The 57056-nt window shown below is 73.8% G+C and carries 48 protein-coding genes and 3 pseudogenes (1 of these 51 cut by a window edge); 38 read left to right on the top strand and 13 right to left on the bottom strand.

All coding sequences use genetic code 11. The features are described from left to right. Positions 1 to 219, bottom strand: a pseudogene (locus ACZ56B_RS04540) (helix-turn-helix domain-containing protein); it reaches 543 nt to the left of the window's first position. A 253-nt stretch (positions 220 to 472) separates the two neighbouring features. Here ACZ56B_RS04540 and ACZ56B_RS04535 point away from each other — a divergent pair. From ACZ56B_RS04535 to ACZ56B_RS04515, 5 genes and pseudogenes are all read left to right on the top strand, one after another. Next, positions 473 to 961, top strand: a complete 489-nt coding sequence (locus tag ACZ56B_RS04535) for an ATP-binding protein (protein ID WP_468786175.1) — start codon at positions 473 to 475, stop codon at positions 959 to 961. Positions 962 to 992: 31 nt separating this feature from the next. Next, positions 993 to 2591, top strand: a complete 1599-nt coding sequence (locus ACZ56B_RS04530; RefSeq protein WP_468786173.1) for a TIGR02677 family protein — start codon at positions 993 to 995, stop codon at positions 2589 to 2591. Next, the gene (locus tag ACZ56B_RS04525) at positions 2588 to 3823 is read left to right on the top strand and encodes a TIGR02678 family protein (RefSeq protein WP_468786171.1); all 1236 of its coding nucleotides are present in this window, start codon (positions 2588 to 2590) and stop codon (positions 3821 to 3823) included. Before ACZ56B_RS04530 ends, ACZ56B_RS04525 begins: the two co-directional genes overlap by 4 nt. Continuing rightward, positions 3820 to 8037, top strand: a complete 4218-nt coding sequence (locus ACZ56B_RS04520; protein ID WP_468786169.1) for a TIGR02680 family protein — start codon at positions 3820 to 3822, stop codon at positions 8035 to 8037. The genes ACZ56B_RS04525 and ACZ56B_RS04520 overlap by 4 nt, the downstream gene beginning before the upstream one ends. Before the next feature lie 209 nt (positions 8038 to 8246). Continuing rightward, positions 8247 to 9398, top strand: a pseudogene (locus tag ACZ56B_RS04515) (TIGR02679 family protein). 160 nt (positions 9399 to 9558) lie between these two features. Here ACZ56B_RS04515 and ACZ56B_RS04510 read toward each other — a convergent pair. Continuing rightward, positions 9559 to 11193 (bottom strand): MFS transporter, encoded by a 1635-nt coding sequence (locus ACZ56B_RS04510; RefSeq protein WP_468786167.1) that lies wholly within the window; start codon positions 11191 to 11193, stop codon positions 9559 to 9561. A gap of 245 nt (positions 11194 to 11438) precedes the next feature. After that, entirely contained in the window at positions 11439 to 12218 is a 780-nt protein-coding gene (locus tag ACZ56B_RS04505) for an IclR family transcriptional regulator (protein WP_468786165.1), read from the bottom strand. A 71-nt stretch (positions 12219 to 12289) separates the two neighbouring features. On the opposite strand from ACZ56B_RS04505, the gene ACZ56B_RS04500 reads away from it, so the two are divergent. The 8 genes from ACZ56B_RS04500 (at position 12290) to ACZ56B_RS04465 (ending at position 19809) form a co-directional block, all read left to right on the top strand. Then, on the top strand, positions 12290 to 13450 hold the full coding sequence (locus tag ACZ56B_RS04500) for a cupin domain-containing protein (RefSeq protein WP_468786163.1): 1161 nt from the start codon (positions 12290 to 12292) through the stop codon (positions 13448 to 13450). Between the two features lies 1 nt (position 13451). Beyond that, positions 13452 to 14279, top strand: coding sequence for a fumarylacetoacetate hydrolase family protein (locus tag ACZ56B_RS04495; RefSeq protein ID WP_468786161.1), 828 nt, complete (start codon positions 13452 to 13454; stop codon positions 14277 to 14279). Continuing rightward, the gene (locus ACZ56B_RS04490; protein ID WP_468786159.1) at positions 14276 to 14920 is read left to right on the top strand and encodes a maleylpyruvate isomerase N-terminal domain-containing protein; all 645 of its coding nucleotides are present in this window, start codon (positions 14276 to 14278) and stop codon (positions 14918 to 14920) included. The genes ACZ56B_RS04495 and ACZ56B_RS04490 overlap by 4 nt, the downstream gene beginning before the upstream one ends. 30 nt (positions 14921 to 14950) lie before the next feature. Next, positions 14951 to 16213 carry an FAD-dependent oxidoreductase gene (locus tag ACZ56B_RS04485; protein ID WP_468786346.1) on the top strand — a complete coding sequence of 421 codons (1263 nt, stop codon included), beginning with the start codon at positions 14951 to 14953 and terminating at the stop codon, positions 16211 to 16213. Beyond that, entirely contained in the window at positions 16210 to 17403 is a 1194-nt protein-coding gene (locus ACZ56B_RS04480; RefSeq protein WP_468786157.1) for a thiolase family protein, read from the top strand. The genes ACZ56B_RS04485 and ACZ56B_RS04480 overlap by 4 nt, the downstream gene beginning before the upstream one ends. Next, positions 17400 to 18095 carry a 3-oxoacid CoA-transferase subunit A gene (locus ACZ56B_RS04475; RefSeq protein WP_468786155.1) on the top strand — a complete coding sequence of 232 codons (696 nt, stop codon included), beginning with the start codon at positions 17400 to 17402 and terminating at the stop codon, positions 18093 to 18095. The genes ACZ56B_RS04480 and ACZ56B_RS04475 overlap by 4 nt, the downstream gene beginning before the upstream one ends. Then, entirely contained in the window at positions 18095 to 18766 is a 672-nt protein-coding gene (locus tag ACZ56B_RS04470) for a 3-oxoacid CoA-transferase subunit B (protein ID WP_468786153.1), read from the top strand. Before ACZ56B_RS04475 ends, ACZ56B_RS04470 begins: the two co-directional genes overlap by 1 nt. Positions 18767 to 19068: 302 nt before the next feature. Next, positions 19069 to 19809, top strand: a complete 741-nt coding sequence (locus tag ACZ56B_RS04465) for a hypothetical protein (RefSeq protein ID WP_468786151.1) — start codon at positions 19069 to 19071, stop codon at positions 19807 to 19809. 43 nt (positions 19810 to 19852) lie between these two features. Here the strand turns inward: ACZ56B_RS04465 and ACZ56B_RS04460 are convergent, their stop codons facing one another. Further along, on the bottom strand, positions 19853 to 20926 hold the full coding sequence (locus tag ACZ56B_RS04460; protein WP_468786149.1) for a LacI family DNA-binding transcriptional regulator: 1074 nt from the start codon (positions 20924 to 20926) through the stop codon (positions 19853 to 19855). A 138-nt stretch (positions 20927 to 21064) separates the two neighbouring features. Between ACZ56B_RS04460 and ACZ56B_RS04455 the strand changes: the two genes are divergently transcribed. The 4 genes from ACZ56B_RS04455 to ACZ56B_RS04440 are packed head-to-tail and all read left to right on the top strand — an operon-like array spanning position 21065 to position 26529. After that, positions 21065 to 22369 carry an ABC transporter substrate-binding protein gene (locus ACZ56B_RS04455; protein WP_468786147.1) on the top strand — a complete coding sequence of 435 codons (1305 nt, stop codon included), beginning with the start codon at positions 21065 to 21067 and terminating at the stop codon, positions 22367 to 22369. Positions 22370 to 22379: 10 nt separating this feature from the next. Next, on the top strand, positions 22380 to 23336 hold the full coding sequence (locus ACZ56B_RS04450; protein ID WP_468786145.1) for a carbohydrate ABC transporter permease: 957 nt from the start codon (positions 22380 to 22382) through the stop codon (positions 23334 to 23336). Further along, on the top strand, positions 23333 to 24151 hold the full coding sequence (locus ACZ56B_RS04445; protein ID WP_468786143.1) for a carbohydrate ABC transporter permease: 819 nt from the start codon (positions 23333 to 23335) through the stop codon (positions 24149 to 24151). Before ACZ56B_RS04450 ends, ACZ56B_RS04445 begins: the two co-directional genes overlap by 4 nt. Beyond that, a complete protein-coding gene (locus ACZ56B_RS04440) occupies positions 24148 to 26529 on the top strand; it encodes a beta-xylosidase/alpha-l-arabinosidase (protein WP_468786141.1) in 2382 nt (793 codons plus the stop codon). The genes ACZ56B_RS04445 and ACZ56B_RS04440 overlap by 4 nt, the downstream gene beginning before the upstream one ends. Positions 26530 to 26610: 81 nt before the next feature. Here the strand turns inward: ACZ56B_RS04440 and ACZ56B_RS04435 are convergent, their stop codons facing one another. Continuing rightward, positions 26611 to 27384: a GntR family transcriptional regulator gene (locus ACZ56B_RS04435; protein ID WP_468786139.1), complete on the bottom strand. Its 774-nt coding sequence runs from the start codon at positions 27382 to 27384 to the stop codon at positions 26611 to 26613. A gap of 377 nt (positions 27385 to 27761) precedes the next feature. Between ACZ56B_RS04435 and ACZ56B_RS04430 the strand changes: the two genes are divergently transcribed. The 4 genes from ACZ56B_RS04430 to ACZ56B_RS04415 all read left to right on the top strand — a co-directional run bounded on the left by ACZ56B_RS04430 (position 27762) and on the right by ACZ56B_RS04415 (position 32423). After that, positions 27762 to 29021, top strand: coding sequence for an extracellular solute-binding protein (locus ACZ56B_RS04430; protein WP_468786137.1), 1260 nt, complete (start codon positions 27762 to 27764; stop codon positions 29019 to 29021). A gap of 88 nt (positions 29022 to 29109) precedes the next feature. Further along, on the top strand, positions 29110 to 30096 hold the full coding sequence (locus ACZ56B_RS04425; RefSeq protein ID WP_468786135.1) for a carbohydrate ABC transporter permease: 987 nt from the start codon (positions 29110 to 29112) through the stop codon (positions 30094 to 30096). Next, positions 30093 to 30923, top strand: a complete 831-nt coding sequence (locus ACZ56B_RS04420; protein WP_468786133.1) for a carbohydrate ABC transporter permease — start codon at positions 30093 to 30095, stop codon at positions 30921 to 30923. Before ACZ56B_RS04425 ends, ACZ56B_RS04420 begins: the two co-directional genes overlap by 4 nt. Positions 30924 to 30932: 9 nt before the next feature. Next, positions 30933 to 32423 (top strand): glycoside hydrolase family 3 protein, encoded by a 1491-nt coding sequence (locus ACZ56B_RS04415; RefSeq protein WP_468786131.1) that lies wholly within the window; start codon positions 30933 to 30935, stop codon positions 32421 to 32423. Between the two features lie 44 nt (positions 32424 to 32467). Here ACZ56B_RS04415 and ACZ56B_RS04410 read toward each other — a convergent pair whose 3' ends face one another. Together ACZ56B_RS04410 and ACZ56B_RS04405 are read right to left on the bottom strand one after the other, a co-directional pair. Then, positions 32468 to 33487: a hemolysin family protein gene (locus ACZ56B_RS04410; protein WP_468786129.1), complete on the bottom strand. Its 1020-nt coding sequence runs from the start codon at positions 33485 to 33487 to the stop codon at positions 32468 to 32470. Further along, the gene (locus ACZ56B_RS04405) at positions 33484 to 34827 is read right to left on the bottom strand and encodes a hemolysin family protein (protein WP_468786127.1); all 1344 of its coding nucleotides are present in this window, start codon (positions 34825 to 34827) and stop codon (positions 33484 to 33486) included. The genes ACZ56B_RS04410 and ACZ56B_RS04405 overlap by 4 nt, the downstream gene beginning before the upstream one ends. A 358-nt stretch (positions 34828 to 35185) precedes the next feature. Between ACZ56B_RS04405 and ACZ56B_RS04400 the strand changes: the two genes are divergently transcribed. The 7 genes and pseudogenes from ACZ56B_RS04400 to ACZ56B_RS04370 all read left to right on the top strand — a co-directional run bounded on the left by ACZ56B_RS04400 (position 35186) and on the right by ACZ56B_RS04370 (position 39660). Continuing rightward, on the top strand, positions 35186 to 35581 hold the full coding sequence (locus tag ACZ56B_RS04400; protein WP_468786125.1) for a cell division protein SepF: 396 nt from the start codon (positions 35186 to 35188) through the stop codon (positions 35579 to 35581). 185 nt (positions 35582 to 35766) lie between these two features. Further along, complete coding sequence (locus tag ACZ56B_RS04395; protein ID WP_468786123.1) at positions 35767 to 37107, top strand: ATP-binding protein; 1341 nt, start codon at positions 35767 to 35769, stop codon at positions 37105 to 37107. Further along, positions 37104 to 37478 (top strand): nucleotide pyrophosphohydrolase, encoded by a 375-nt coding sequence (locus ACZ56B_RS04390; protein WP_468786121.1) that lies wholly within the window; start codon positions 37104 to 37106, stop codon positions 37476 to 37478. Before ACZ56B_RS04395 ends, ACZ56B_RS04390 begins: the two co-directional genes overlap by 4 nt. Positions 37479 to 37707: 229 nt before the next feature. Then, a complete protein-coding gene (locus ACZ56B_RS04385) occupies positions 37708 to 38178 on the top strand; it encodes a DUF6099 family protein (protein WP_468786119.1) in 471 nt (156 codons plus the stop codon). A gap of 79 nt (positions 38179 to 38257) precedes the next feature. Beyond that, positions 38258 to 39181: an LLM class F420-dependent oxidoreductase gene (locus tag ACZ56B_RS04380; RefSeq protein ID WP_468786117.1), complete on the top strand. Its 924-nt coding sequence runs from the start codon at positions 38258 to 38260 to the stop codon at positions 39179 to 39181. Between the two features lie 90 nt (positions 39182 to 39271). Then, a pseudogene (locus ACZ56B_RS04375) lies at positions 39272 to 39418 on the top strand (3' terminal RNA ribose 2'-O-methyltransferase Hen1); the annotation flags it as partial. Between the two features lie 8 nt (positions 39419 to 39426). Next, the gene (locus ACZ56B_RS04370; protein ID WP_468786115.1) at positions 39427 to 39660 is read left to right on the top strand and encodes a hypothetical protein; all 234 of its coding nucleotides are present in this window, start codon (positions 39427 to 39429) and stop codon (positions 39658 to 39660) included. 49 nt (positions 39661 to 39709) lie between these two features. On the opposite strand, the gene ACZ56B_RS04365 is transcribed toward ACZ56B_RS04370, so the two are convergent. Beyond that, the gene (locus ACZ56B_RS04365; protein ID WP_468786113.1) at positions 39710 to 39907 is read right to left on the bottom strand and encodes a hypothetical protein; all 198 of its coding nucleotides are present in this window, start codon (positions 39905 to 39907) and stop codon (positions 39710 to 39712) included. Positions 39908 to 40325: 418 nt separating this feature from the next. Here ACZ56B_RS04365 and ACZ56B_RS04360 point away from each other — a divergent pair, with 418 nt between their 5' ends. The 3 genes from ACZ56B_RS04360 to argF all read left to right on the top strand — a co-directional run bounded on the left by ACZ56B_RS04360 (position 40326) and on the right by argF (position 43584). After that, positions 40326 to 40850 carry a hypothetical protein gene (locus ACZ56B_RS04360; RefSeq protein ID WP_468786111.1) on the top strand — a complete coding sequence of 175 codons (525 nt, stop codon included), beginning with the start codon at positions 40326 to 40328 and terminating at the stop codon, positions 40848 to 40850. A gap of 218 nt (positions 40851 to 41068) precedes the next feature. Further along, positions 41069 to 42292, top strand: a complete 1224-nt coding sequence (locus tag ACZ56B_RS04355) for an arginine deiminase (RefSeq protein WP_468786109.1) — start codon at positions 41069 to 41071, stop codon at positions 42290 to 42292. Between the two features lie 284 nt (positions 42293 to 42576). Continuing rightward, complete coding sequence (gene argF / locus ACZ56B_RS04350; RefSeq protein WP_468786107.1) at positions 42577 to 43584, top strand: ornithine carbamoyltransferase; 1008 nt, start codon at positions 42577 to 42579, stop codon at positions 43582 to 43584. Positions 43585 to 43626: 42 nt separating this feature from the next. On the opposite strand, the gene ACZ56B_RS04345 is transcribed toward argF, so the two are convergent. After that, positions 43627 to 44064 carry an ATP-binding protein gene (locus tag ACZ56B_RS04345; RefSeq protein WP_468786105.1) on the bottom strand — a complete coding sequence of 146 codons (438 nt, stop codon included), beginning with the start codon at positions 44062 to 44064 and terminating at the stop codon, positions 43627 to 43629. Between the two features lie 200 nt (positions 44065 to 44264). Here ACZ56B_RS04345 and ACZ56B_RS04340 point away from each other — a divergent pair, with 200 nt between their 5' ends. Together ACZ56B_RS04340 and ACZ56B_RS04335 are read left to right on the top strand one after the other, a co-directional pair. Beyond that, positions 44265 to 45092, top strand: a complete 828-nt coding sequence (locus tag ACZ56B_RS04340; protein ID WP_468786103.1) for an enoyl-CoA hydratase family protein — start codon at positions 44265 to 44267, stop codon at positions 45090 to 45092. Next, entirely contained in the window at positions 45077 to 47413 is a 2337-nt protein-coding gene (locus tag ACZ56B_RS04335) for a bifunctional salicylyl-CoA 5-hydroxylase/oxidoreductase (protein ID WP_468786101.1), read from the top strand. The genes ACZ56B_RS04340 and ACZ56B_RS04335 overlap by 16 nt, the downstream gene beginning before the upstream one ends. A 22-nt stretch (positions 47414 to 47435) precedes the next feature. On the opposite strand, the gene ACZ56B_RS04330 is transcribed toward ACZ56B_RS04335, so the two are convergent. Both ACZ56B_RS04330 and ACZ56B_RS04325 read right to left on the bottom strand, forming a co-directional pair. Then, entirely contained in the window at positions 47436 to 48257 is an 822-nt protein-coding gene (locus ACZ56B_RS04330; RefSeq protein ID WP_468786099.1) for a PaaX family transcriptional regulator, read from the bottom strand. A gap of 34 nt (positions 48258 to 48291) precedes the next feature. Then, a complete protein-coding gene (locus ACZ56B_RS04325; RefSeq protein WP_468786097.1) occupies positions 48292 to 49908 on the bottom strand; it encodes an AMP-binding protein in 1617 nt (538 codons plus the stop codon). A gap of 117 nt (positions 49909 to 50025) precedes the next feature. Here ACZ56B_RS04325 and ACZ56B_RS04320 point away from each other — a divergent pair, with 117 nt between their 5' ends. The 3 genes from ACZ56B_RS04320 to ACZ56B_RS04310 are packed head-to-tail and all read left to right on the top strand — an operon-like array spanning position 50026 to position 52401. Continuing rightward, positions 50026 to 51153 (top strand): acyl-CoA dehydrogenase family protein, encoded by a 1128-nt coding sequence (locus ACZ56B_RS04320; protein ID WP_468786095.1) that lies wholly within the window; start codon positions 50026 to 50028, stop codon positions 51151 to 51153. Beyond that, the gene (locus tag ACZ56B_RS04315; RefSeq protein ID WP_468786093.1) at positions 51150 to 51548 is read left to right on the top strand and encodes a RidA family protein; all 399 of its coding nucleotides are present in this window, start codon (positions 51150 to 51152) and stop codon (positions 51546 to 51548) included. The genes ACZ56B_RS04320 and ACZ56B_RS04315 overlap by 4 nt, the downstream gene beginning before the upstream one ends. 28 nt (positions 51549 to 51576) lie before the next feature. After that, positions 51577 to 52401 (top strand): alpha/beta fold hydrolase, encoded by an 825-nt coding sequence (locus ACZ56B_RS04310; RefSeq protein WP_468786091.1) that lies wholly within the window; start codon positions 51577 to 51579, stop codon positions 52399 to 52401. A 17-nt stretch (positions 52402 to 52418) separates the two neighbouring features. Here the strand turns inward: ACZ56B_RS04310 and ACZ56B_RS04305 are convergent, their stop codons facing one another. After that, positions 52419 to 52613: a DUF5999 family protein gene (locus tag ACZ56B_RS04305; RefSeq protein WP_468786089.1), complete on the bottom strand. Its 195-nt coding sequence runs from the start codon at positions 52611 to 52613 to the stop codon at positions 52419 to 52421. A gap of 341 nt (positions 52614 to 52954) precedes the next feature. After that, positions 52955 to 54013: a PucR family transcriptional regulator gene (locus ACZ56B_RS04300; RefSeq protein WP_468786087.1), complete on the bottom strand. Its 1059-nt coding sequence runs from the start codon at positions 54011 to 54013 to the stop codon at positions 52955 to 52957. Positions 54014 to 54241: 228 nt separating this feature from the next. Between ACZ56B_RS04300 and ACZ56B_RS04295 the strand changes: the two genes are divergently transcribed. Together ACZ56B_RS04295 and ACZ56B_RS04290 are read left to right on the top strand one after the other, a co-directional pair. Further along, positions 54242 to 54712 carry a hypothetical protein gene (locus ACZ56B_RS04295; protein ID WP_468786085.1) on the top strand — a complete coding sequence of 157 codons (471 nt, stop codon included), beginning with the start codon at positions 54242 to 54244 and terminating at the stop codon, positions 54710 to 54712. 168 nt (positions 54713 to 54880) lie between these two features. After that, complete coding sequence (locus ACZ56B_RS04290; RefSeq protein WP_468786083.1) at positions 54881 to 56926, top strand: SPFH domain-containing protein; 2046 nt, start codon at positions 54881 to 54883, stop codon at positions 56924 to 56926. The last annotated feature ends 130 nt before the right edge of the window (positions 56927 to 57056 follow it).

Genomic DNA, 57056 nt, shown 5'->3' with positions numbered 1-57056 from the left:
CATCCCCTGGAAGAACACCGGATACTGAGCCCCCTCCACCTGCTCCTTCCACACGGTCAGCAATCCGCCCGCGTCCAGGACCTCGTCCGCCCGCTCGATGGTCCTGGGCGACGGGATCCGCCGCCCCTGCTCGTACGACGCGATCGTGGACGCGGAGTATCCGATCCGCCGTCAGAACTCCTCGCGCTCCAGACCCGCCCGCACCCGCAGCGTCTTCATCGTCTGCCCGAACGCGACGACGACAGCCTGGCCGGACGTGTCCGCCGTCGTCCCTTCCGGTGTCGCCCGCCCTCACGGCTCCGGCCCCCTCGCCCACATCGTCGTTCATCGCCATCACCTCCCTGGCTCAACGCCGCCCCGGCGGCCTCGTCACGCCGCGCGCCTCGTACCGGTACCGCCGCCGCGCGTACATCGAGCTGCGTCACCGAGTCACCACTGGTCACGCTACGCAACCGGGTGCACCGTTGGCGGCATGACGAACCAACTCCCCAGTCCCGCCAGCACCTCCTGGCCCACGGCTCCCGCCGGTGACTCGGGCTGCACCTTCGAGATGCGTTTCACCTCCCTCCCACGCGGCGCCCGCCTCGCCCGCCGGCTGGCCGCGCACCGGCTGGACGCCCGGGGCATCCCGTACGGCACCGGCCCGCACGAGGAGGTCGTGCTGGTCCTCGGCGAGCTGACCGCCAACGCCGTACGGCACGGCCACGTCCCCGGCCGGGACTTCCACCTGCTCCTGCACGTGTGCGCACCCACGCGTACGGCCAGGATCGAGGTCACCGACACCCGTACCGAACACACGCCGCCCGACCCCGCGAAGCTGCACGCCCCCGGCGCGGAGGCCACCGGCGGACGAGGGCTCCTCCTCGTCGCGGGGCTCGCCACCCGCTGGGGCTGGCACCTCCGGTCCGACGGTCCGGGCAAGACGGTGGGGGCGGAGTGCGCGTGCGCGACTCCCACGTGAGTTCGTGAACGGGGTGGAAGAATGTGCCGAGATGACCTCTGCCGACTACACCCCCTTCACCCACCTCACCGTCCCCAACGCCCCTCTCTACCGTCAGGTGATGCGGGCCTTCCTCGCCGCCAAGGAGCGGTTCGCGGTGCACCTGCGGCCGGAGGACGTGTACGCGGCCCTGGACGCGGGGAGCCGTCCCGCCGACCCCGAGGCAGTGACGCAGGCGCTGGACAAGCTGGTGGAGTGGGGCAACCTGCGGGCCGATCCGGACCACGCGCGGGTGACGGCGGTCGAGGACTTCTACCGCAGGCGTTTCATCTACCAGCTCACCCGCGCCGGTGAGGCGGCCGAGGCGGCGCTGGGGACTTATGACGAGGTGCTGGGGCGGCGCGGGGAACTCCAGGCGGTCGCGCTGCACGACATCGTCACGCAGATGCGGGCGCTTTTGGTGATCGCCGCCGAGGACGAGCCGGACCCGGCCAAGACGTACATCGCCCTGTCCGTGCTGACGGCCCGCTTCACCGACCTCGCGGACAACGCCCGCGCCTTCATGGGCTCGCTCCAGCGCACCATCGACCTGCACGACGTCGAGGTCGAGGCGTTCCTCGCGTACAAGGACCGGCTGATCCAGTACCTGGAGCGGTTCATCCAGGACCTCATCACCCTCGGCGGGCGGATCGCCCTGCTGATCGGGGAACTGGAGGAGCAGGGAAGGGTGGAGCCGCTCCTGACGCTCGCCGCTGCCCGGGAGGCCGCCGACGCCGCCCCCGAGGACGCCGGGCGCGCGGAGGCGGTGGCGTACGAGCGGTGGGCCGCCCGGTGGTCCGGGCTCGCCGAGTGGTTCGTGTCGGGGGAGGGGCGGGAGTCGCAGGCCCGGCTGCTGCGAGGGCGGGCGCTCCATGCGATCCCGCAGCTTCTCGCCGTCGTGCGGCAGCTCCACGAGCGGCGAGCCGGGCGCTCGGACCGCTCGGCCGACTTCCGCACCCTGGCCCGCTGGTTCGCCCAGGCACCGGACGACGCGGCGCGGCACCGGCTGTGGCGGGTGGCGTTCGGGCTGCACTCCTCACGGCACCTCACCGTCGACGCCGACACCCTCGCCGAACGCACGGCCTCCCCGGAACCGGCCTCCACTCCGTGGGGCGAGGCGCGACCGCTGCGGATCAGCCCCCAGCTGCGCCGCACCGGCAGCTACGAACGGCGCGGCAGACCGCGCAAAGTGGCCGACCGGGGCGAGGCCAGGCGCCGGCTCGCCGGGATCGCCGCCCGGCAGACGGAGGAGACCCGGCGGGCCCGGGACCGCCTCGTGACGGGCGGACCGGTGCGGCTGTCCCGGCTCGGCGAGCTGGACCCGCTCGCCTTCCAGTTGTTCCTGCGGCTGCTCGGCGACGCGCTCGCCACCTGGCGGCCGGACACGACCACCACCACGGCCACCAGCGGGGACGGTTCGATGGAGGTCCGGCTGACCGCCCTCGACGACGGATCGACGGCCGAAGTGCACACACCCGACGGCGTGTTCAGCGGCCCCGACCACCTGATCGACATCGTCGACCTCACGGCGGGGCCTGGCGACCGCGCCACGCACGCGCCCCTTCCCGCTCCACGAGAGGGCGCCGCCCACCAGCTCATGGAGAACCGATGAGCGGCCCCCTCGCCGAGGTCCTGGACGGCCAGCACCGGGCCGACCTCCAGAAGGCCGCCCGCGCCCTGCTGAAGGAGCCGCTGCTCACCGCCGACGGGCCGTACGCCGACGAGTTCCGGCTGGTGCGCCGGCACGCTGCCGAGCTGCGGGAGTGGTTCGAGCGCAACGTCGGCTGGACGCTGCGCACGGACGCCGACGCCGCACGGTTGCGCAAGACACCGGGCACCCTCACCGACGCCACGCACCCGGCGCGCGAGGCCGCCCGCAGCGCCCAGCCCTTCACCCGCCGCCGCTACGTCCTGCTCTGCTTGGCCCTGGCCGCACTGGAACGAGGCGAGTCGCAGGTGGCGCTCGGCCGCCTCGCCGAGCAGGTCGTGCTGGCCGCCGCCGATCCCGAACTCGTCGCCGCCGGGATCACGTTCACCCTGGAGCGGCGCGACGAGCGCCTCGACCTCGCGGCCGTGGTCCGCCTGCTGCTGCGGCTCGGGGTGCTGCGGCGGGTGGCCGGCGACGAGGACGCCTACGTCAGCGGATCGGGCGACGCGCTGTACGACGTGCGGCGGCGCGCGCTGGCCGGGATGCCGGCGTCCCTGCGCGGCCCCTCCATGGTCGAGGCCGAGGGCTTCGAGGAGCGCCTGACGGAGATGACCGCGCGGACCGCGCTCGACAGCGACGAGCTCAGGTTCCGGGCGATCCGCTGGAAGCTGACTCGCGTCCTCCTGGACGACCCGGTGCTCTACTACGACGACCTCGCCGACGACGAACTGGCCTACCTCACCCGGCAGCGCGGCTTCATCACCGCGCGCATCAACGAACTGACCGGACTCGTCCCGGAGGTCCGGGCCGAGGGCATCGCCATGGTCGACCCCCTGGACGACCTCACGGACGTGCGCATGCCGGAACAGGGCACCCACGGCCACATCACCCTGCTCCTCGCGGGGCACCTGGCACGGGCCACCGGAGCCGTCACACCGGCGGAGCTGGCGGCCCGGGTACGGGAACTGGCCGCGGTGCACGGCGGGTTCTGGTCCAAGTCGGCGCGGGAGCCGGGAGCGGAGCCCGAACTCGTCGAGAAGGCGCTGACCAGGCTGGTGGCGCTGGGACTCGCCGAACGCACCGAGCGGGGCGTCGTCCCGCGGCCGGCCCTCGCGCGGTACGCGGTCGGCGAGCCCGTCGTCAGAGAACCAGGAAGGGCCCGCCGCCCCGCCGCGAACGTGCAGGACGAAAGGTGAACCACCCCGTGACCGCGCTCCCCGCTCCCGCACCCGGCCGGTGGCGGCCCCTGCGCATCGGACTCGTCGATCTCTTCCACTACGACGTCGAGGAGTTCCGGTTCCGCGACGGCCGGCTGCTGTTGCGCGGCAACAACGGCACCGGCAAGTCGAAGGTGCTCGCCCTCACCCTGCCGTTCCTCCTGGACGGCGACCTCTCCGCCCGCCGCGTCGAACCCGACGGCGACCCGGGCAAGCGCATGGAGTGGAACCTGCTTCTGGGCGGCGCGCACCCGCACCCCGAACGGCTCGGCTACACCTGGATCGAGTTCGGGCGGCTCGACGGCGCCACGGGCCAGGCGCATTTCCGCACCCTGCTGTGCGGACTGAAGGCGGTCGCCGGGCGGGGCATCGCCCGCCACTGGTTCGCGGTCACCGACCAGCGGATCGGCGCTGGCCTCGACCTGCTGGACGCGACCGGGACCGCCCTGTCCCGGGACCGGCTCGCGGAGGCCGTCGGCGGACGCGGCATGGTGTACGACACGGCGAAGGCTTACCGCAGGGCGGTCGACGAAGCGCTCTTCGGGCTGGGGGAGCGGCGCTACGGCGCCCTCGTCGACCTCCTGATCCAGCTGCGCCAGCCCCAGCTGTCCAAGCGCCCCAGCGAGGCCGCCCTGTCCCGGGCGCTGACCGAGGCGCTGCCGCCGATGGACCAGGCGGTCGTCGCCGATGCGGCGGAGGCGTTCCGGTCACTGGACGAGGAGAAGGAGGAACTGCGGGCGGCCCGCGAGGCCGAACAGGCCTCCTCGGCGTTCCTCGACCACTACCGGCGCTACGCCCGCCTCGCCTCCCGGCGCCGCGCCCGACTGCCCCGCCGCGAACACGCCCGGTACGAGAACCTGCAGCGGGAGCTCTCCACGGCGCAGGCGGACCGGGACCGGGCCTTGGAGGAGCGTGAGGAGGCCCGGGCGCGGGGTGCCGCCCTCGACGAACGGGCCGCGCGGCTGGCCGCCCAGGATGCCGCGCTGCGGTCCGGGCCCGAGATGCGTGACGCCCGCGCCCTCGACCGGGCGGCGGACGACGCCTCCCGTACGGCTGGGGAGCTGAAGCGGGCCGAGGCGGACCGGCGCACGGCGGCCGAGGCGCACACCCGGGCCCTGGGCCGGCTCGCCACCGCGGACAACCGGGTCACGGCCGCCCGGAAAACCCTGGACGACATCCTGGAGAAGGCGGCCGGGAGCGCCCTGGCCGCCCGGCTCGACGCGCCGAGGACGGAAGGATCCCCCGAGGCGGTCCTGCGCCGGGAGGCGGAGGGGGCGACGGCGAGCAGGCGGCGCGCCGTCGAGCACGTGGCGCAGCTCGCCGCGCGGGCCGAGCGGGCCGGGGAGCGGCACCGGGTCGCCCGGCTGCGCGCCGACGAGGCCGACGAGGAGGCCGTGCACGCCGAGGAACGGCTGGCCGGGGCGGAGGAAGAGGTTGCCCGGGCGGGGCGGGCGCTGGTCACGGCCGTGCAGGAACACTTCTCCGGGTGCGTGGAGCTTCGGGTGCCCGGACTGCCGGGGGTGCTGGACGCGGTACAGGACTGGGCCGACTCCCTGGACGGCCCTCTGCCGGCCCGCACGGCGGCGACCGAAGCGCACCGCGCCGTCGTCTCCCGTCTGGCCGACCGGGCGGCCCTGCTGGCCCACCGCGAGGAGGCGGCGGCGGAACGGCAACGGCGGGCGACCGAGGAACTGACCGCCCTCGAAGCGGGCGGGGAGCGCGGCCCGTCGGCCCCCCACACGCGCACCCCCGGTGTGCGGGACCGGGGCCCCGGCGCTCCGCTGTGGCGGCTGGTCGACTTCCGCCCGCACCTCTCCGAGGCCGACCGCGCGGGGCTGGAGGCCGCGCTGGAGGCGTCGGGGCTCCTCGACGCCTGGGTCCGGCCGGACGGCTCCGCGGTCGCGGCGGACGGCCACGACGTGCTGCTCGACCCGGTCGGACTGCTCGGTGGGACCGGCCTCGACCGGGCGCTGTGCCCGGCGGTCGACCCCGCGGACACAGGGGCAGCCGCGGTGGGGGAGGAGAAGGTCGCGCGTCTGCTCGCCTCCATCGGGCTGGCTGCGGACGGTGACGGAGCCGGGGAAGCCTCCGGGGAGGCCGGCGGCCGCGACACCTGGGTCCGCGCGGACGGGCGCTTCCGCGTCGGGGCGCTCACCGGAAGCTGGGCCAAGGCCGGCGCCCAGTACGTGGGCGAAGGAGCGCGGGAACGGGCCCGCCGCGTCCGGGCCGGAGAACTGCGCGCCGAGATCAGCGACCTGGCGGCGGAGCGGGAACGGCTGACCGAAAAGGCCCGCGCCGTGGCCGGGCGCCGCGCCGTCCTGGACGCCGAACTCGCCGCACTGCCGGGCGACGACGACCTGCGGCACGCCCACGCACGCGTCACCACCGCGACGGAGGCGGTCCGCCGCGCCCGCTCCCGGTGGGACGAACGGGCCGCGGAGCTGGCCCCGGCGGCGGAAGAGGCCGACCGCGCGGCGGCCGAACTCGCCGACACCGCCGCCGCCCTGAACCTCCCCGCCGACCCCGCGGCACTGGACGCCGTGCGCCAGGCGCTCGCCGACCACACCGCCCTCCTGGCGGCCCTGTGGCCCGCGCTGCGCGAACGCGCGGAGGCCGAGCGCGCGGTGACCGGCGAGCGGGAGGAGACCCGGCGGGCCGAACTCCTCGTGTCCGACCTCGCGCAGCGCACGGCGGAGGCGGCCCGGACGGCCGCCGCGGCGGACGAACACCTCGCGACGCTCCGCTCCACCGTCGGAGCGGCCGTCGCCGAACTCCAGCGGCAGCTGGAGGAGACGGCCGAGGCCGCCCGGCTCTGCGCGCACGAACGGGAACGGGCCCGGACGCAGTACGGCGACGCCGACCGGCGGGCCAGCCGCGCCGAAGGGCGCATCGAGCGGCTCACCGAGGACGTCACCGAGGCGACCGCCGCACGTGCGGAAGCCGTCGCGGCGCTCCAGCGGTTCGCCGCGACGGGACTGCTCGCCGTCGCGCTGCCCGACCTCGCCGTACCGGACGACGACGGAGGACCGTGGGCGGCGACCCCCGCCGTCGCCCTCGCGCGGACCGTGGAGTCCCGGCTCTCCTCGGTCGACGACACCGACGCGGCCTGGGAACGCGTGCAGAAACGGCTGAGCGAGGAGTTCGGAAAGCTCCAGGACGCGCTGTCCCGGCACGGCCACACCGCCACCGCCCGCCCGAGCGAGGACGGCATGCGGGTCGACATTGTCTACCAGGGCCGGGAACGGGCCGTGCCCGAACTCGCCGGGGCACTGGCGGCGGAGGTCGCGGAACTGACCCGCATCCTGTCCGCCCGCGAGCGCGAGGTCCTCCAGACCCACCTGATCACCGAGGTCGCCGGGACGCTCCAGGAACTGATCGGGGCGGCCGAACGGCAGGTGGCCGCCATGAACAGGGAACTGGAGGAACGCCCGACCTCCACCGGGATGAAACTGCGGCTGGTGTGGCGGGCGTCCCGCCGGGCCCCGCAGGGTCTGGCCCAGGCCCGCGAACGGCTGCGCCAGTCCGCCGACGCCTGGTCGCCCGAGGACCGGGCCGCGGTCGGCACGTTCCTCCAGGAGCAGATCGCCCGGCGGCAGGCGGACGACAGCGCCGGCAGCTGGCTGGAGGACCTCACCGCCGCCCTCGACTACCGGTCCTGGCACGAGTTCGGGGTCGAACGCCACCAGCACGGCAAGTGGGTGCCGGCCACCGGGCCGGCCTCCGGCGGGGAGCGGGTACTGGCCGCGTCCGTTCCCCTGTTCGCCGCCGCGTCCTCCCACTACGCCAGCGCGGGCGGCGCGCACGCCCCGCGCCTGGTCACCCTGGACGAGGCGTTCGCCGGCGTCGACGACGACTCGCGCGCCAAGTGCCTCGGCCTGCTGCGCGCCTTCGACCTCGACGTCGTCATGACCAGCGAGCGCGAATGGGCCTGCTACCCCCAGGTGCCGGGCATCGCCATCGCCCAGCTCTCCCGCGTCGACGACATCGACGCCGTACTGGTGACCCGGTGGGAGTGGGACGGCAGCGAACGGCGGCGCGGCACGGAGCCCGGTGCGCGGGCGGACGCGTCCCGAGAGGGCCCCTCCCCCGGCGGTTCGGGCGAGGCCACCGAGGGGCCGGCGAGCCCTTTCGACGGGCCGGGGCGGACCGCCGTTGCCGGCGGCACCGGTGAACAGGAGCACCGGTGGACGTGAACCGTCCGGCGGCTCCGTCCGCACACGACGGAATCCGGGAGGCGGCCGGACGGACGGCACCGGCGGACACCATCGTGAGCGCTGTGCCGACCGGGCCGTCACCGGCCGAGGCCCGGACCGAGGACCGGGGCGACGTCGACACCGAGCGTCTCGGCCGTCTGCTCGGCGATCCGGCCCTCGCCTGGTTCGTGGACCGCGTCCGGCAGCGGATGGCACGCGGCCGGCCGCTCACCGGCACCGTCACGCTCTCCGCCCCCGACGCCGCCCAGCGGAGCGCTGCCGACCGCCTGCTGGGCCGGGCGCCGCGCACCGGTGGCTCCCTGAGCGTCCGCCTCGACACCGTGGACGCGATCCTGCGCCGCTCCGGTGTCAGCCCCGGCGGACTGGCGGCCGCCGTGGTGGCCCTCACCGGCCCCGTCACCCTCCGCGCGAAGACGCGGGACAGGGAGGCACGAGCCTGGGAGGAGGCGTACGCCCCACTCGGCACCCTCGGCCCGGAGCTGGCCTCCTGGGCCGAGCGGATCCGCGGGGACGGCCTCGTATGACGTCTCGCCCGTACGCCGGAGGCCGCGGGCCCTCTGGTGAAGACCGCCGTGCGCGTGCTGCGGGCGCTGCCCGTGTCGCCACCGACCGCGCGCGCGACGTTCGCGGCACGGAACCTGTCCGGTGCGCACGATCTCGACGAGGGAACGCCCCTGGCCACCCTCGTCCTGTCCGGGCTCCGAGCCCTCACCGGCTTTCCGGACGGCACCGGCGCCCAGTGGCGGCGGGAGGCATGGGCCTCGGGGGGTCTGCTCAAGGACGACCTGTCCTCGACCGCCCTCGTCCTTAACCTGCGCGGCACTCCGCCCCTCGACTGGATGGCCGACGTGGGCGAGCCGGCAGTCCTGACGCTCCGTTCCCTGACCCGTCGCGCACCGGTCGTCGCCGTCCCGACGACGGGCACCGTTCACGTCTGTGAGAACCCGGCCGTGCTGTCCGCGGCCGCCGACTCCTTCGGCCCGGCGTGTCCGCCTCTGGTGTGCCTTCAGGGACAACCGTCGGCCGCCGCCCTCACCCTGTTGCGCGGCCTGTCCGAGCAGGGAGCCGGTCTCCTCTACCACGGGGACTTCGACTGGGGCGGTGTGCGCATCGCCGCGGCGCTGGGCCGGAGCGTCCCCTGGCGACCGTGGCGTTACACGGCCGCCGCCTACCGGGCGGCGGTGGCCAGGACGGCCGGAGCCCCGGGGCTGACCGGCTCGCCCGCCGCGACTCCCTGGGATCCGGCCCTGGCCGTCGCCCTCACCGAGTGCGGCGTCCGGGTCGAGGAGGAGGCGGTCCTGGACGACTTGCTGGCGGACCTCGGACCGGGAGCCCGTTGAAGCACGCTCCGGGACACGCGACGCCGGTCCTCGCCCGGGTCCGCGGGCCGGCGGGTGAGGCGGCGCCGCCCGGGACCCGGGCGCCCCCGGCGCCGGACGGCTCCCCCCTGTGTGAGGCAGGGGGGAGCCGTCGTCCCGGCGGGGTGCCGGACCGGGCCGCCTACCGGGCGGCGGCCGGTGCCGGGCCGCCGTCGTACCCGGGCGACAGGGGTGCGGAGCCCTCGTCCCCGGCGGAGCCGCGGTGGGTGCCGATCATGCCGAAGGCGGTCAGCGCCGCGGCGACCAGGGCCGCCGCGCCGCACACCAGGTAGGCGGTGCTGAAGCCGCTGCCCAGGGCCTCCAGGGCGGCACCCTGCGCCGCCGACCCCGGGGCGCCGGGCGGCAGGCTGTTCACCGCGATGGGCCCTCCGGCCCGGCCGATCTCCTGCGCCGCCGCCAGCTGACCGGGCGTCAGGTCGGCGCCGGCCAGCTTCTCCCCGAACGCCGACCCCGCGTTGCTGAGGGCGACCGCGCCGACGACGACCGGGCCGAGCGCGAAGCCGAGGTCGCGCAGCATGTTGGTGGTGGCGCTGGCCATGCCCGCGAGGTGCTGCGGGACGCTGTTCAGCGCCACGGCCGTCACCGAGCTGACGGTCAGGGCGAAGCCGACGCCGATCAGCAGGGCGGGCGCGACGAACGCGCCGAGACCGGTGTCGGTGACGTCCATCCCGGCGAACAGCAGGCAGCCGAGCGCCATCAGGAGGAACCCGGAGGTCAGCAGCCAGGACGCGGCGACCCTGTGGAGGAGCCGCGAGACGACCGGGATGAGCAGGAAGGCGGGTCCCTGGAGGAGCAGGAAGGGGACCGCGACGCGGATCGGGTCCTGGTGCTGCACCGGCCCCAGCCACATGCTCGTCGAGAAGCAGGCGCCGAGGAAGGCGAGCATGCCGATGACCGCGACGACGGACGACACGGTGAAGGCCCGGTTGCGGAACAGCTTCAGGTCGAAGATCGGGGACGCGGCCCCCAGCTCCACCAGCACGAACGCGGCGAGGAAGCACGCGCCGAGGGCGAAGGAGAGCATCACGGGCAGGGTGGTCCAGCCCGCCTCGGGCCCCTCGACGGCGCCGTAGAGCACCAGGATGAGACCGAGGGCGAAGGTGATCTGGCCGGGGACGTCGAGCGAGCGGCCCTCGGGCGCCTTCGACTCCGTGGCCAGCACCAGGGTGACCACCATGCTGACCAGGGCGAACCCGACGAGCACCCAGAAGGAGCCGCGCCACGAGCCGACCTTGGCGAACATGCCGCCGAGCAGGGGCGAGACGGCGGCGCCGGCGGACAGGAACCCGCTCCAGAGCGCCACCGCCTGCGCCCGTTCCCGGGCCGAGCGGGTGACGGCGGTGAGCGCGGTGAGCGAACCGGGGAACATGGCGCCGGCGCCCAGGCCGTTGAGGGCGGCGCCGATCCACAGCACCTGCACGCTGGGCGCGAGCGCGGCCACGGTGCTGCCCGCGGCGACCAGGGCGGTGCCGGCCGCGACGAGCCTGCGCCGCCCGAAGAGGTCGCCGAGGACACCGAAGGTGAACTCGAAGCAGACCACGGCGATCATGAACGCGGCGGTGATCCACGTGAGCTGGGACCCGTGGGTGCTCAGGTCCTGCTGGAAGAGACCGTTCAGCGAGGCGGGCAGCGCGTTCGCGACCTGCGCGACGAAGACCGCGCCGCAGGCGGCAGCCAGTGTCCCCGCGTAGCCCGGCATCCGGGCGGCCCCCGCGGTCGGGCCCTGGGACGTCGTCGTCCCGTTGTCGAGCGTCATTGCTGTTTCTCCCTGGCTGGGAAAGGCGGGCGTCCCGGAGACGGGAGCCGTGGGAGGGCGGAACGGCTCGACCCCGCGTGCGCGGTGGGGGGGCGGAGCGCGCACGGTGCGGATCGGCCGTGATGCCGTGGAGAATGACACTCGCTTTACGTGGCGTCAATGATGTGTCCGCGATTTAAAGCGAACGGTCTTTCTGTAAATGCGACGTCCGCGCTGTCGAAGGACTGCCGGGCCGGGAGGGCGGCTCAGTGCTGCTGCTCGGCCAGGTCCTTCTCCAGGGCGCGCGCCGTGGTCTCCAGGACGGCGACCAGGGGCTGGAGGCGGTGCGGGTCGTAGCGCACGCCGGGCATCGACACCGACAGGCCGGCCAGTGCGGTGCCGTCCCGGTCGCGCACGGGGACGCCGACGGCGACGAGGCCGCGTTCGGAGCGCTCCTTGTTGACGGCGAACCCGTTGCGGCGCAGCCGCCTCAGCTCGGCCCGCAGCCGGTCGAGGTCCGGGCGCTCGGTGGGGCGGTCGCGGTAGCGCTCGGGGGCGTAGACCTCCTCCAGCTCCTCGTCGGTGAGCTCGGCGAGCAGCAGCAGCCCCGTCGTCGTGCGGTGGGCCGGGAACACCATGCCCTCCCGGGAGCCGACCCGCAGCGCCTGCCGGCACTCGACGCTGGCGATGAACCGGGTCGTGTCCCCGGTGCGCACGATCAGGTTCGCGGTCTCGTCCAGCAGGTCGACGACCCGGTGCAGATGGGGCAGGGCCGCCGCGCGCAGCCGCGACACCAGGGACTGGGAGTGCGCGGCGAGCTCCAGCACCGGTCCCGCGCGGTAGACGCGGTCCTCGTCCTGCACGGCGAAGTCGCGGTAGACGAGCATCGCCAGGAGCCGGTGGGCGGTCGACCGGGCGACGCCCAGCCGCTCGGCGATCTGGGACACGGTCGCGCCGCCCTCCATCTGCAGGATGGTCGCCGCCCGCAGCGCGTGGTCCACGCTGGCGATGGGGTAGGGCGGCGGCGTCTTCAGCGGTTTGTCCATGGCGTGTCCTCCGGATTCTGCTCTCCAGAATCTACATGTTCATCTGGAGGACACCAGGCACCCTGCGGTGTATGACTCAGTCCTCCTTCGCCCCAGGCACCGCAACGGGTTCCCCGGTCCGGCTCCAGGCCGTCTCCGCAGAGGGACAACCCGAGGTCACCCCGGCGCTCGAAGAGCTGTACCGGGGCTTCGAGCGGGAACTGCTCGTCCCGCTGTGGACCGAGATCGGCGACCTGATGCCGGCCCACCCGCGTTCGCGCGCCGTGCCGCACCTGTGGCGCTGGGAGAAGCTGCGGGAGCTGGCGGACCGGGCAGGCAGCCTGGTCCCCGTCGGCCGCGGCGGCGAGCGCCGGGCCATCGCGCTGGCCAACCCCTCCCTCGGCGGCCGGCCCTTCGCCACGCCGACCCTGTGGGCGGCCATCCAGTACCTCATGCCGGGCGAGGACGCCCCCGAGCACCGCCACACCCAGCACGCCTTCCGCTTCGTCGTCGAGGGCTCGGGCGTGTGGACGGTCGTCGGCGGCGACCCGGTGCCGATGAACCGCGGCGACTTCCTCCCGCAGGCGGGCTGGAACTGGCACGCCCACCACAACGCGACCTCCGAGCCGATGGCCTGGATCGACGGCCTGGACATCCCCTTCCAGTACGTCACCGAGGCGCAGTTCTTCGAGTTCGGCCGCGACGAGATCAGCGACGCCGAGCGGACCACCCCCGAGCGGTCGCGCTCCGAGCGCCTGTGGGGACACCCGGGCCTGCGCCCGCTGTCGGCCGTCCCGGCCACGCCGGGCAGCCCGCTGCTGTCCTACAAGTGGGAGCACACCAGCGCCGCGCTGCGCGACCAGCTCCTGCTGGAGAAGGAGGGCTTCGGCGGCACCGTCGAGCCCGGCCACGCCGCGGTGCGCTACTCCAACCCGCACGACGGCTCCGACGTCCTGCCGACCCTGCGCGCCGAGTTCCACCGCGTCGCCCGGGGCGCCGAGACCGCGCCGGTGCGCGAGACCGGTTCGTCGGTCTACCAGGTCTTCGACGGCTCCGGCACGGTGACCGTCGGCGAGAAGTCGTGGACGGTGACCCGCGGCGACCTGTTCGTCGTCCCGTCCTGGGAGCCGTTCTCCGCCAGGTCCGAGGCCGGCGCCACCGACTCCGACTCCGGCGCCCTCGACCTGTTCCGCTTCTCCGACGCGCCCGTCTTCGAGGCGCTCAAGCTCGACCGCACCCAGAAGGACGCCTGACATGAAGCTCGCCACCCTCCGCACCGCCGACGGCACCCGGGCGGTCCGCCTCGACGACGGGGTCCTCGTCGACCTCGGCTACGCCGACCTGGGCGAGCTGTTCGCCCAGGACGACTGGCAGGACAAGGCCGCCGCCGCCTCCGGCACCACCCACCCGGTCGACGGCGCGGACTTCGCCCCGGTCGTCCCGAACCCCTCCAAGGTCATCTGCGTCGGCCACAACTACACCAACCACATCAAGGAGATGGGCCGGGACCTCCCCAGCCACCCGACCCTCTTCCCGAAGTTCGCCGAGACGCTGCTGGGCGCGAACGACGACATCGTCAAGCCGGCCGAGACCGAGGCGTTCGACTGGGAGGTCGAGCTGGCCGTCGTGATCGGCAAGGCGGTGCGCCGCGCCGACGAGCGGCAGGCCGCCGAGGCCATCGCCGGCTTCACCGTCATGAACGACATCTCGGTGCGCGACTGGCAGTTCCGCACCATCGAGTGGACCCAGGGCAAGATCTGGGAGGCCACCACCCCGGTCGGCCCCTACGTCGTCACCCCCGACGAGGTCGGCGGCGTCCGCCCCGCGCTCGAGGTCAAGACGGTCGTCGACGGCGAGGTCATGCAGCGGGACGACACCGGCACGCTGCTGTTCGACCCGGTCTTCCTGGTGCAGTACATCTCCACCGTCATCACCCTGAAGCCGGGCGACATCATCGCCACCGGTACCCCGGCCGGCGTGGGCAACGCCCGCGACCCCAAGGTCTTCCTGCTCCCCGGCCAGACCGTGGTCACCGAGATCGCCGGCCTGGGCGCCTGCACCAACAAGGTGGTCGGGGGATGACCGGCACGACCGCCGGCGCGCGGACGTTCGCCGACGCGCGTGCCTGGGCCCGCACCGGCACCGAGCTGATGCTCGACGCCGTCGCGGGCCTCGACGAGGCCGCCTTCTCGGCCCCCAGCGTGCTGCCGGGGTGGACCCGCAAGCACCTGGTGGCGCACGTCGCGGCCAACGCCGACGCCCTGGGCAACCTGGTGCACTGGGCGGCCACCGGCGAACAGACGCCGATGTACGCCTCCGCCGAGGAACGCGCCGCCGGCATCGCCAAGGGCCCCGCCCTGTCGGCCGAGGAGCTCCGCTCCTGGCTGGCCGCCTCCGCCGAGAAGCTCGCCGGGGCACTGGACGGGCTCACCGACGAGCAGTGGCACCGCGAGGTCGTCACCGCCCAGGGCCGCACCGTCCCCGCCACCGAGCTCCCGTGGATGCGCGCCCGCGAGGTGTGCGTCCACGCCGTCGACCTCGGCACCGGCGTCGTCACCTTCGCCGACCTGCCGAGGGGCTTCCTGGCCGCCCTGGCCGAGGAGATCCGCGCCAAGCGCGGCCTGGCCGAGCTCCCCGACGGCCCCCTGCCCGAGGTCGCCGCCTGGCTGGCCGGCCGTCCCCACACGCTCGCCGACGCTCCCGAGCTCGGCCCGTGGCTGTAGTAGAGGAGTGAAGTCATGTCCCACCCTGATGTGATCGTCGTCGGCGGCGGCATCGGCGGCCTCGGCGCGGCGTTCTCGCTGACCCGCCAGGGCCTGAGCGTCCGCCTGCTGGAGCGCGCCCCCGCCTTCGGCGAGGTCGGCGCCGGCATCCAGCTCGCCCCCAACTGCACCCGCATCCTCGACGACTACGGCCTCCTGGACGACGCCGAGGACCTCGGCGTCGTCCCGGACGCGATGGTCATGCGCGACGCCGTCGACGGCGAGGAGCTGACCCGGCTCGACCTGCGGGACATGGAGAAGCGCTACGGCTACCCGTACCTGGTCATCCACCGCAGCGACCTGCACGGCCTGCTGCTGCGCGCCTGCGAACGCGCCGGCGTCGAGCTGATCACCGACGCCCAGGTGACCTCCTACGAGAACACCGGCGGCGGCGCCCGCGTGACCCTCGCCTCCGGCGGGACCCACGAGGCCGGCGTCGTGATCGCGGCCGACGGCCTGCACTCCGTCGCCCGCAAGCTGTTCGTCGACGACGAGCCCGTCTCCTCGGCGTACGTCGCCTACCGCGGCACCGTCCCCGCCGACCAGCCGCGGGTGAAGTCCGTCGACCTCAGCGAGGTGGTGGTCCACATCGGCCCCGCCTGCCACTTCGTCCACTACGGCCTGCGCGGCGGCGAGCTGCTCAACCAGGTCGCGGTCTTCGAGTCGCCCAAGGCGCTGGCCGGCAAGGAGGACTGGGGCACGCCGGACGAGCTCGACGCCGCCTTCGCCCGGACCAGCGACTTCGTCCAGGACGGCCTGCGGTTCATGTGGCGGGACAAGTGGTGGCGGATGTTCGACCGCGACCCGATCATGAACTGGGTCCACGGCCGGATCGCTCTGCTCGGCGACTCCGCGCACCCGCCGCTGCAGTACATCGCACAGGGCGCGATCATGGCCATCGAGGACGGCTGGGTGCTGGGCGAGCACGTCGCCCGCAACCGCGCCGGGGACGGCACGGTCGACTGGGGCGCCGCGCTCGCCGCCTACGAGGCCGTCCGCCCGGAGCACTGCCGCCGCGTGCTGACCACGTCCCGCAAGTGGGGCGAGCTGTGGCACCTCGACGGTCTCGCCCGCGAGCAGCGCAACGTGCTGCTGCGCGCCCGCGACACCTACGACTACTCCTTCACCGACTGGCTGTACGGCCCGACCGCGCTGACCCCGGACGAGGAGCCGCCCATGTTCACGCCGGTCCCGCTGTCCTCGGTCCGGGTCGGGGAGCCGGAGGCCCCCGCCCTGACGGGAGGGGCCCGGTGAGCGACGCCCACCTGTACGCGGCGGTCCGCACCCCCTTCGGCAAGTTCAACGGGGCCCTGGCCCAGGTGCGCCCCGACGACCTCGCGGCCACCGCGCTGACCGGACTGCTGGACCGGGCCCCGGACCTGGACCGCGCCGCGATCGGCGACGTGGTGTGGGGCAACGCCAACGGCGCCGGCGAGGACAACCGCAACGTCGGCCGGATGGCGGCGCTGCTGGCCGGACTGCCGGTGAGCGTGCCCGCCACCACCGTGAACCGGCTGTGCGGCTCCAGCCTGGACGCGGCGATCATCGCCTCGCGCACCCTGGAGTCCGGCGACGCGGACGTCGTCGTCGCCGGCGGCGTGGAGTCCATGACCCGCGCGCCCTGGGTCCTGCCCAAGCCGGCGAAGGCCTTCCCGGCCGGCGACGTCACGGCCGTCTCCACGACGCTCGGCTGGCGGCTGGTCAACCCCGCGATGCCGAAGGAGTGGACGGTCTCGCTGGGGGAGGGCAACGAGCTGCTCCGGGAGAAGTCCGACATCCCCCGGGAGCGGCAGGACGCCTTCGCTGCGCGCTCCCACCGCCTCGCGGCCCGGGCCTGGGACGAGGGCTTCTACGACGACCTGGTCGTGCCCGTGGAGGGACTCACCCGGGACGAGGGCATCCGCCCCGACACCTCCCCCGAGAAGCTGGCGGGCCTGAAGCCGTCGTTCCGCCCGGACGGCACGATCACCGCCGGCAACGCCTCCCCGCTGAGCGACGGGGCGTCGGCCCTGCTGCTGGGCACCGGGGCGGCGGCCGAGCGGATCGGCCTCGCCCCCCTCGCCCGCGTCGCCGGGCGCGGCGTGCACGCCGTCGAGCCGCAGATGTTCGGCTACGCACCGGTGGAGGCCGCCGAGAAGGCGCTGCGCCGGGCCGGGATCGGCTGGAACGACGTCGGCGCGGTCGAGCTGAACGAGGCGTTCGCGGTGCAGTCGCTCGCCTGCGTGGACGCCTGGGACGTCGACCCGGAGATCGTCAACACCCGGGGCGGCGCCATCGCGCTCGGCCACCCGCTGGGCGCCTCCGGCGGCCGGATCCTCGGCACCCTGGCCGCGGTGCTGCGCGAGCGGCGCGAGCGCTGGGGGGTGGCGGCCGTCTGCATCGGCGTGGGCCAGGCCCTCGCCGTGGTCCTGGAGAACGTCACCGGCGAGGTGAGCGGCCGATGAGCAGGGCGACGATCGCCGCGACGGCCGACGAGGCCGTCGCGGGCGTCCGGGACGGCGCGACGGTCCTGGTGGGCGGCTTCGGCCTGGCGGGCATGCCGTTCGACCTCGTCGACGCCCTCATCCGGCAGGGCGCCACCGACCTGACCGTGGTGTCCAACAACGCCGGCAACGGCGACGTGGGCCTGGCCGCGCTGCTCAAGGCCGGCCGGGTGCGCAAGGTGATCTGCTCCTTCCCCCGGCAGAGCGACTCCTACGTCTTCGACGACCTGTACCGGGCCGGCCGGGTGGAGCTGGAGGTGGTGCCGCAGGGCACCCTCGCCGAACGGATGCGGGCCGCGGGGGCGGGCATCGGCGCCTTCTACAGCCCCGTCGGCGTCGGCACCCCGCTGGCGGAGGGCAAGGAGACCCGGGAGATCGACGGGCGCGTCCACGTCCTGGAGCACCCGATCAAGGGGGACGTGGCCCTGATCTCCGCGCACCGCGCGGACACCCTGGGCAACCTCGTCTACCGCAAGACCGCCCGGAACTTCGGCCCCGTCATGGCCACCGCGGCCACCACGGTCGTCGCCCAGGTCACCGACATCGTGCCGGTCGGGGAGATCGACCCGGAGACGGTCGTCACCCCGGGCATCTACGTCGACCGCCTGGTACGGGCCGAGGCACGACGGCTCACCGTGCAAGGAGCCCGCTGATGACGGACACGAACACCGCCCTCGTGGAGCACACCGGCCGGGGCCCGCTCGGCACCGACGAGCTCGCGGCCCGCATCGCCCGCGACATCCCGTCCGGTTCCTACGTCAACCTCGGCATCGGGCAGCCGACCCGGATCGCCGAGCACCTGGCGCCGGACGCGGGGATCGTGCTGCACACCGAGAACGGCATGCTCGGCATGGGCCCGGCCGCCGTGGGCGACGAGGTGGACCCCGACCTCACGAACGCCGGGAAGGTGCCGGTCACCGAGCTGCCCGGGGCGGCGTACTTCCACCACGCCGACTCCTTCGCGATGATGCGCGGCGGCCACCTGGACGTGTGCGTGCTCGGGGCGTTCCAGGTCTCGCACCACGGCGACCTGGCCAACTGGCACACCGGCGACCCCGACGCCATCCCCGCCGTGGGCGGCGCGATGGACCTCGCCGTCGGGGCGCGGCGGGTCCTGGTGATGATGAAGCTGTTCACCCGGGACGGCGACCCCAAGCTCGTCCCCGCGTGCACGTACCCGCTCACCGGGGCCGCCTGCGTCCACCGGGTCTACACCGACCACGGCGTCTTCGTCCCCGGCCCGGACGGGGTCCGGGTCCTGGAGACGTACGGCACCACGGTCGCGGAACTGCGGGAGAGGCTCTCCGTCGACCTGCTCACGTGAGCCACCGGCACCGAAGGCCCCGACGCCGCCGTCGGGGCCTTCGCCGTGCGCCCGTCCGGAGCCGCGCGTCCCTCCCGCGGCCGTGCGTCCCCGCGGCCGTGCGTCCGTCGCCCGCACGGGCGTCCCGTGGCGGCGTGGCCGGGACCCGACGGCTCGACCCGGTCCGGGAGGGTACTCACTCACCGTCATGTCGCCGTGAGATTACGGGACTTGGGGGTACTTGAGACCTTGCGTCCGCAATGTGCGGACGCCGTAGGGCGAGACGGGGCCGGTGCGAGGACCGGCCGGAAGGAGCGGGAGACATGGCGGTGGCCAGGACGCGGACCACGTGGGTGCTCGGCGCGCTCTGCTCGGGGGCGCTGCTCGTCTCCGGATGCGGGGACGACTCCTCCGAGGAGGCTTTCCCGGGGCAGAAGGCGGACGACATCGCGGCCAAGGCCGTGGCCGCGACCGACGAGGCGTCCTCCGTCCGCATGAAGGGGACCGCGCGGGCCGAGGGGGCGGGCAGGATCGAGCTCGACATACGGGTGGACGACCAGGGCAACTGCACCGGCACCATCAGCGGGGACGGCGCCCGGGCCGAGCTGCTGCGCGACAAGGGCGGCGAGGTCCTGATCAAGGGCGACCGCACCTTCTGGACCAACTCGGCGCGGGCGCGCGGCGGCGACGACAAGCAGGGCGAGCGGCTCGCCGACGAGCTGGCCGGCAAGTGGGTCTCCGCCCCCGCGGACAGCCCGGACGCGGCCTTCTGCGACAAGAAGCGGTTCCTGGCCTCCATGGATCAGGACAAGACCGAGCGCCGGGGCATGAAGCGCGGGGAGACCACCGAGGTGAACGACGAGGACGCCCTGACCCTGGAGAAGCAGCAGGACGGCGCCCGGATCAGCCTGCACGTCGCCACCGAGGGGGAACCCTACGTCCTGAAGGCCACCACGGAAGGGCCCGAGGCCAGCAGCGTGACCTTCGACGACTACGGCGAGAAGGTCGAGGTGCGGATGCCGCCCCGCGACCAGATCGTGGACCCGGCGGGCTCGCAGGCCTGACGCGCCCCCGCCGCCCCGCCGCCGAGCACGCCGGCGGGAGACGTCACGGGACGTCGGCGGGAACCGTGCGGGACCCGGTCGCCGGCCGCGGGCCGGGTACCGCGCCGCACGGTGCGGTGCTCTGCCGCACCACGAGGTGGGTCGCCAGTTCGATGCGCCGGTCGGCCGTGCCGGGGCCGTCCGGGCTCAGGAGCATGCGGGTCGCCTCCTCGGCCATCCGGCGCAGCGGCTGGTGGACCGTGGTCAGCGGGGGGCTCGACCACTGGGCCAGCGGCACGTCGTCGTAGCCGACCACCGAGAGGTCCTGGGGGACCCTCAGGTTCCTGAGCCGGGCCGCCTCCAGCACGCCGAGGGCCTGGAGGTCGCTGCCCGCGAAGACCGCCGTGGGCCGGTCGGGGCCCTCCAGCAGGTCCATGGCGTGCTCGAAGCCGCCCTGCACCTGGAAGTCGCCGAAGCGGACGAGGCTCGGATCGATCGTCAGGCCCGCCATCGCCATGGCCGAGCGGTACCCGTCCAGGCGGGCCAGTGAGCACAGCATGTCCTCGGGCCCGGTGATGATCGCGACGCGTTCGTGCCCGTGGTCGGTGAGGTGGCGGGTGGCCGCGAGGCCGCCGGCCCAGTTGGCGGAGCCCACGGACGGCACGCCGGGGTCGGGGTCCCCGGCCGGGTCGATGATGACGAAGGGGACGCCCTGCGACCGCAGCCGCCGTTTCACGTCCTCGGGGAGCGAGGAGAAGACCAGCACGACGCCCAGCGGCCTGCGCCGCAGCACGCCCTCGATCCAGTCGGGCGCGGGAGCGTGCCGGGTGCCGCCGCGGGTGAGGACCACGGTCGCCCGGTTCTCCTTGGCGACGCTCTCCACGCCCCGGACGATCTCCATCGCCCAGACGCTGTCCAGTTCGTGGAAGACGAGTTCGACGAGGGGCGAGTGCGGGGCGCCCGGGTTCCGGCGGCGGTAGCCGTGGGACGCCAGGAGCCGCTCGATCCTGGTCCGGGTGGCACGGGAGACGTCGGAGCGGCCGTTCAGGACCTTCGAAACTGTCGGTAGCGAGACCCCCGCTTCTTTCGCCACCTCGGCCAGCGTCACTCTCGTGCCCGCCCCGTCTTCATCGTGCATGTCAGCAGGATAGGCCATGCACTCGATAACGGTTTGGATCAGGCGCCGCACGACCATTGACCCGAAATCCCGTCTGACCTTTACTGTGCGACAGCATGGACTTTCGGCAACGGTGTCGAAACTTTCGAAAGGCGAACGATGAAGACACGTGCGCGCTTGCCCAGACTGGTCGCCTGCGGTGCGACGCTCGCCCTGGCCCTGAGCCTGTCGGCCTGCGGTGACGGCAGCGGCGGGGCGTCGGGGGACGACGGCAAGATCCATGTCCTGGTCTACGGGGACGCGACCAACAAGGTCGAGAAGCAGCTCGTCGACACGTTCAACAAGACGTCCGACGTCAAGGTGGTCCTCGACACCATCCCCGGTGCCGACTACCAGAAGAAGCTCCAGACCATCATCAGCACCCCGCAGGCCCCGGACGTCTTCTTCAACTGGGGCGGCGGCAGCATCAGGCCGTTCGTCAAGGCCGACCTGCTGATGCCGCTGGACGACCTCATCAAGAAGAACCCGGACCTGGAGAACAAGTTCCTGCCGTCCGTCTTCAACAACGCGGTCGTCGACGGCAAGCCGTACGGCATCCCGATGCGCGGCACCCAGCCGGTCCTGCTCTTCCACAACAAGAAGGTCCTCGACGAGGCGGGCGCCAAGCCGCCGAAGACCTGGGACGAACTGCTCGACGCGGTCGGGAAGCTCAAGGCGAAGGGCGTCACGCCGATCGCGCTCGGCGGCGGCGACATCTGGCCGACGCAGATGTGGTTCCAGTACCTCTACGACCGCATAGCCGGCCCGGAGCTGTTCAAGAAGGCCGTCGAGGGCGACAAGAGCGCCTGGGAGAGCCCGGACAGCAAGAAGGCCCTGGGCATGATCAGGGAGCTCGTCGACGCCGGCGCCTTCGGCAAGAACTACGACTCCGTCAAGTACACCAACGGCGGCTCGCCCGCGCTGCTCGCCTCCGGCAAGGCCGGCTTCGAGCTGATGGGCTCCTGGTACTACTCCCAGCAGCAGACGGACGCCAAGGAGTTCGCCGAGAAGGACCTCGGCTACACCGCCTTCCCGGCCGTCGAGGGCGGCAAGGGCGATCCGGCCAACGTCGCAGGCAACACCAACAACTACTACTCGGTGATGAAGAAGACCAAGCACCCCGAGGCCGTCGCCGAGTTCCTGGAACTCATGTACTCCGACGACTTCGTCAAGGCGCAGCTGGACATCGGCAACCTGCCGACCACGACCAACACCGACGAGTTCATCGACTCCTCGGCCACCCCCGAGTACTCGCGCTTCCAGTACGACCTGGTCTCCGACGCCCCGTCGTTCCAGCTGTCCTGGGACCAGGCGTACCCGCAGAAGGCCAGCTCGGACATGCACAAGGCCATCCAGCAGTTCTTCAACGGACAGCTCGACGCGGACGGCTTCATCAAGGCCATGCAGGCCCTCCCCACCGAGTGACGAACGGCTCATGACCACAAAGACCACGAGCGCGCCGCCCGCCGCCGGACTCCGGAAGGAGTCCCGGCGGCGGCCGCCCGCCCCGTCCGCAACGACGGTGGGCCGCCCCGGCTTCGTCTGGGCGCTGCCCGCCGCAGTGTTCTTCGCCCTCTTCGCGATCACCCCGCTGATCATGGTCGCGGTGCTGTCCTTCACCAGCTGGGACGGGCTCAGCTCACCCCGGTTCGTCGGCACGGACAACTGGTCGCGCCTGCTGGACGACCCGGTGATGGTCAAGAGCATCTGGCTGACCCTGCTGCTGACCGTGCTCGGCGTGGTCCTCCAGACGCCGCTGAGCATCGTGCTCGGTGTCTGGGCCGCCGGCCACCAGCGCAACCGGGCCGTGCTGTCCGTCATCTACTTCATTCCGCTGCTGCTGTCCGCGACGGCCGTCTCCGTGCTGTGGAGGGCGCTGCTCGACCCGAACTTCGGCATCCCGGCCGACGCCGCCTGGCTGTTCGGCGACGGCAACCTGTTCGGTGAACAGGCCACCGCCATCGGGGTGCTGGCGTTCGTCAGCACCTGGCAGTTCACTCCGTTCCACACCCTGATCTACCAGGGCGCCGCCCGGGCGATCCCGCAGGTGCTCTACCAGGCCGCGGAGATCGACGGCGCCGGCCGCTACCGGCAGTTCTTCCACATCACCCTGCCGCAGCTGCGCAACGCGATGATCACCTCGATGATCCTGATGATCGTCGGCGGCCTGACCACGTTCGAAACGGTCCTCATCCTGACCCAGGGCGGCCCCGGCACCGACACCACCATCAGCGCCTACTACATGTACGACAAGGCCTTCAAGAGCTTCGACTACGGCACCGGCTCCGCGATCGCGCTGGTCCTGGTCGTCGCGGCCACGATCATCTCGCTGGTCGTCGTGAAGGTCTCCGGATACGACAAGATGCGCAGCTCCATGGAGGGTGTGTCATGAGGCGCCGACCGAACTACGTGGCCGGCGCCGGCTCGCTCGTCTGGCTCTTCCTGGTCGGGCTGCCGCTGTACGTGATGCTCGCCGCGACCCTGCGCACCCGCCAGGACTACGCCGAGAACGGCCCGGTCTCGATCCCGGACAGCTTCACGCTGGACAACTACACCGGCGCCTTCGACTCGGGCTTCGGCCTGTACTTCCTCAACACGCTCGTCGTCACCGCCTGCGTGATCGGCATCGTGTTGCTGCTGGTCCCGCCGCTCGCCTACGCGATCGTGCGCAGCCGCGGCCGGGCCACGTCGGCGATCTTCCGGCTGTTCCTGCTCGGCCTCGCCATCCCGGCCCAGGCCGTGATCGTGCCGATGTTCTACCTGATCAGCGAGGCCGGGCTGTACGACAACCTGCTCGGCGTCATCCTGCCCACGGCCGCGTTCTGCCTGCCGATGTCGGCGCTGATCCTCAGCGGCGCGATGCGCGACATCTCCCCGGAGCTGTACGAGGCCATGGCCATGGACGGCGCCTCCCCGCGGCGCATGTTCTTCCAGCTCGTGCTGCCGCTGTCCCGGGGCGGACTGTCCACGATCGTCGTGTTCTCCGCCCTGCAGGCGTGGAACGGCTTCCTGTTCCCGCTCGTCCTGACCCAGTCCGACTCCACCAAGGTGGTCACCCTGGGTCTGTACAACTTCCAGACCGAACACGGCATCGACATCCCCGGTCTGCTGGGAGCCGTGGTGCTGTCCATGGTGCCCGTCCTGCTCATCTATCTGTTCGCCCGTCGCGCCCTGGTCCAGGGCCTGATGGGCGTCGGAGGAAAGTGACCGCCAACGTGGCCGTTGAGACCACCCCCGAAGTCCCCCTCTGGAACGACCCCGACCGCTCCGTCACCGCCCGGGTGTCCGCGCTCATCGAGGCGATGACCCTCCAGGAGAAGATCGCCCAGCTGTACGGCGTGTGGGTCGGCGCGTCCGACGAGGGCGGTGAAGTGGCCCCCCACCAGCACGACATGGAGGAGGCCGTCGACCTCGACGCCCTCCTGCCCGCCGGGCTGGGCCAGCTCACCCGCCCCTTCGGCACCGCCCCCGTCGACCCGGCGCTCGGCGCGCTCTCGCTGCTGCGCACCCAGACCCGCATCGCCTCGGCGAACCGCTTCGGCATCCCCGCCGTCGCCCACGAGGAGTGCCTGGCCGGCTTCGCCACCTGGGGCGCCACCGCCTACCCCGTCCCGCTGTCCTGGGGCGCCACCTTCGACCCGGACCTGGTCCACCGCATGGCCGGCGCCATCGGCCGCGACCTGCGGTCCGTCGGCGTCCACCAGGGCCTCGCGCCCGTCCTGGACGTGGTGCGCGACGCCCGCTGGGGCCGCGTCGAGGAGACCATCGGCGAGGACCCGTACCTCGTCGGCACCATCGGCACGGCCTATGTGCGCGGTCTCCAGGACGCCGGGATCGTCGCCACCCTCAAGCACTTCGCCGGCTACTCGGCCTCCCGGGCCGGACGCAACCTCGCCCCCTCTCCCATGGGGCCGCGCGAACGCGCCGACGTCCTGCTGCCGCCCTTCGAGATGGCCGTCCGCGAGGGCGGCGCCCGGTCCGTGATGCACTCCTACACCGACACCGACGGCGTGCCCGCCGCGGCCGACGAGGACCTGCTGACCGGGCTGCTGCGCGACACCTGGGGCTTCGACGGCACCGTCGTCGCCGACTACTTCGGCATCGCCTTCCTCAAGATCCTGCACGGCGTCGCCGCCGACTGGGCCGACGCCGCCGGCACCGCGCTGCGGGCGGGCGTCGACGTCGAGCTGCCCACCGTCAAGACGTTCGGCGCGCCCCTGGCGGAGGCCGTCGCCGACGGCCGGGTACCGGAGGCGCTGATCGACCGCGCCCTGCGCCGGGTGCTCACCCAGAAGGCGGAGCTCGGGCTGCTCGACGCGGACTGGAACCCCGTGCCGCCCGCGCTGGAGGGCGCCGACCTGGACGACCCGGACGCCCTGCGCGGCCGGATCGACCTGGACGGCCCGGAGAACCGGGCACTGGCCCGCGCGGTCGCCGAGGAGGCGGTCGTGCTGCTGAGCAACGACGGCACCCTGCCGCTGCACCGGCCGCGCCGCGTCGCCCTGGTCGGCCCCAACGCCGACGAGCCCACGGCCGTCCTGGGCTGCTACTCCTTCCCGATGCACGTCGGCGTCCAGCACCCCGGGACCCCGGTCGGCGTCGACCTGCCCACCCTGCGCGACACCCTGGCCGCCGAGTTCCCCGACACCGAGTTCACGGTGGCGCGCGGCACGGGCGTCGACGACGGCGACGCCACCGGCATCCCCGAGGCCGTCCGGGCGGCCCGGGACGCCGACGTCGTCGTCGCCGTCCTGGGCGACCGCGCCGGGCTGTTCGGCCGCGGCACCAGCGGCGAGGGCTGCGACGTCGAGTCGCTGGCCCTGCCCGGCGCCCAGCAGCAGCTCCTCGACGCGCTGCTCGACGCGGGCACACCGGTGGTGACGGTCCTGCTCGCGGGCCGGCCCTACGCCCTCGGCCGCGCCGTGGAGGAGTCCGCCGCGATCGTGCAGTCCTTCTTCCCCGGCGTCGAGGGCACCGCCGCCCTCGCCGGGGTGCTCAGCGGGCGGACCGGCCCGTCGGGCCGGCTGCCGGTGAGCGTGCCGCGCGGGACGGGCACCCAGCCGGCCACCTACCTCGGCGCGCGGCTCACGCACGCCAGCGAGGTGTCCAACGTCGACCCGACGCCCGCCTTCGGCTTCGGCCACGGCCTCACGTACACCACGTTCGCCTGGAGCGACCTCGTGGTGGACGCGCGGGAGGCGGCCACCGACGGCGAGTTCTCGCTGGCGTTCACCGTCCGCAACACCGGCGAACGGCACGGCACCGAGGTCGTCCAGCTCTACCTGCACGACCCGGTCGCCTCGGTCGTCCAGCCGGTGCAGCGCCTCATCGGCTACACCCGGGTGCCGCTGGCCCCCGGCGAGGCGCGCCGGGTGCGTGCCACGGTCCCGGCCGACCTCGCCTCCTTCACCGGCCGCGACGGCCGCCGCGTCGTCGAGCCGGGCGAGCTGGAGCTGCGGCTCGCCGCGTCCAGCACCGACCCGCGCCTGACGGCGACGGTCACCCTGACCGGCCCGGAACGCGCCGTGGACCACACGCGGCGCCTGCACGCCGTCCTCGGCCAGGAGACCGCCGCCGGCGCCTGAGCCGCCGGCGGCACGACGAGCGGTGTCCCCCGGGGAACTTCCCCGGGGGACACCGCCGTTCGCGGGACGCGCCCCGCCCCGTCAGGGGTCCGGGCGGGTCAGGACCGCCGTGAACCGGTAGCGCGAGCCGCGGTACACCGAGCGGACCCACTCGACCGGCGTGCCCGTCCCGTCCCGGGAGTGGCGGGACAGCAGCAGCATCGGCAGGCCCACGTCGGTGGCCAGCAGCCCGGCCTCCCGGGGGGTGGCCGGGGAGGTCTCGATGGTCTCGTCGGCCTCCGCCGGGCGGACGCCGTACACCTCGGCGAGCGTCGTGTAGAGCGAGGCGCGGCGGGCCAGGTTGCGGCGCAGTCCGGGGAAGCGGCGGGCGGACAGGTGGGTCGTCTCGATGGCCATGGGCTCGCCGTCGGCCAGCCGCAGCCGCTCGATGCGCAGCACCCGGTCGCGCGGCTCCACCTCGAGCAGGGCCGCCAGCTCCTCGTCGGCGGCGATGTACCCGATGTCCAGGACCCGGGAGGCGGGATCGAGGCCCTGGGCCCGCATGTCCTCGGTGTACGAGGTGAGTTGGAGCGTCCGGTACACCTTCGGGCGCGCGACGAAGGTGCCCTTGCCCTGGATGCGGTCCAGGCGGCCCTCGCTGACGAGTTCCTGCAGGGCCTTGCGGACGGTGGTGCGCGAGGTGCGGAACTCGACGGCCAGGAGGCGCTCGGCCGGCATCGGCGAGCCCGGCGGACGCGCCTCGGTCATCCGCAGGACGCGCTGCTTGACGTCGTAGTACTTCGGGACGCGGCCGGTACGGCCGGTGCGGCCGGGCGCTCCCGACCGGGCCTGGGCGCTGCTGACGTCCGTGCTCATGACCTGCCTTCCGGCTGCGGTGTCCGGCGCGCGGACGGCAGGGGCCGGCCGCGGTGCCCGTCGGCGGACCGCCGGACCCGGCGCCGCACGCTCGGCGAACCCGTTATAACCGCAGGTCCCCTTTTGGTCTAGTCCAAGGGTCGACGCGTGCGGTTTTACGGGGAGTTGGACGCTCCCGGACGGTGTCGGAGTCGTTATCGGCGAGGACGGGCACGACCCTTGACAGGGCCATAGGTCTAGGCCAAGCTCCCCTTGCTGGTCTAAACCATTTAGGGGAAGCCGGGTCTCGGCCCGTCTAGCCGTCGCGCCGTTCACGAGGGTCACCGCCGAGGGTGTGGGTGCGGGTGTGCACGGCAGTTCCTGAGGAGGGGTGGCGCGTGAAGCGCAAGCTGATAGCCGCGATCGGGGTCGCGGGCATGATGTTCTCCGTCGCCGCGTGCGGAGGCGACAAGGGCGGCGAGGCCGGCGAGGGCGACCGGACGCTCACCGTGTGGGTGATGGACGGCTCCTCGCCGGACCAGTGGCAGAAGGACCTCGCCGCCGAGTTCGAGAAGAAGACCGGGGCGAAGGCCAAGTTCGAGGTCCAGCAGTGGAACGGCATCCAGCAGAAGCTGACCACCGCGCTGTCCGAGGAGAACCCGCCGGACGTCTTCGAGATCGGCAACACCCACACCCCGGCCTACGCCAAGACCGGCGGCCTCGCCGACCTCGGCGACCTCAAGGCCGAGATCGGCGCCGACTGGACCGAGTCCCTCAACGCCTCCTCGATCTACGACGGCAAGCAGTACGCGGCGCCGTGGTACTTCGCCAACCGCGTCGTCCTCTACAACAAGAAGGTCTGGGCGGACGCCGGCCTCAAGGACACCCCCAAGACCCGCGACGAGTTCTACGACGCGCTCAAGACCATCGGTGACAAGACCGACGCCGAGCCGATCTACCTGCCGGGCCAGAACTGGTACCACTTCGTCGGCCTGGTGATCGGCGAGGGCGGCGAACTGGTCAAGAAGAGCGGCGACACGTACGTCTCCAACCTCGACGACCCGAAGGTCGTCGCCGCCGCGGAGACCTACAAGAAGTTCCAGGCCCTGTCGAAGGCGCCCAAGGACAAGGACGAGGCCACCCCGCAGCAGGGCGAGGTCTTCGCCAAGGGCAACGTCGGCGCCTTCATCGGCATGGGCTGGGAAGCCGGCATCGCCGTCAAGGCCAACCCGGAGATCGAGAAGGAGATCGGCTACTTCACCATCCCCGGTGAGACCGCCGACAAGCCCGAGGGCGTCTTCCTGGGCGGCTCCAACCTCGCCGTCGCCGCGGGCAGCGAGAAGCAGGACCTCGCCAAGGAGTTCCTGAAGATCGCCCTGTCCGACAAGTTCGAGGGGCAGCTCGCCAAGCTCAACGGCGTCATCCCCAACAAGGAGTCGCTGCAGGGCAACCTCAAGGGCAACGCCCCCGCCGAGGCCGCCGCGCCGGCCGCCGCCGTCGGCGGCACCACCCCGCTGATCCCGGAGTGGGCCGCGGTGGAGAACGACCCCAACCCGATCAAGACGTACCTGACCGCCGTCCTGAAGGGCAAGTCCCCGGTCGAGGCGGCCAAGCAGGTCGAGGGCGAGTTCAACAAGCGCCTGGCGCAGCAGCAGTAGGAGCGCACGCGCTCCGACCGGGGCGGGGGCCGGCCACGCGACGGCCCCCGCACCGCGTTCGGGCACGTCGAGAAGAGAGATCGCGAGCATGACCGTGCAGACCGAACGGCCGCCCTCCGGCCCGGCGGACCTCCGCAAGGCGGACGACGGGGGACCCGGCGCGCCGGCCCCGCGAGCGGCGTCGCGGGCCGGCGCGTACGCCCCGTACCTGTTGCTGCTGCCCGCCTGCGCGGCCACCGTGCTGCTGCTCGGCTGGCCGCTGCTGAAGGACGTGCTGCTGTCGTTCCAGAACCTCAACATGGCGCAGCTGATCCAGCACGCCACCGAGTGGAACGGCGTCGACAACTACACGGCGACCCTCACCAGCGGGGACTTCTGGCGGGTCACCCTCCGCTCGATCCTGTTCACGGCGGTCAACGTCGTCCTGATCATGGTCCTGGGAGCGCTGGTCGGCCTGCTGCTCGCCCGCCTCGGCAAGCGGATGCGGGTCACCCTGCTGCTCGGCCTGGTGCTGGCCTGGGCCATGCCGATCGTGGCCGCCACCACCGTCTACCAGTGGCTGTTCGCCCAGCGCTTCGGCGTCGTCAACTGGGTCCTGGACAAGCTCGGCTGGCACTCCATGGCCGACTACAGCTGGACCAGCAGCCAGCTGTCGACCTTCTTCGTCATCACCCTGCTGATCGTGTGGATGTCCATCCCGTTCGTCGCGATCAACCTGTACGCGGCGACGACCACCATCCCGAAGGAGCTCTACGAGGCCGCGTCCCTCGACGGCGCCGGCGCCTGGCAGAGCTTCACCACGGTCACCCTGCCGTTCCTGCGGCCGTTCCTCTACGCGACGACCTTCCTGGAAGTCATCTGGGTCTTCAAGGCGTTCGTCCAGGTCTTCCTCTACAACCGCGGCGGTCCCGACCGGCTCACCGAGATCCTCCCCGTCTACGCCTACGTCGAGGGCATGGGCAACCAGCACTACGGCATGGGCGCGGCGATCGCGGTCCTGACCATCCTGATCCTGCTCGGCCTGACCGCCCACTACCTCAGGATCGTGCTCAAGCAAGAGGAGGACGAGCTGTGAAGCGCTCGCTCTTCGGCCGTCTGTGGCCCAACGTCACGGCCGCCGTCCTGTTCGTCGGCTGCGTCTTCCCCGTGTACTGGATGTTCGCCACGGCCCTCAAACCGACCGGCGACATCATCGCGGAGGACCCGGTCTGGTTCCCGACCGACATCACCTTCGAGCACTTCCGCACCGCGACCGGCGTCGACCACTTCTGGACGTACGTCCGCAACTCGCTGACCGTCACCGTCCTGGCCGTCGTCTTCTCGCTGGTCATCGCGCTGGCCGGCTCCTTCGCCCTGGCCCGGATGCGGTTCAGGGGGCGGCGCGGCTTCATCATCGGCTTCATGCTGGCCCAGATGGCGCCCTGGGAAGTCATGATCATCGCGATCTACATGATCGTGCGGGACGCCTCGATGCTGAACAGCCTCGTGCCGCTCACCCTCTTCTACACGATGATGATCCTGCCCTTCACCCTCCTGACGCTGCGCGGCTTCGTCGCCGCCGTGCCCAGGGAGCTGGAGGAGGCGGCGATGGTCGACGGCTGCACCCGCGCCCAGGCGTTCCGCCGGGTCATCCTGCCGCTGCTCGCCCCGGGCCTGATGGCCACCTCGCTGTTCGGCTTCATCACCGCCTGGAACGAGTTCGCGCTGGTCCTGGTGCTCAACAAGGACGCCGAGGCGCAGACCCTGCCGCTGTGGCTGTCCAGCTTCCAGACCCAGTTCGGCAACGACTGGGGCGCGACCATGGCCGCCTCGTCGCTGTTCGCCGTCCCGATCCTGATCCTCTTCGTCTACCTGCAGCGCAAGGCCGTCAGCGGCCTCACCGCGGGCGCCGTGAAGGGATAACGCCCCCCGATGACCACATTCACCACCGGCACCGACACCCTCACCCGGGACGCGCTGGCCGTGCTGCAGCCGGGTTTCGACGGCACCACCGCACCCGACTGGGTGCGTCGCCGGCTGGGCGAGGGGCTGGCCTCCGTCGCCCTCTTCGGCCGCAACGTCGCCGACGCCGAGCAGGTCGCCGCCCTCACCGCGCAGCTGCGGGCCGAGCGGGACGACCTGCTGGTGGCCATCGACGAGGAGAGCGGCGACGTCACCCGCCTGGAGGTGCGCACCGGCTCCTCCTTCCCCGGCAGCCACGCCCTCGGCGCCGTCGACGACACCGACCTCACCCGGGACGTCGCCCGCGAACTGGGCCGCCGCCTCGCCGCGTGCGGGGTCAACCTCAACTGGGCGCCGTCGGCCGACGTCAACGCCAACCCCCACAACCCGGTGATCGGCGTGCGCTCCTTCGGCGGGGACCCCCACCTGGTGGCCCGGCACACCGCCGCCTACGTCGAGGGCCTGCAGTCCACCGGCGTCGCCGCCTGCACCAAGCACTTCCCGGGCCACGGCGACACCGGCGTCGACTCGCACCACGCGCTCCCGCACATCGACCTCGACGCCGAGACGCTCGAGGAGCGCGAACTGCGGCCGTTCCGGGCGGCGATCGAGGCCGGCACCCGCGCCGTCATGAGCGCGCACATCCGGGTCCCCGTCCTCGACCCCGACCGCCCGGCCACCCTCTCCCGCCGCATCCTCACCGACCTGCTGCGCGGCGAACTCGGCTACCGGGGCCTCATCGTCACCGACGGCATGGAGATGCGGGCCGTCTCCGCGACCTACGGACTCGAGCACGGCGTCGTCCTGGCCATCGCCGCCGGCGCGGACGCGATCTGCGTGGGCGGCGGGCTCTGCGACGAGGAGACCGTGCAGCGCCTCCAGGACGCGCTCGTCGGGGCCGTCCGCTCCGGCGAGCTGCCCGAGGAACGGCTGGCGGACGCCGCCGCCCGGGTCCGCGCCCTGGCCGACTGGACCACCGAGGCACGGCGCACCCCGGCCCCGGCGGCCGCGCCCGATCCGGAGATCGGCCTCACCGCGGCCCGCCGCGCGGTGACCGTCACCCGCACCCGGCCCACCGCCCCGCCCGCCGGACCGGTCCACGTGGCCACCTTCGCCCCGGGCGCGAACATCGCCGTGGGCGACGAGACGCCCTGGGGCGTCGGCGCGGAACTGGAACGGCTGCTGCCGGGCACCACCACCGGCTTCTTCACCGGCCCCGACGCCGGTGAACAGGCACTGAGGGCGGCCGGCGACCGGCGCGTCGTCGCCGTGGTCCGCGACGAGCACCGGCACCCGTGGATGCGCGCCGCCCTGGACACCCTGCTCGCCGCCGCCCCGGACACCGTGGTCGTGGAGATGGGGGTGCCGCAGTCCTCCCCGCGCGGCGCCCTGTACATCGCCACCCACGGCGCGGCCCGCGTCTGCGGCGTGGCGGCGGCGGAGGCGGTGCTCGCGGGATGACCCCGGGCCGGTCCGGGGGCCGCGCCCCCGGACCGGCCCCCGGCTCAGCCCGCGGCCGGCTGCACCAGCCGGGCCAGCAGGTCGTCCAGGGTGACCATGCCGGTCAGCCGGCCGGTGCCGTCGCGGACCACCGCCAGGGTGGCCCGGCGGCGGCGCAGCGTCTCGATCGCGTCGGCGACCGTCGTGCCGTCGGTCACCTCCGGTACCGGGCGGGCCAGCTCGCGGGCGTGGGTCGCCCGGCCGCGGGCCCGGGCGACCAGGGCGTCACGGGCGTGCACCGTGCCGAGCACCGCGCCCCCCTCGCGGACCAGCAGCCGGGTGCGGTCGTGGGCGGCGGCCACCCGCAGCAGCTCGTCGATGCCGGCGCCGCCGTCGACCGAGACGATCCGCTCGGCCGGGACGCACAGCGCGCCGACCGGCGTCCCGGGCTCGGTCAGCGAACGCGTCAGCAGCTGCGAGTCGGCCGCGCTGATCAGGCCGAGCCGCTCGGACTCCGTCACCAGGTGGGTGAGCTGCTCGCGGTCGTGGACCGGGGCCAGCTCGTCGCGCGGGGTCACCCGGCACAGCCGTACGAGTCCGTTGCTCACCGCGTTGAGCAGCCGGATCAGCGGCCGCACGGCCTTCACCAGCGCCCGGAAGGGCGGGGACAGCAGCATCGCGGAGCGCTCCGGGTGGGCGATCGCCCACGACTTGGGGGCCATCTCGCCGACCACCATGTGCAGGAACACCACCACGGCCATCGCGACGGCGAACGCCACGCCGTAACTGAGCGCGCCGGGCAGGCCCAGCGCCTGCAGGAGCGGGTCCAGCCGGTGCGAGATCGCGGGCTTGGACACCGAGCCCAGGCCCAGCGTGCACACCGTGATGCCCAGCTGGGCGCCGGCCAGCATCAGCGACAGCTCGCGCAGGCCGGCCAGCGCGGAGCCCGCGCCGCGCCGCCCCTCGGCCGCCGCCTTCTCCATGCGGTGCCGCTTGGCGGCGACCAGCGCGAACTCGGCGGCCACGAAGAACCCGCTGCCGATCAGCAGCAGCACGGTCACGAAGAGGGCCATCGGGAAACTCATGCGGGCTCCTCCGTCGTCCGCTCCTCCACCAGGGGGGTGATCCGTACGCGCTCGGCCACGTGCCGGTCGAGCGTGCGGACGTCGATCACCGCGCCGCCGCCCGCGGGCAGCGCGACGGTGATCCGGTCGCCGACCGCGGGGAAGCGGCCCAGCCGGTCCACGATCAGCCCGGCCACCGTGTCGTAGTCGTCCTCCTCGGGCAGGTGCACGCCGGTCGCCTCGGCCACCTCGTCCAGCCGGCGGCCGGCGTCCACGAGCCAGCCGTCGCCGTCCGCGACCGCCGCCTCGGTGACCTCGTCGGTCTCGTCGGCGATGTCCCCGACGAGTTCCTCGGCGATGTCCTCGTAGGTGACGACGCCGGCCACGCCGCCGTGTTCGTCCAGGACGACGGCGAACTCGTCGTCCTGCTCGCGCATCCGCGCCACCGCGTCGGGCAGCGGGAGCGTGTCCGGCAGCAGCAGGGGCCGGCGGGCCGCCGCGCCCGCGGTGGCGCCGGCGAACCGGCCGGCGGGCAGCGCCATCAGCTCGCGCACGCCCAGCACGCCCGCGACGTCGTCGGGGTGGTCGCCGAGCACGGGGTAGTTCGAGTGGCCGTGGGCGGCGATCAGCCCGACCGCCTCGTCGGCGCTCGCGTCCCTGCGCACGAACACGGCGTCCGCGCGCGGCACCATCACCTCGCGCAGGGTGCGCTCGGAGAAGTCCAGCGCGTGGTCCAGCAGGGTGGCGGTGTGCCCGGGCAGCGCGCCGCTCTCGTGCGACTCGCCGATCAGGTGGCCGAGCTCCTCCAGCGTGGCGCCGTGGTGCAGCTCCTCGACCGGCTCGATGCCGACGCGGCGCAGCAGCCGGTTCGCCGCGCCGTCGAAGACCCGCACGAGCGGCCCGACCACCTTCAGGTACGCCAGGGTGGAGCCGGCCAGGGCCTTCGCCAGCCGCTCCGGCACGGCGATCGCGAGGTTCTTCGGGGCCAGTTCGCCCAGCACCATCTGCACGACGGTGGCGAGGACGAAGGCCAGCACCACGGAGATCCCGCTCACGGCGGCGTCGGGGATGCCGACGCCCGACAGCGCGGGCCTGAGCAGCGCGGACACCGACGGCTCGGCGATGAAGCCGACGACCAGACCGGTGACGGTGATGCCGAGCTGGGCGCCCGACAGCATGAACGACAGGCGCTGCAGCACCTTCAGGGCGCGGGCGGCCCCGCGGTCCCCGGCCTCGGCCTCACGGGCGAGCGCGAGCCGGTCGGCGGAGACGTAGGCGAACTCCTGGGCGACGAAGTAGCCGGTGCCGGCGGTGAGCACGAAAACGGCCAGCAGGCCCAGCAGCGCCTCGGCGGCACTCATCGCACACCACCCCGCCGGGTGCCGCGGTCAGGAGTGCTGGGGCGGGATGGTCCGGGACTGTGCCCCGGGGGGTCCGTCGGTCTGGCGGACAAGCGGGTGACTCCTCGTACGTGGTCGGTCTCGGGTGCAACGATTGTCACCCGGCCCGTGTTCCCGGTCGCTCGGATGCCGCACCCGTGCGGCGCCGGACCCGGCGCGGGGCGCTCCCCGCGCACGACCGCGGTGCGGCGGGGCGGTCGTCGGCGTACGGGGACGGCGGGAGCGCCCGAGATGGCGGAGCGTGTCGTTGTTGGGCCGAACGGGTGACCATGCGTAAGAATTGACCGATGCAGACAGCCAGCGCGACCCAGGACGGAGCATGCCGGTGAGCAGCCACGATGTCACCGACGAACAGTGGGAAGGGCTCGCCCAGGTCGTGCCGCTGCGTGGCCGTGACGCCTGGCCGTCCGCAGTGGGCCACCGGTCCGTGCCCGAGGCCGAGACCGAGGCGCGACGCCGCTTCGTCGTCCTGCGGGTGAACGTGTTCGCGGACGCCCGCGACGTCGCCGAGACGCTGATGGCCGGGATACCGGTGCTGCTCGACCTGACGGGGGCGGAGACGGAGGTCGCCAAGCGGGTCCTGGACTTCAGCACGGGGGTCGTCTTCGGCCTGGCGAGCGGAATGCACCGGGTGGACCGCAACGTCTTCCTGCTGACCCCGGCCGGCACGGAGGTGACCGGCCTGATGGAGGGCGTCGGGGTTCCGGGAGCGTGAGCGGCGTGCCGCCGGGTGCGGGTGCGGGTGCGGGGGCGCGTGGCGCGCGGGGTGCCGGAGGGCCGCACGCGGAGGCGCGCGAGGCGCCCGGGGAGTGAAGGCGCGCGCAGGACGCATCGTCCGAACGGAGGAAGACCGCCCGAGCGGAACGGTTCGCCCCGCATCGGCGTCCTAACGTCCCGCACATGATCCGACCCTCCCCGGCCTCTCCGCCCTCCCCGACTTCTCCGGCCTCCCCGTCGTCCCCGGCGGACCCGGGCCCGCCGCCCGCGCCCGCGGCCCCGGACGGGAGTCCGGCGCCGGCCGCACCGCCCGCCGGGTCCGCCGGCCGTCCGCTGCCCCTGCCCGGCGCCCGCCCCGACGGCACCGTGGGGCACCCCGGCCGGCCACGGGTCACCGAGCTGCTGCTGTCCGCCTTCGCCGGGCACCGCGGCGTCGGGCTCCCCCTCGGGGCGCTCACCCTGCTCGCCGGCCCCAGCGGCAGCGGCAAGACCAGCGCCCTGCGCGCCTACGAGGCCCTCGCCCGGCTCGGCGGCGGGGCCGCGCTCGGCGAGGCGTTCCCCGACCCGGGCGCCTGCGTGCCGGAGCGGGCCCGGGCCGACGCCCAGCAGCGGCGCGGCTTCCGCCTCGGCTGCACCGCCGACGGCCCCGAGGGTCCCGTCCGGCTCGAGGTCGCCGTCCAGGCCGAACCCGAACTGCGGATCGTGGGGGAGCGGCTCACGGCGGACGGGCAGGTCCTGCTGGAGACCGCCCTGCGCGATCCCCGGCGCCGCACGGTGCAGGCCGCCTGGCACACGGCCGGGGCGACCCCGGTGACCCGTGCCCCCCTGCCGGACGACCGCCTCGGCACCGCGCTGCTGCCGCTGCGCGTGGCCGGCACGACGCCCGGGCAGCGCAGGGTGCTCGCCGCCGCCGAGCAGATGGTGGTCGCCCTGCGCTCCGTCTTCCCCTGCGACCCCCGCCCCGACCGGATGCGCGCCCCCGTGCCGACCGGCACCGGCCGGCTGCTCGGCGGCTGCGACAACCTCGCCGACGTGCTGTGGCGCACCCGCGTGGAGTGCGGGCGCCGGCACGCGCTCCTGGTGGCCGCGGTGCGCGCCGGGTGCGCCGGGCCGGTCGCCGACCTGCTCGCCGAGCCGTACGGCGCGGGACGGGTCCGCGCCCTGCTGGCCCGGGGCGACGGCACCCGCACCGATCTGCGGCTGCTGGGCGACGGCGAACTGCGCTACACCGCCCTCGCGCTGGTGCTGCTCACCGGCCCCGGCGTGCTGGAGGTCGACGCGCCCGGCGAGGTCCCCGCCGCGCTGCAGACCCTCACGGTGCTCGCCGACGGCCTCGACCGGGCACTGGACCCGCTCCAGCGCGCGGAACTGCTGCGGCTGGCGGCGCGGATGTGCGAACGCGGACACATCCGGCTGGTCGGCACGGTGAGCGACGCCTCCTGGGCCACGGAGGCGGACGGGGTGACGGTGGTGCACCTGGGCCGCGGAGGCGGACGGGACGAGGGTGGTACACCTGGACCGTGACCGATCCGCACGACCACACCTCCCCGGGCCCGCCCGCCGACGGGGGCCCGCGCGAGCCCCTCGGCGTGGCGGCACTCCAGCGCCGCCTCGCCGAGTTCGCCGCGGCGCGCGACTGGCAGCCCTACCACACCCCGAAGAACCTCGTCGCCGCGCTCAGCGTGGAGGCGTCCGAACTGGTCGAGATCTTCCAGTGGCTCACGCCGGAGGAGTCCGTCCGCGTCATGGACGACCCCGGCACCGCGCATCGCGTCACCGACGAGGTCGCCGACGTCCTCGCCTACCTCCTCCAGTTGTGCGAGGTCCTCGGCATCGACCCGCTGACCGCACTGGCCGACAAGATCGACCGCAACGAGCGCAGGTTCCCGCGCTGACGAACCCGGACGCCCGAACCGAGGACGCCCGAACCGAGGACGCCCGGCCCCGCGGGTGCCCCGCGAGTGCCGGAGTGACGTATCCAATCCTTACTCTCCGTAGTCGACGGAGTGGTCGTGCGGGCCTGTGTTTCCCCAGATTTCGGTCTTCCTCTGGCTTTTTGTCTCGCGCTCCCTCACTCTGGGTAGTGAACAGGGGAGTTCGGGCGGAAGAAGACGGGGGCAGCGCATGGACGCTGTGCGGCTCATCGTGACGAGCAGGCGGGCCCTGGCCGCGGGCGGCGACCGGCCGGCGCTGCTGACCGAGGTGTGGCAGGCGCAGGCCCTCGCCCAGGCGATAGGCAGCCGCCTCGCGGTCGCCGGTCCACCGGAACTGCGCGGCGAGGCGCTGGGGCTGACGGAGCTGGCGGGCCGCGGCTGCGGTGTGCTGGGCGCCCCCGAACTCGACCCCGGGGAACTGCGCGCGGCCCAGCTCACCGAACTGGGCGAGGCACGCCAGTCGCTGAGGTACCTCGGGGGACTGCTCGGCGAGGTCGGCATCGCCCTGGTCGGCCTCGCCTGCTCCGCGGACGACGAGGCCACGTACTGGCAGTGCATGGAGGCCATCGACGCGGCGGACGAGTCCCGGGACCGCGTCCTGGAGATGCTCCGCAAACTGGCCGACCGCGAGCAGGCGCTGCCGGAGCGGGAGGCCGGCTGACCGGTCCCCCGGCACCGGCCGCGGGGCGCGCCGGGGGGGACCGGTCGGGCCGGAGCGGCCGGGCGTGCAGGATGGACGCATGGATCTGCGTATCTTCACCGAGCCCCAGCAGGGGGCCACCTACGACACTCTGCTCACCGTCGCCAAGGCCACCGAGGACCTCGGCTTCGACGCCTTCTTCCGCTCCGACCACTACCTCAAGATGGGCTCCGTGGACGGCCTGCCCGGCCCCACCGACGCCTGGATCACCCTCGCCGGACTCGCCCGCGAGACCCGGCGCATCCGGCTCGGCACGCTGATGACCGCCGGCACCTTCCGCCTCCCCGGCGTCCTCGCCATCCAGGTCGCCCAGGTCGACCAGATGTCCGGCGGCCGCGTCGAGCTGGGCCTGGGCGCGGGCTGGTTCGAGGAGGAGCACAAGGCGTACGGCATCCCCTTCCCGAAGGAGAAGTTCGGCCGCCTCGAGGAGCAGCTGGAGATCGTCACCGGGCTGTGGGCCACCGAGGTCGGCAAGACCTTCGACTTCCACGGCACGTACTACGACCTCACGCAGTCCCCGGCGCTCCCCAAGCCCGCCCAGCGCAAGGTGCCGGTGCTCATCGGCGGCCACGGCGCGACCCGCACCCCGCGGCTGGCCGCCCGGTTCGCCGACGAGTTCAACATCCCCTTCGCCTCGATCGAGGACACCGAGCGCCAGTTCGGCCGGGTCCGCGCCGCGGCCCGGGAGGCCGGCCGGAACCCGGACGACCTCGTCTACTCCAACGCCCTCGTCGTCTGCGTCGGCAAGGACGACCGGGAGGTCGCCCGCCGCGCCGCCGCGATCGGCCGCGAGGTCGACGAACTCAAGGCGAACGGCCTGGCCGGCTCCCCGGCCGAGGTCGTCGACAAGATCGGCCGCTACGCCGAGACCGGCTCCCGCCGGATCTACCTCCAGCTCCTCGACCTGGACGACCTCGACCACCTGGAGCTGATCTCCTCCCAGGTCCAGGCCCAGCTGCCGTAACACGGGCACGGCCACGACGGGACTTCGAACGGGACCGCCCCGGAAGGGGGCGGTCCCGTTCGCCGCGTCCGCGCCCCCGGACGACCCGAATACCCCGAGGCGGACACCGAGCGCTGCACGGCGGTGCTGCTGCTGGAGGCGGATGCGGTGGCACTGGTCCGGCGCGGCAAGGGCGGGGAAGCCGGCCCCGCTCGCCGTGCCGCGGCGCGAGGCGATCGTCGCCGCGCTGCGGGATCCTGTACACCATGCAGCTCTTACACATCGAGGCGTGGGTCGGCAACGAGTGGCAGCGGGTCGTCCGTCTGGGCGACTACGAGCCGCCGGAGGACGGCGACACGGACGACAGCCTGTCGGATGAACTTGAGACCCTCTTGAAGGCCGATCCCGAGATGTTCTGGGTCGAGACCATCACCACCCCGCACGGCGTGCTGTTCGGTCCGGGCGTGCCTCGCCTGTTCCGGCTGTCCCCAGTCCGTTAGCGCGTCGGAGCTCCGGAGAGCCGTCGCCGCCTCCGGGGCTCCCGCGCGTTCACAGCACGCCGAGCGACGTCAGTACCACGAGGCACAGCGTCAGCGACCCGCCGAAGACACCGCCGCCGTACAGGAACGTGGGTCCCCTGGGAGTAGTGGGCTTGTGGTGGATGAGGCCCGCCACGATGCCGATGATGACGGAGAGCAAGGTGCAGATGATCACCACGAGCACCTTGACGCCGAGAGGGAGGTTCAACAGTCCGAGTACCTTTCCGGTGATCGGACCTTCGGCACGCAGCGCTCAGCCCGACCACCACGCGAACAACGTGAGGTCATGCTGAGGCCGTGCCGACGTGTCTTGGCTCTCGGTGCCCTGCCAAGGCTGGTATGGCTGCGCGCTCCACCAGAGGTTGTGCCCGGTATCCGGATAAAACTTGCGAGCCGCACTGATCTGTGACGGAAGAGCAGAAGCGGTACTCCCGGACGCGTCGGAGGCCCAGGTCGCAAGGTAAGGGAAAAGCGCTGCAACTCTACACCCGGCCAACGTAGTTGGTGATCAAACGGTCGCAGACCTGAGACGGTGTCTCCCCGAGCCTCGTGCGGGCGGCGACGGCCGAACGCCCCGGACGGGGCTCTCGTGCGCTCCCGTGCCCCGTCCGGGACCGCCGCTGGGTATGCCCGCGCCCGCAGGCCATGCCGCCAGACGGCCGGGCGCCATGGTGAGGCCCTGGGTGCTCGCCACCGCCGGGCTGCACGCCTGTACCTGCTCGCGGTTCGCCGTCGCCGATGGCCAGACGACCGGCTGCGCCGTCACCGCAAAGCGGCTTTTTACTCCCGGCCACGACGCCGAGCTCAAGTCGTTCCCGGTCCGCACGGGGGCCGACGGCGCCGAGGTCGTCCACATGGTGGACGGTATCGCCGGCCCGGCCGACGCCCTGACGCACGCCCAGAAATTCGGGTTCGGCCGCATGGTCGTCGCGGGGGTGGCCCTGGCCGGTGAGAAGGCCCGGAGGGAGGCGGAGCGGCTGGAGGCCGAGGCCGTTGCGAAGACCGAGGGCCGGGCCGCCCGCGCGAAGCAGCCCGAGAAGGTCACGGCCAAGGTCGGGCGCGCGACCCTCACCGGCCGGATGGACGGCGGCCCCCTCGTCCACGAGGTGAAAGGCAAGGAGCGCCACCCCCTCGAGTTCCGGGCCGCCTGAGCGAGCCGCCCCCGCCGGGCGGTCGGCTCGGGCCGCCCGGCTCCGGGAGGAGCCCCAGTCCTCAAGATCCGGTTTCGTAACGGGCCGGGCGGCCCTCCGCACGGGGACGCCCGGCCGCGGCCGTACGGCGGGACCGCCGCGGCGCCCGGGGGACACGCGCCGGCTCCCGTCCCGCCCGCCGAGGGATGAACCCGCACCCGGGCGGTCAGGATGGAGGCATGACCTACCACGTCGACTCCGAGGCCGGACGGCTGCGCCGCGTCATCCTGCACCGGCCCGATCTCGAGCTCAAAAGGCTCACCCCCAGCAACAAGGACGCCCTGCTCTTCGACGACGTGCTCTGGGTGCGCCGGGCGCGCGCCGAGCACGACGGGTTCGCCGACGTCCTGCGCGACCGGGGCGTCGCCGTCCACCTCTTCGGCGACCTCCTCGCCGAGACGCTGGACGTCCCGGCGGCGCGTGCGCTCGTCCTGGACCGCGTCTTCGACGAGAAGGAGTACGGTCCGCTGGCCACCGACCACCTCCGGGCCGCGTTCGAGACGCTTCCCGCGCGCGAGCTGGCGCAGGTGCTGGTCGGCGGGATGACCAAGCGGGAGTTCCTGGACGTCCACCCGGAGCCGGTATCGGTGCGCTTCCACGTCATGGAGCTCGACGACTTCCTGCTCGATCCGCTGCCCAACCACCTCTTCACCCGCGACACCTCCGCCTGGATCTACGACGGCGTCGCCGTCAACGCGATGCGCTGGCCCGCGCGGCAGCGCGAGACGGTGCACTTCGAGGCGATCTACCGGCACCACCCGCTGTTCCGCGCGGAACCCTTCCACGTCTGGTCCGAGGGGCAGGCCGACTACCCGTCCACCATCGAGGGCGGTGACCTGCTGGTCCTCGGCAACGGCGCGGTGCTGATCGGCATGAGCGAGCGGACCACGCCGCAGGCCGTGGAGATGCTCGCGCACAAGCTCTTCGCGGCCGGCTCCGCCGAGACCATCGTCGCGCTCGACATGCCGAAGAGACGTGCCCTGATGCACCTCGACACCGTGATGACGATGATCGACGGCGACACCTTCACCCAGTACGCCGGGCTCGGCATGCTCCGCTCGTACACCATCGAGCCGGGAGTGGGGGAGAAGGAGCTGAAGGTCACCGACCACCCGCCGGAGCACATGCACCGGGCGATCGCCGCCGCGCTGGGGCTCAGCGAGATCCGGGTGCTGACCGCCACCCAGGACGTCCACGCGGCCGAGCGCGAGCAGTGGGACGACGGCTGCAACGTCCTGGCCGTCGAGCCGGGCGTGGTCATCGCCTACGAGCGGAACGCCACCACCAACACGCACCTGCGCAAGCAGGGCATCGAGGTGATAGAGATCCCGGGCAGTGAGCTGGGGCGGGGCAGGGGAGGGCCGCGCTGCATGAGCTGCCCGGTGCAGCGGGATCCCGTCTAGACCGCCGGACCGCCGGACCGCCGGACCGCCGGACCGCCGGACCGCCGGACCGCCGGACCGCCGGACCGCGGGATCACCGGTCCACGGGATCACCGGTCCGGTGGGCTCATGGACGGAGCGGACTGAGGGACGGAGCGGACTGAGGGACGGACCGGACTGAGGGACGGACCGGTGGACCGCCCGGGAATCCCGTCCGGAGCCGGTCGCGACACCCTGCCGCATAGAAATTCTACCGCCCGTATAGAATTCCAGGCATCCCCGTCCCCGCACCCCTGGAGCGCCCCATGGCGACAGTCCCGACCGCCCTCGCCGGCCGCCACTTCCTCAAGGAGCTGGACTTCACCGGGCAGGAGTTCCGCGCCCTGCTCGGGCTGGCCGCGGAGCTGAAGGCCGCCAAGAAGGCCGGGACCGAGATCCGGTACCTGCGGGGCAGGAACATCGCGCTGATCTTCGAGAAGCCCTCGACGCGCACCCGCTGCGCCTTCGAGGTCGCCGCCGCCGACCAGGGCGCCTCGACGACGTACATCGACCCGAGCGGCTCGCACATCGGGAAGAAGGAGTCCGCCAAGGACACCGCGCGGGTGCTCGGCCGGATGTTCGACGCGATCGAGTTCCGGGGGGACGCCCAGTCCACCGTGGAGACCCTCGCCGAGCACGCCGGGGTGCCCGTCTACAACGGTCTGACCGACGAGTGGCACCCCACCCAGATGCTCGCCGACGTGCTCACCATGACCGAGCACAGCGCCAAGCCGCTCGAGGAGATCGCCTTCGCCTACCTCGGCGACGCCCGCTTCAACATGGGCAACTCCTACCTCGTCACCGCGGCCCTGCTGGGCATGGACGTCCGCGTCGTCGCCCCGAAGGCCTACTGGCCCGCCCAGGAGGTCGTCGACCGGGCCCGGGAGCTCGCCGCGTCCAGCGGGGCCCGCCTCACGCTCACCGAGGAGATCGCCGAGGGCGTCGCGGGCGCCGACTTCGTCGCCACGGACGTCTGGGTCTCCATGGGCGAGCCCAAGGAGGTCTGGGACGAGCGGATCACCGCCCTCGCGCCGTACGCGGTGACCATGGACGTCCTGCGCGCCACCGGCAACCCGGACGTCAGGTTCCTGCACTGCCTGCCCGCCTTCCACGACCTGGGGACGACGGTCGCCCGCGAGGTGCACGAGAGCCACGGACTGACCTCGCTGGAGGTGACGGACGAGGTGTTCGAGTCGGCACACTCGGTCGTCTTCGACGAGGCGGAGAACCGCCTGCACACGATCAAGGCGGTCCTGGTGGCGACCCTGGCCTGAGCGCCGGCCCCGCCGCGGGGCGGGGCCCACGGGGGAACCCGGTCAGAGGGGGCGCCGCTGGCGCGGGATCGCCGGCAGCCGGAACCACACCGCCTTGCCGGACGCGGTGGGGCGGTGACCGCACGACGAGCTCAGGGTGCGGATCAGCAGCAGTCCGCGCCCGTGCTCCTGCCAGGGGTCCGGCGCTTCGAGGTCCGGGCGGGTGAGGTCGCCGGGCGGCGCCGGGTCGGCGTCGTGCACCTCCACCTGGCAGCCGGTCGGCAGCAGCTCCACCACCAGCTCGATCGGGCCCCTCCCCGAGGTGTGCTCCACGGCGTTGGCCACCAGCTCGGCGGTCAGCAGCTCCGCGGTGTCGCTGTCGGCGGCGTGTTCCCGCTCGGCCAGCGCCGTGCGGACCAGCGCACGCGCCACCGGCACCGCCGCGGTGGTGTGCGGCAGTGCGACGCGCCAGGAAGCGGAGGTCTGGGGGAGTTCGTGCACAGCGGGTCCGTTCGGGGAGCAGGCTGTCCTGCTTTCACGCGGCAATGGTACGGCGCGCCCGCCGGGACCCGGCGAGGGGGCGTCGAACCGGTGGACCGCACCGGGTGTCGCGCATTCGTGACGGCAGTCACCAATGAACAACAGCTTTCCGGGGTAGAGCTGCGGTGAGCAGTGCCGTGCCCGCCCGAGGAGGCCGCCCCATGAGTCCCTTCACCGGCTCCGCCGCCCGCACCGCCCGCTGGGAGCATCTGCGCGCCGACCTCGCCGACGGCGTCGCCACCGTCACCCTCGCCCGCCCCGAGAAGCTCAACGCGCTCACCTTCGGCGCCTACGCCGACCTGCGCGACCTGCTCGCCGAGCTGTCCCGGGAGCGGTCCGTGCGGGCCCTGGTGCTGGCCGGCGAGGGACGCGGCTTCTGCTCCGGCGGCGACGTCGAGGAGATCATCGGCGCGACCCTCTCCCTGGACACCGCCCAGCTGCTCGACTTCAACCGGATGACCGGGCAGGTCGTCCGGGCGGTGCGGGAGTGCCCGTTCCCGGTGGTCGCCGCGGTGCACGGGGTGGCGGCCGGCGCCGGCGCGGTCCTCGCCCTGGCCGCGGACTTCCGGGTGGCCGACCCCAGCGCCCGCTTCGCCTTCCTCTTCACCCGGGTCGGCCTGTCCGGCGGCGACATGGGCGCCGCCTACCTGCTGCCCCGGGTGGTCGGCCTCGGGCACGCGACCCGCCTGCTCATGCTGGGCGAGCCGGTGCGGGCGCCCGAGGCCGAGCGGATCGGCCTGATCAGCGTGCTCGCCGACGAGGGCGGCGCCGACGAGGCCGCCCGGGACCTCGCCCGCCGCCTGGCCGACGGTCCGGCACTGGCGTACGCCCGGACCAAGGCGCTGCTCACGGCCGAGCTGGACATGCCGCTGGCCGCCGCCGTCGAACTGGACGCCGCCACCCAGGCCCTCCTGATGAGGGGCGAGGACTACGCCGAGTTCCACGCGGCCTTCACCGGGAAGCGCCCCCCGAAGTGGCGGGGGCGGTAGCCGTGAGGATCGCCGTCATCGGGGGCGGGCCCGGCGGCCTGTACGCCGCCGCGCTGCTGGGGCGCCTCGACCCCGCCCACGAGATCACCGTCTGGGAGCGCAACGCCCCGGACGACACCTTCGGCTTCGGCGTCGTCCTGTCCGACGAGACGCTCGGCGGCATCGAGCACGCCGACCCGGTGGTCCACGCGGCCCTGCGGCGGCACTTCGTGCGCTGGGACGCCATCGACGTCGTGCACCGGGGGGTGCGCCACACCTGCGGCGGACACGGCTTCGCCGCCCTCGGCCGGCGCCGGCTGCTGCGGATCCTGCAGGAGCGCTGCCGCTGTCTCGGGGTGGAGCTGCGCTTCGGGGCCGCGGCGCCGGACGCGGAGCGGCTGGCGCGGACGCACGACCTGGTGATCGCCGCCGACGGGGTGCACAGCACCACCCGCGCGGCCTTCTCCGAGGTGTTCCGGCCCCGGATCACCGTGCACCGCTGCCGCTACATCTGGCTGGCCGCCGACTTCGCCCTCGACGCCTTCCGCTTCGAGACCGCCGAGACCGAGCACGGCGTGATGCAGCTGCACGGCTACCCCTACGCCCGCCCCTCGCCCGGCCGCCACCCCGCGTCAAGGCGCTCCGGGCCGCCGGACCGAGGCGCGTCCACGGTGATCGTCGAGATGCGCGAGGAGGTGTGGCGGGCCGCCGGGTTCGACGGGATGGACGGGGGCGAGTCGATCGAGCGCTGCGCCAAGACCTTCGCCGACGCGCTCGGCGGGCGCCCGCTGAGGTCCAACGACTCGGCCTGGACCACCTTCCGCACGGTCGTCAACGAACGCTGGTCCCACGGCAACGTCGTGCTCCTCGGCGACGCCGCCCACACCGCCCACTTCTCCATCGGCTCCGGCACCAAGCTCGCCGTCGAGGACGCCCTGGCCCTGGCCGCCTCCTTGCGCGAGCGGCCCTCGGTGCAAGGCGCGCTGACCGCGTACGAGGCGCGGCGGCGGCCCGTGGTCGAGTCCGCCCAGCGCGCGGCCCGGGCCAGCCTGGAGTGGTTCGAGGACCTGGAGCTGTACCTCGGCCAGCCGCCCCGCCGGTTCGCCTTCAACCTGCTGACCCGCAGCCGCCGCGTCACCCACGGCAACCTGCGGCTGCGCGACGCGCGCTTCACCGGGGCCGTGGAGCGCGAGTCCGGCTGCCCGCCCGGCACGCCCCCGATGTTCACCCCCTTCCGGCTGCGCGGCCTGACGCTGCGCAACCGGGTCGTCGTCTCCCCCATGGACACGTACTCCGCGACGGACGGCGTCCCCGGCGACTTCCACCTCGTCCACCTGGGCGCCCGGGCCCTGGGCGGGGCGGGACTGGTGATGACCGAGATGGTCTGCGTCAGCCCGCAGGGGCGCATCACCCCCGGCTGCGCCGGCCTGTGGACCGGCCGCCAGGCCGAGGCGTGGCGGCGGATCACCGACTTCGTGCACACGCGGGCCCCCGGCACCGCGATCGGCGTGCAGCTCGGCCACAGCGGGCGCAAGGGCTCGACCAAGCTCATGTGGGAGGGCATGGACGAGCCGCTCGACGAGGGCAACTGGCCCCTCGTCGCCGCCTCCCCCCTCCCGTACAAGCCCGGCAGCCAGGTCCCCCGTGAGCTGTCCCGCGCCCGGCTCACCGACATCAGGGAGCAGTTCGTCTCCGCCGCCGCGCGGGCCGCGCGGGCCGGCTTCGACCTGCTCGAACTGCACTGCGCCCACGGCTACCTGCTCTCCGGCTTCCTCTCCCCGCTGACCAACCACCGCACCGACGCCTACGGCGGGTCGCCGGAGAAACGGCTCCGCTTCCCGCTGGAGGTCTTCGACGCGGTGCGCGCGGTGTGGCCCGAGGAGCGGCCCATGACCGTCCGCGTCTCCGCCACCGACTGGGCCGCCGGCGGCACCACCGCCGAGGACGCGGTCGCGATCGCCCGTGCCTTCGCCGCGCACGGCGCCGACGCGATCGACGTGTCGACCGGGCAGGTGGTGGCCGACGAGGAGCCGGAGTTCGGGCGCTCGTACCAGACCCCGTTCGCCGACCGCATCCGTCACCGGGCGGGCGTCCCGGTGATCGCGGTCGGCGCCATCTCCTCCTGGGACGACGTCAACTCCCTGATCCTGGCCGGGCGCGCGGACCTGTGCGCGCTGGCCCGCCCCCACCTGTACGACCCGCACTGGACGCTCCACGCGGCGGCCGAGCAGGGCTACACCGGGCCCGGCGCCGACTGGCCGGCACCGTACCGGGCCGGGAGCCGGCCCCCGCGGACCGGCCGCACGGACCCGCCCGGGCCCCGGCTGCCGCCCGGGGGCTGACGCCCCGGCCCCCGGCCGGCGGTCACACCCCCGCGAACACGGCCCCCGCGTCCCGCAGGCGGTCGTGCAGGCCCCGGAACACGGCCGCCGAGCGGGCGCCGGGCCAGTCGTCGGGGAGCAGGGCGGCGGGGAGGCCGGGGTCCGCGTAGGGGAGGTGGCGCCAGGAGTCCAGGGCGAGGAGGTAGTCCCGGTAGGCCTCCTCGGGCGGGGTGTCCGCACGCCGCTCCCAGGCGCGCAGCACCCCCGCGTGGCGCTCCAGGAACGCCTCGTGCCGCTCGGCGATCCGGGCCAGGTCCCACCAGCGGGCGACCGCCTCGGCGGTGGGCGCGAAACCGAGGTGCTCGCCGCGGAAGAAGTCGACGTAGGCGTCGAGGCGCAGGCGCTCCAGGGTGTGCCGCGTCTCCTCGTACAGCCGCGCCGGGGCGATCCACACGCCGGGCGCCGCCGTTCCGAAGCCGAGGCCGGCCAGCCGGGAGCGCAGGACGTGCCGCTTCTGGCGCTCGGACTCCGGCACGGAGAACACGGCGAGCACCCAGCCCTCGTCCCCGGGCGGTGTGCCGGCGTAGATGCGCCGGTCGCCGTCCTCCAGCAACTGGCGGGCTTCCGGGGAGAGTCCGTAGCCGGCCGCGCCCTCGGCGGTGCGGGCCGGGACGAGCAGCCCGCGCCGCTTGAGCCGGGACACCGAGGAGCGGACGGAGGGGGCGTCCACGCCGACCGCGGCCAGCAGCCGGATCAGCTCGGCGACGGGCACCGGACCCGGCACGAAACGGCCGTACGCGCCGTAGAGCGTGACGATGAGGGACCTCGGGGCGTGCTGGGCTTGCTGGTCGGACACGTTGATCATCTTAGGCGGTGCCGGTCGGTTCCGTTCCCCGGCATCACGCCTGGTCAGCTCCGGTGCCGGTGCCCACGGGGGCGCGCAGCCGGAACCGCTGGAGCTTGCCGGTGGCCGTGCGCGGCAGCGCGTCCGCGAACACGATCTCGCGGGGGCACTTGTACGGCGCGAGTTCGGACTTCACGAAGGCGCGCAGGCGCTCGGCGTCCCGTCGCGCGCCCTCCTGGAGCACCACGTGCGCCACCACCACCTGGCCGCGCGCCTCGTCCGGCCGCCCGACCACCGCCGCCTCCACGACGTCCGGGTGGCGCAGCAGGGCTTCCTCGACCTCGGGACCCGCGATGTTGTACCCGGCCGAGACGATCATGTCGTCGGCGCGGGCGACGTACCGGAAGTAGCCGTCGGGGTCGCGGACGTAGGTGTCACCGGTGATGTTCCAGCCGTCGCGCACGTACTCCCGCTGCCGCGGATCGGCGAGGTAGCGGCAGCCGACCGGTCCGCGCACCGCCAGCAGCCCCGGCTGCCCGTCCGGTACGGGACGGCCGTCGGCGTCCTGCACGCGCGCCTGCCATCCGGGCACCGGGACCCCCGTCGTGCCGGGCCGGATCAGCTCGTCGGCGGCGGAGACGAAGATGTGCAGCAGCTCGGTGGCGCCGATGCCGTTGATGATGCGCAGCCCGGTGCGCTCGTACCAGGCCCGCCAGGTGGCGGCCGGCAGGTTCTCGCCCGCCGAGACGCAGCGGCGCAGCGAAGAGGTGTCGTGCCCGTCCAGTTCGCCGAGCATGGCCCGGTAGGCGGTGGGCGCGGTGAACAGCACCGTCACCCGGTGCTCGGCGACCGCGGCCAGGAGCTGCGGGGGACGGGCCCGTTCGAGCAGCAGCGCGCTCGCCCCGGCCCGCATCGGGAACACCACGAGCCCGCCGAGACCGAAGGTGAACCCGAGCGGAGGGCTGCCGGCGAACACGTCGTCGGCGGTCGGCCGCAGGACGTGCCGGGAGAAGGTGTCCGCGATCGCGAGCACGTCCCGGTGGTAGTGCATGCACCCCTTGGGCCGCCCGGTGGTGCCGGAGGTGAAGGCGATCAGCGCGACGTCGTCGGCCGCCGTGTCCACGGCCGCGTAGGGCGTGCCGGGCGCCGGACGGTTCAGCAGGTCGCCGGGGGAGTCGCCGCCGTACGCGGCGATCGTCAGGCCCGGGACGCCGGCCTCGGCGAGGCCGGCCACGGACCGGGCGTCGCACAGGGCGTGGCGGACCCGGGCGATCTCGCAGATGGTGCCCAGCTCGTGCGGGCGCTGCAGGTCCAGCACGGTGACGGCGATCGCGCCCGCCTTCAGCACCGCCAGCCAGCAGGCCGCCAGCCACGGCGTGGTGGGGCCGCGCAGCAGCACCCGGTTGCCGGGGACCACCCCGAGGTCGCCGGTGAGCAGGTGCGCCAGCCGGTCCACCCGGGCGCGCAGCTCGCCGTACGTCCAGCCGCCGCCGTCGGGGGTGCGGAGGACGGGGCGGTCGCCGGGCGGGCCGTGCAGCAGTTCGGCGGCGCAGTTCAGCCGCTCGGGGTAGGCCAGCTCCGGCAGGTCGAAGCGGAGTTCGGGCCACTCGCCGGCCGGCGGGAGGCGGTCGCGGGCGAAGGTGTCGACGTGCGCGGTGGCCCGTGGGTCCATGTCGGTCCGCCCCCTCGGCGTGGTGGGCTCGCCCCAGGAGCGTAGCGCGTTGGTGACGGCAGTCAACGGTTCGCGATAGCCTCGAAGGCGGCCCAGTGGCGAGGGAAGGGACCGGCGGTGGCCGCATTCTCGCTCGAACCGGAACAGCTCGCCTGGTGCGCCGAGTTGCGCTCCCTGGCCGCCGCACGCCTGCGCCCGCTCGCGGGGAGGGGTGGCCCCGGCCGCGTCAACCGCCCGCTCGTCGCCGAGCTCGGCGCCCTCGGCCTGCTGCCCCGGCTGTTCACCTCCGGCGCCCTCGACCTGTGCCTGATGCGGGAGTCCCTGGCCCGGGTCTGCACCGAGGCGGAGACCGCCCTCGCCCTCCAGGGCCTGGGCGCCCATCCGGTGCACGTCCACGGCACCGCCGCCCAGCGGGCCCGCTGGCTCCCCCGGGTGGGCGACGGCAGCGCGGTCGCGGCGTTCGCGCTCAGCGAGCCGGGGGCCGGTTCGGACGCGGCGGCGCTGTCGCTCGCCGCCCGCCCGGACGGCCCCGGCCGCTGGCGGCTCACCGGCGAGAAGTGCTGGATCTCCAACGCCCCCGAGGCCGACCTCTACACCGTCTTCGCCCGCACCTCCCCCGGCGCCGGCGCCCGCGGCGTCACCGCCTTCCTGGTCCCGGCCGACCGCCCCGGCCTCACCGGCTCGGCCCTCGACCTGCTCTGCCCGCACCCCGTCGGGAGCCTCGGCTTCGACGCCGTGCCGGTGACGGCCGACGACCTCCTCGGCGAGGTGGACGGCGGCTTCCGGGTCGCCATGGGCACCCTCAACCTGTTCCGCCCCAGCGTCGGCGCCTTCGCGGTCGGCATGGCCCAGGCGGCCCTGGACGCGACCCTCGACCACACCGCCCGGCGGGAGGCGTTCGGCGGGAGGCTGAAGGACCTCCAGGCGGTCGCCCACCAGGTCGCCGAGATGGCCCTGCGCACCGAGTCGGCCCGCCTGATGGTGTACGCGGCGGCGACGGCGTACGACGCGGGCGCGCCGGACGTCCCGGGGCGCGCCGCCATGGCGAAGCTGCTGGCCACCGAGACCGCGCAGTACGTCGTCGACCGGGCCGTCCAGCTCCACGGCGCCCGGGCCCTGCGGCGCGGGCACCTGCTCGAGCACCTCTACCGCGAGGTCCGCGCGCCCCGGATCTACGAGGGGGCGAGCGAGGTCCAGCGGGGCATCGTCGCCAAGGAGCTGTACAGGACCCTGGAGGACCGGTGACCGCCGAACGCGTCAACCCGCCCGGCCTCTGCCCGCCGGCCGGCTTCTCGCACGCCGTGGTCGCCACCGGCACCCGGGCGGTGTTCCTGGCCGGCCAGACCGCCCTCGACGGCGCCGGCGAGGTGGTCGGCGACACCCTGCCCGAACAGTTCTCCCGGGCCCTGGCCAACCTCCTCGCGGCCCTGCGCGCGGCCGGCGGCACCCCCGCCGACCTGGCCCGCGTCACCGTCTACGCCACCGATGTGGCCGCCTACCGCACCCACGCCCGCGAACTCGGCCGGCGGTGGCGGGAGCTGGCGGGCCGGGACTACCCGGCGATGGCGGTCGTCGAGGTGGTCCGGCTGTGGGACGAACGGGCGCTGGTGGAGCTCGACGGATTCGCGCTGCTGCCCTGAGCGGCCGGACGGCCCTTAGCGTGGAGGGATGCCGGAGATCACGCTCAGCGCGGGCACCGTCGAGTACGAGGACACGGGGGGCGGGGGCCCGGTCGTCGTCCTGCTGCACGGGCTGCTGCACGATTCCTCGGTCTGGCGGAAGATGATCGCCGAACTGCGCACCGACCACCGGCTCCTCGCGCCGACCCTGCCGTACGGCTCGCACCGCAGGCCGATGACCCGGCCGCCCACGCCCGACCTGGTCAACGAGCTGGTCGCGGAGTTCCTGCGGCGGCTGGACCTGCGGGACGTCACCCTCGTCGAGAGCGACTGCGGACGCGCCCAGACGGTCGCGGCCCGGCACCCCGAGCGGCTGGCGCGGCTGGTGCTGATCTCCTGCGAGGCCTTCGACAACTACCCGCCGGGCCTGCCCGGCAAGATGATCACCGCGGCCTGCAGGGTGCCCGGGGGCGTCCCGCTCATGGTCCGCGTCCTGGGCCTGAAACCGCTGCGCCGGCTGCCGTTCGGCCTCGGGGCGCTCACCAGGCGTCCCGTGCCGGACGAGATCGTCGACCGCTGGCTGCGCCCCTTGCGCACCGACCCGGCGATCCGGCGGGACTTCCGGCACTACGGGACCCACGTCCGGCGGACGGAGCTGCTCGAGGCCGCCCGGGGACTGCGCCACTTCGACCGGCCCGCGCTGGTCGTCTGGGCGGCCGAGGACCGGATGATGCCCCGCGAGCACGGCCGCCGGCTGGCCGAGCTGCTGCCGCGGGGCCGGCTGGTGGAGCTCAAGCACACGCGGACGCTGATCGCCGAGGACCGGCCGGAGCGCCTCGCCTCCCTCCTGCGGTGGTTCGTGGCGCAGGGGTGAGCGGCGCCCGGCCGGGATCAGGCGGCGGCCGCGAGGCGGTCGGCGGGCGCCCGGTGCGGGGCGACCACCCGGCCGTCGGGGCGCAGCTCACCGGTGTCGTCGAAGACGATCGAACCGTCGCAGAGCAGGCTCCAGCCCTGCTCGGGGTGGGCGGCCACCACGTGCGGGGCGGGGGATCCGGTCTGCCGGCAGGAAGGCTGGTGGGCACACATGGCGCACCTCCGCATCGGTGGGGACGGTCCGGAAGGGCCGTACAGGGATGACCGTGCTCCCGCCGCGAACTCATCGGAAGGACCCGCCGGGGAACGTGGCGGTTCCCGGACCCTTCCGGGACGGTTCCCGGACGACCGCTGCGGACGCGTCACCGCAGGAGCCGCCCCCCACCTCCCTCCGGCGGAGCCGCCCCCGCGGCTGACGGCGGGGGACCGCGGCACCCCGCGCCGGGACGTCCCGCGGACCACGGGGGCCGGGCGGCGCCGGACCCCGCGGGGCGTGCCGCCGGCCGGTGACCGCGGCCCGGCGGCACGCCCGGCGCGCCTCGGACACGCCCCGCTCACAGCTCGTTCGCCGGCCACTCCAGCAGGCGGGCGCCGATCACCGCCGTCTGGAGCATGTACCGGTGGGACGGGTCCGAGGGGTCGGCGCCGGTGAGCTTGTGGATGCGCTCCAGGCGGTAGGTCAGGGCGCGCACGCTCAGGGAGAGACGGCGGGCCGCCTCCGCGGCGACGCAGCCGGAGTCGAAGTACGCGGTGAGCGTGTCGAGGAGGGGTTCGGCGCCGCCGCGGGCCGTGGTGAGCGGGCCCAGGGTGTTGCGGACCAGGTCGGCCATGGCCTGGCGGTCGCGGGCCAGCACGGGGTAGACGAGCAGGTCCGCGGCGCGCAGCACCGGATCGTCCAGCTCCAGCCGCTCGGCGATCTCCAGGATGTTCAGCGCCTCCTCGTAGGAGTGGACGACCCCGCCGGGCCCGGACCGCGGGCGGCCGACGGCGACCTGCCCGCCGTCGGTGGCGGCGTGCGCCTGTTTGGCGAAGTGGAGGAGGACGTCCTCCTGGTGCCCGGGGGCGATGCACAGCAGCCGCCCGTCCTTGGTGGTGAGCAGGATGCTGCGGTTGCCGAACCGGGAGAAGAGGGAGTGCTCCACCTGCCGGGGGACCGGGTCGCCCTCCTCGTAGGGGACGGCTCCCCGGGCGACGGCCACCGCGTGCTCGTGGGACAGCCGCAGCCCGAAGCGTTCGGCGCGCTCGGCGAGCCGCCCCAGGTCGCTGCGGCCGTAGAGCAGGTCGTCGATGAACTCCCGCCGGATCGCCTCCTCCTGACGCACCGCCAGGCGCTGGGCCCGCTCGTAGCCCTCGGCGAAGACGTCCACCACCTGCTGGACGGCCGCGAGGACGCCGTCGGCCGAGTCGGAACCGCGGGGCCACGCCGCGCGGGCGGCGGACAGGTGGGCCCGGACCAGGACGCGCAGGCCGAAGCCCGCCTCCGCGGCCCGTTCGCCCAGGGCCCGCCGGGAGGCGATCTCGTCCCGGGTGAGGCGTCTGCCCGTGGCCGCGACCTCGGCCAGGATCTGGGCATAGCCGTCCAGATACTCCTCCGGGATCTCCCGCTCTGTCACGTCGTCCCCCTCGATTTTGACGCCTCCTTAGCGCGTCACCGGCATGGAGATCCTAGTGAACATTGCCGGAATCCGGCAATGCGTGGGCGGAAGACGATGGGGAAAGATGGCCCGCGGGGAGCACTGCACACGGTTCCGGTGCCGGGTACCGGCAGGTACCCGTGCCGGAACCGGAGGGGAGCGGTGCCACCGCGGAAACCGGCCGTGAGCGGGGAAGGGGGGACGGAAGTGCGTACGTTCGTGGAAGCCGCCACGGGCCTGCCCACCCTGCTGTTCACCGCCGCCCTCGTCGTGGTGGTCTGCTTCTGGCTGCTGGTGGCCGCCGGTGTCGCCGGCAGCCGCAGCTTCGACTCCGACGCGGATCTCGGCGCCCTCGGGATGGGCGGGGCCCCGGTCGCGGTCGCGTTCTCACTGCTGACGGTCCTCGCCTGGCTCCTCGCCACCGGTGCGGGCGTCCTGCTGGCCGCGGCCCTTCCCGAGGGGCCCGCCGCCGGACTGCTGCGCCCCCTCACCGCGTGCGGCGCGCTGCTCGTCTCCTGGCGGCTCACCCGCCTGTTCGTCCGGCCGCTGCACCGCCTCTTCCCGGACGAACCCGGCCCGTCCCGGTCCGCCCGCGCGCTCGCCGGGGACCGGGACGGCGCACCGCGTCCGCTCCGCGACGGGGCCGGGCGGCCCCGCCCGCACGACCGCGCCGCCTGAGCCGGAGCCCCGCGGCCGTGCCCCCGGGCCCCTCCCGCGACACCCGGGGCGCCGGCCCGGCGCCCGCCCGTCCCGCCGAGTCCCTTCGCCTTCTCACCCGTTGTCCTTGCCCGTTCCGGCCTGTCCCACCTTCTCCCGACCGGCCGTCAGCCCCGAAGGACGTCTCCCATGGATGCCGCCACCGTGGGCATCGCCGTGTTCGCCGGCGTCTGCCTGCTGTTCGTACTCGTCGTGCTGTTCGCCTTCTCCAAGCTGTTCCGCAAGGTGGAACAGGGCAAGGCGCTGATCGTCTCCAAGACCCGGAAGGTCGACGTGTCCTTCACCGGGCAGGTTGTGCTGCCGGTGCTGCACAAGGCCGAGGTGATGGACATCTCGGTGAAGACCGTCGAGATCACCCGGGCCGGCAAGGAGGGCCTGATCTGCCGGGACAACATCCGCGCGGACATCCGCATCACGTTCTTCGTCAAGGTCAGCAAGACCGCGGAGGACGTCATCAAGGTCGCCCAGGCCGTCGGCACCGCGCGGGCCAGCGACCGGAACACCCTGCAGGAGCTGTTCCACGCCAAGTTCTCCGAGGCGCTGAAGACCGTCGGCAAGCAGATGGACTTCACCGACCTCTACACCAAGCGCGAGGAACTGCGGTACCGGATCATCGAGGTCATCGGCGTCGACCTGAACGGCTACCACCTCGAGGACGCCGCGATCGACTACCTGGAGCAGACGCCGCTGACCCAGCTCGACCCCGGCAACGTCCTGGACGCCCAGGGCATCCGCAAGATCACCGAGCTGACGGCCGTGGAGCACATCCGCACCAACGAGGCCCAGCGCGGCGAGGAGAAGGAGATCACCCGGCAGAACGTCGACGCGCGCGAGGCGATCCTGGAGCTGGAGCGCCGGCAGGCGGACGCCGAGATCAAGCAGCGGCGGGAGATCGAGACCGTACGGGCCCGCGAGGAGGCCGAGACCGCGCGGGTGGTGGAGGAGGAGCGGCTGCGCGCGCAGAGCGCCTTCCTGCGCACCGAGGAGCAGCTCGGCGTGCAGCGGGAGAACCAGGCCCGCGAGGTCGCCGTCGCCGCCAAGAACCGCGAACGGGTCATCGCCGTCGAGAGCGAGCGCATCGAGAAGGACCGCCTGCTGGAGGTCATCGCCCGGGACCGGGAGACCGAACTGACCCGGATCGCCGCGGAGAAGGAACTCGAGGCGGAGCGGCGGGAGATCGCCGAGGTCGTCCGCGAGCGGGTCGCGGTGGACCGCACGGTCGCCGAGCAGGAGGAGTCCATCAAGAGGCTGCGGGCCGTGGAGGAGGCGGAGCGGCAGCGCCAGGCCGTGGTCATCGCCGCGGAGGCCGAGGCGCAGGAGAGGCTCGTCAAGGACATCAAGGCCGCCGAGGCCGCCGAGCAGGCCGCCGCGCACCGCGCCGCCGAGGAGATCGCGCTCGCCGAGGCCCGGCTGAAGACCGCCGACCTGGAGGCGCGGGCCAAGCTGCGGATGGCCGAGGGCGTCCAGGCGGAGGCCGCCGCCGAAGGGCTGGCCGCCGTCCAGGTCCGCGACAAGGAGGCCGAGGTCATCGAGAAGGCGGGCCGTGCCGAGGCCGAGGCCGCCGAGGCCCGGATGCGCGCCGAGGCCGAGGGGGCGCGGGCCAGGGCGCTGGCCGAGGCGGAGGCGATCGGCGGACGGCTCCGGGCGGAGGCGGCCGGCCTCACCGAGAAGGCGGCGGCGATGGCCGCCCTCGACGAGGCGTCGCGCGGCCACGAGGAGTACCGGCTGCGGCTGGAGGCGGAGAAGGACGTCCGGCTCGCCGGACTGGAGGTGCAGCGGCAGGTCGCCGAGGCGCAGGCCACGGTCCTGGCGACCGGGCTGGAGAACGCGGACATCAACATCGTCGGCGGGGAGTCGGTGTTCCTCGACCGGCTGGTGTCCTCGGTCGCGCTCGGCAAGGGCGTCGACGGCTTCGTCCGCGGCTCCGAGACCGTCCAGGCCCTCGCCCGGCCCTGGCTGGACGGCACGTCCGGCTTCACCGACGACCTGAGCCGCGTCCTGGGCTCCGTCTCCACGGCCGACGTGCAGAACCTCACGGTGTCCGCGCTGCTGATGAAGCTGATGAACGCGGACGGCGAGAACACCGGTCGGTTGCAGCAACTGATCGACAAAGCCGGTGAGTTGGGTCTCGCGGACACTCCGTTGGCCGCGCTGGACGGCCACGTCCGGACCTGACCGCCCGGCCGGGGGGGGGGGGGGGGGGGGGGGGGGGGTGCCCGCTCCCCTTTCCCCCGCGGGGTCCCGACCCCCCCACCCCCCCACAAACACACCACAGGCCCCCCCAGGAAAGAACGGGAGACGTGCC

The sequence above is a fragment of the Streptomyces sp. NPDC034670 genome (assembly GCF_055574875.1).
The sequence above is the reverse complement of the archived record's forward strand: the minus strand, read 5'-3'. Positions and strand labels throughout refer to the sequence as shown.

Coding starts and splice junctions, on each gene's coding strand:
- ACZ56B_RS04535 (WP_468786175.1), top strand. CDS start 473: ATGACGAACCAACTCCCCAGTCCCGCCAGCACCTCCTGGCCCACGGCT.
- ACZ56B_RS04530 (WP_468786173.1), top strand. CDS start 993: ATGACCTCTGCCGACTACACCCCCTTCACCCACCTCACCGTCCCCAAC.
- ACZ56B_RS04525 (WP_468786171.1), top strand. CDS start 2,588: ATGAGCGGCCCCCTCGCCGAGGTCCTGGACGGCCAGCACCGGGCCGAC.
- ACZ56B_RS04510 (WP_468786167.1), bottom strand. CDS start 11,193: ATGACGCTCGACAACGGGACGACGACGTCCCAGGGCCCGACCGCGGGG.
- ACZ56B_RS04505 (WP_468786165.1), bottom strand. CDS start 12,218: ATGGACAAACCGCTGAAGACGCCGCCGCCCTACCCCATCGCCAGCGTG.
- ACZ56B_RS04500 (WP_468786163.1), top strand. CDS start 12,290: ATGACTCAGTCCTCCTTCGCCCCAGGCACCGCAACGGGTTCCCCGGTC.
- ACZ56B_RS04495 (WP_468786161.1), top strand. CDS start 13,452: ATGAAGCTCGCCACCCTCCGCACCGCCGACGGCACCCGGGCGGTCCGC.
- ACZ56B_RS04490 (WP_468786159.1), top strand. CDS start 14,276: ATGACCGGCACGACCGCCGGCGCGCGGACGTTCGCCGACGCGCGTGCC.
- ACZ56B_RS04475 (WP_468786155.1), top strand. CDS start 17,400: ATGAGCAGGGCGACGATCGCCGCGACGGCCGACGAGGCCGTCGCGGGC.
- ACZ56B_RS04470 (WP_468786153.1), top strand. CDS start 18,095: ATGACGGACACGAACACCGCCCTCGTGGAGCACACCGGCCGGGGCCCG.
- ACZ56B_RS04465 (WP_468786151.1), top strand. CDS start 19,069: ATGGCGGTGGCCAGGACGCGGACCACGTGGGTGCTCGGCGCGCTCTGC.
- ACZ56B_RS04460 (WP_468786149.1), bottom strand. CDS start 20,926: ATGCACGATGAAGACGGGGCGGGCACGAGAGTGACGCTGGCCGAGGTG.
- ACZ56B_RS04455 (WP_468786147.1), top strand. CDS start 21,065: ATGAAGACACGTGCGCGCTTGCCCAGACTGGTCGCCTGCGGTGCGACG.
- ACZ56B_RS04450 (WP_468786145.1), top strand. CDS start 22,380: ATGACCACAAAGACCACGAGCGCGCCGCCCGCCGCCGGACTCCGGAAG.
- ACZ56B_RS04445 (WP_468786143.1), top strand. CDS start 23,333: ATGAGGCGCCGACCGAACTACGTGGCCGGCGCCGGCTCGCTCGTCTGG.
- ACZ56B_RS04435 (WP_468786139.1), bottom strand. CDS start 27,384: ATGAGCACGGACGTCAGCAGCGCCCAGGCCCGGTCGGGAGCGCCCGGC.
- ACZ56B_RS04425 (WP_468786135.1), top strand. CDS start 29,110: ATGACCGTGCAGACCGAACGGCCGCCCTCCGGCCCGGCGGACCTCCGC.
- ACZ56B_RS04415 (WP_468786131.1), top strand. CDS start 30,933: ATGACCACATTCACCACCGGCACCGACACCCTCACCCGGGACGCGCTG.
- ACZ56B_RS04410 (WP_468786129.1), bottom strand. CDS start 33,487: ATGAGTTTCCCGATGGCCCTCTTCGTGACCGTGCTGCTGCTGATCGGC.
- ACZ56B_RS04405 (WP_468786127.1), bottom strand. CDS start 34,827: ATGAGTGCCGCCGAGGCGCTGCTGGGCCTGCTGGCCGTTTTCGTGCTC.
- ACZ56B_RS04400 (WP_468786125.1), top strand. CDS start 35,186: ATGCCGGTGAGCAGCCACGATGTCACCGACGAACAGTGGGAAGGGCTC.
- ACZ56B_RS04395 (WP_468786123.1), top strand. CDS start 35,767: ATGATCCGACCCTCCCCGGCCTCTCCGCCCTCCCCGACTTCTCCGGCC.
- ACZ56B_RS04385 (WP_468786119.1), top strand. CDS start 37,708: ATGGACGCTGTGCGGCTCATCGTGACGAGCAGGCGGGCCCTGGCCGCG.
- ACZ56B_RS04380 (WP_468786117.1), top strand. CDS start 38,258: ATGGATCTGCGTATCTTCACCGAGCCCCAGCAGGGGGCCACCTACGAC.
- ACZ56B_RS04370 (WP_468786115.1), top strand. CDS start 39,427: ATGCAGCTCTTACACATCGAGGCGTGGGTCGGCAACGAGTGGCAGCGG.
- ACZ56B_RS04360 (WP_468786111.1), top strand. CDS start 40,326: ATGCCCGCGCCCGCAGGCCATGCCGCCAGACGGCCGGGCGCCATGGTG.
- ACZ56B_RS04355 (WP_468786109.1), top strand. CDS start 41,069: ATGACCTACCACGTCGACTCCGAGGCCGGACGGCTGCGCCGCGTCATC.
- argF (WP_468786107.1), top strand. CDS start 42,577: ATGGCGACAGTCCCGACCGCCCTCGCCGGCCGCCACTTCCTCAAGGAG.
- ACZ56B_RS04340 (WP_468786103.1), top strand. CDS start 44,265: ATGAGTCCCTTCACCGGCTCCGCCGCCCGCACCGCCCGCTGGGAGCAT.
- ACZ56B_RS04330 (WP_468786099.1), bottom strand. CDS start 48,257: ATGATCAACGTGTCCGACCAGCAAGCCCAGCACGCCCCGAGGTCCCTC.
- ACZ56B_RS04325 (WP_468786097.1), bottom strand. CDS start 49,908: ATGGACCCACGGGCCACCGCGCACGTCGACACCTTCGCCCGCGACCGC.
- ACZ56B_RS04310 (WP_468786091.1), top strand. CDS start 51,577: ATGCCGGAGATCACGCTCAGCGCGGGCACCGTCGAGTACGAGGACACG.
- ACZ56B_RS04305 (WP_468786089.1), bottom strand. CDS start 52,613: ATGTGTGCCCACCAGCCTTCCTGCCGGCAGACCGGATCCCCCGCCCCG.
- ACZ56B_RS04290 (WP_468786083.1), top strand. CDS start 54,881: ATGGATGCCGCCACCGTGGGCATCGCCGTGTTCGCCGGCGTCTGCCTG.